The sequence below is a fragment of the Pseudomonas sp. RW3S2 genome (genome assembly GCF_014268955.1).
Classification (GTDB): domain Bacteria; phylum Pseudomonadota; class Gammaproteobacteria; order Pseudomonadales; family Pseudomonadaceae; genus Aquipseudomonas; species Aquipseudomonas wayambapalatensis.
Map to the genome: position 1 here is coordinate 1 of NZ_JABWRM010000024.1, position 53,264 is coordinate 53,264.

Annotated in this window: 66 protein-coding genes and 3 tRNA genes; 35 read left to right on the forward strand and 34 right to left on the reverse strand. The window is 60.7% G+C overall.

All coding sequences use genetic code 11. The annotated features are described in order from the left end of the window. Window positions 1–73: transfer RNA gene (locus tag HU748_RS23960), tRNA-Val, on the reverse strand. A 204-nt stretch (window positions 74–277) separates the two neighbouring features. On the opposite strand from HU748_RS23960, the gene HU748_RS23965 reads away from it, so the two are divergent. Further along, on the forward strand, window positions 278–1,561 hold the full coding sequence (locus HU748_RS23965; RefSeq protein WP_186669067.1) for an FAD-binding oxidoreductase: 1,284 nt from the start codon (window positions 278–280) through the stop codon (window positions 1,559–1,561). A gap of 99 nt (window positions 1,562–1,660) precedes the next feature. On the opposite strand, the gene HU748_RS23970 is transcribed toward HU748_RS23965, so the two are convergent. After that, on the reverse strand, window positions 1,661–2,398 hold the full coding sequence (locus HU748_RS23970) for a peptidase C39 family protein (protein ID WP_186722223.1): 738 nt from the start codon (window positions 2,396–2,398) through the stop codon (window positions 1,661–1,663). Between the two features lie 159 nt (window positions 2,399–2,557). On the opposite strand from HU748_RS23970, the gene HU748_RS23975 reads away from it, so the two are divergent. Continuing rightward, window positions 2,558–2,737, forward strand: coding sequence for a hypothetical protein (locus tag HU748_RS23975; RefSeq protein ID WP_186669065.1), 180 nt, complete (start codon window positions 2,558–2,560; stop codon window positions 2,735–2,737). A 62-nt stretch (window positions 2,738–2,799) separates the two neighbouring features. Here HU748_RS23975 and HU748_RS23980 read toward each other — a convergent pair whose 3' ends face one another. Continuing rightward, on the reverse strand, window positions 2,800–3,552 hold the full coding sequence (locus HU748_RS23980; RefSeq protein WP_186669064.1) for a TerC family protein: 753 nt from the start codon (window positions 3,550–3,552) through the stop codon (window positions 2,800–2,802). 15 nt (window positions 3,553–3,567) lie between these two features. Then, complete coding sequence (locus HU748_RS23985; RefSeq protein WP_186669063.1) at window positions 3,568–3,807, reverse strand: hypothetical protein; 240 nt, start codon at window positions 3,805–3,807, stop codon at window positions 3,568–3,570. A gap of 137 nt (window positions 3,808–3,944) precedes the next feature. Between HU748_RS23985 and nhaR the strand changes: the two genes are divergently transcribed. The 3 genes from nhaR to HU748_RS24000 all read left to right on the forward strand — a co-directional run bounded on the left by nhaR (window position 3,945) and on the right by HU748_RS24000 (window position 6,898). Then, on the forward strand, window positions 3,945–4,838 hold the full coding sequence (nhaR, locus tag HU748_RS23990) for a transcriptional activator NhaR (RefSeq protein WP_186722224.1): 894 nt from the start codon (window positions 3,945–3,947) through the stop codon (window positions 4,836–4,838). Between the two features lie 133 nt (window positions 4,839–4,971). Continuing rightward, window positions 4,972–6,183, forward strand: a complete 1,212-nt coding sequence (gene sstT / locus HU748_RS23995) for a serine/threonine transporter SstT (protein ID WP_186722226.1) — start codon at window positions 4,972–4,974, stop codon at window positions 6,181–6,183. A gap of 67 nt (window positions 6,184–6,250) precedes the next feature. Then, a complete protein-coding gene (locus HU748_RS24000) occupies window positions 6,251–6,898 on the forward strand; it encodes a DUF480 domain-containing protein (RefSeq protein WP_186722228.1) in 648 nt (215 codons plus the stop codon). A 1-nt stretch (window position 6,899) separates the two neighbouring features. On the opposite strand, the gene HU748_RS24005 is transcribed toward HU748_RS24000, so the two are convergent. The 12 genes from HU748_RS24005 to HU748_RS24060 all read right to left on the reverse strand — a co-directional run bounded on the left by HU748_RS24005 (window position 6,900) and on the right by HU748_RS24060 (window position 19,556). Next, window positions 6,900–7,091, reverse strand: a complete 192-nt coding sequence (locus HU748_RS24005) for a hypothetical protein (protein ID WP_186669057.1) — start codon at window positions 7,089–7,091, stop codon at window positions 6,900–6,902. Between the two features lie 181 nt (window positions 7,092–7,272). Continuing rightward, a complete protein-coding gene (ahpF, locus tag HU748_RS24010; RefSeq protein WP_186722230.1) occupies window positions 7,273–8,835 on the reverse strand; it encodes an alkyl hydroperoxide reductase subunit F in 1,563 nt (520 codons plus the stop codon). 125 nt (window positions 8,836–8,960) lie between these two features. Continuing rightward, entirely contained in the window at window positions 8,961–9,524 is a 564-nt protein-coding gene (ahpC, locus tag HU748_RS24015; RefSeq protein WP_004375926.1) for an alkyl hydroperoxide reductase subunit C, read from the reverse strand. 152 nt (window positions 9,525–9,676) lie between these two features. Then, window positions 9,677–12,136 carry a fimbria/pilus outer membrane usher protein gene (locus tag HU748_RS24020; RefSeq protein WP_186722232.1) on the reverse strand — a complete coding sequence of 820 codons (2,460 nt, stop codon included), beginning with the start codon at window positions 12,134–12,136 and terminating at the stop codon, window positions 9,677–9,679. Further along, on the reverse strand, window positions 12,133–12,885 hold the full coding sequence (locus HU748_RS24025) for a molecular chaperone (RefSeq protein WP_186722234.1): 753 nt from the start codon (window positions 12,883–12,885) through the stop codon (window positions 12,133–12,135). The genes HU748_RS24020 and HU748_RS24025 overlap by 4 nt, the downstream gene beginning before the upstream one ends. A 58-nt stretch (window positions 12,886–12,943) precedes the next feature. Next, the gene (locus HU748_RS24030) at window positions 12,944–13,468 is read right to left on the reverse strand and encodes a fimbrial protein (protein WP_186669050.1); all 525 of its coding nucleotides are present in this window, start codon (window positions 13,466–13,468) and stop codon (window positions 12,944–12,946) included. A 222-nt stretch (window positions 13,469–13,690) separates the two neighbouring features. Beyond that, complete coding sequence (gene gorA / locus HU748_RS24035) at window positions 13,691–15,046, reverse strand: glutathione-disulfide reductase (RefSeq protein WP_186711777.1); 1,356 nt, start codon at window positions 15,044–15,046, stop codon at window positions 13,691–13,693. Between the two features lie 101 nt (window positions 15,047–15,147). Beyond that, window positions 15,148–15,987 carry a UTP--glucose-1-phosphate uridylyltransferase GalU gene (gene galU, locus HU748_RS24040; protein WP_013973181.1) on the reverse strand — a complete coding sequence of 280 codons (840 nt, stop codon included), beginning with the start codon at window positions 15,985–15,987 and terminating at the stop codon, window positions 15,148–15,150. Between the two features lie 48 nt (window positions 15,988–16,035). After that, a complete protein-coding gene (locus HU748_RS24045) occupies window positions 16,036–17,397 on the reverse strand; it encodes a UDP-glucose/GDP-mannose dehydrogenase family protein (protein ID WP_186722236.1) in 1,362 nt (453 codons plus the stop codon). A 95-nt stretch (window positions 17,398–17,492) separates the two neighbouring features. After that, window positions 17,493–18,404 carry a c-type cytochrome gene (locus HU748_RS24050; protein WP_186722238.1) on the reverse strand — a complete coding sequence of 304 codons (912 nt, stop codon included), beginning with the start codon at window positions 18,402–18,404 and terminating at the stop codon, window positions 17,493–17,495. Next, window positions 18,401–19,051 carry a c-type cytochrome gene (locus HU748_RS24055; protein WP_186722239.1) on the reverse strand — a complete coding sequence of 217 codons (651 nt, stop codon included), beginning with the start codon at window positions 19,049–19,051 and terminating at the stop codon, window positions 18,401–18,403. The genes HU748_RS24050 and HU748_RS24055 overlap by 4 nt, the downstream gene beginning before the upstream one ends. Window positions 19,052–19,196: 145 nt before the next feature. After that, window positions 19,197–19,556, reverse strand: a complete 360-nt coding sequence (locus tag HU748_RS24060; RefSeq protein WP_186722240.1) for a hypothetical protein — start codon at window positions 19,554–19,556, stop codon at window positions 19,197–19,199. A 164-nt stretch (window positions 19,557–19,720) separates the two neighbouring features. On the opposite strand from HU748_RS24060, the gene HU748_RS24065 reads away from it, so the two are divergent. The 7 genes from HU748_RS24065 to csrA all read left to right on the forward strand — a co-directional run bounded on the left by HU748_RS24065 (window position 19,721) and on the right by csrA (window position 24,433). Further along, the gene (locus HU748_RS24065; protein ID WP_186669038.1) at window positions 19,721–20,023 is read left to right on the forward strand and encodes a DUF1883 domain-containing protein; all 303 of its coding nucleotides are present in this window, start codon (window positions 19,721–19,723) and stop codon (window positions 20,021–20,023) included. A gap of 8 nt (window positions 20,024–20,031) precedes the next feature. Next, complete coding sequence (locus HU748_RS24070; RefSeq protein ID WP_172964765.1) at window positions 20,032–20,202, forward strand: hypothetical protein; 171 nt, start codon at window positions 20,032–20,034, stop codon at window positions 20,200–20,202. A gap of 167 nt (window positions 20,203–20,369) precedes the next feature. Beyond that, the gene (modA, locus tag HU748_RS24075) at window positions 20,370–21,128 is read left to right on the forward strand and encodes a molybdate ABC transporter substrate-binding protein (RefSeq protein WP_186669036.1); all 759 of its coding nucleotides are present in this window, start codon (window positions 20,370–20,372) and stop codon (window positions 21,126–21,128) included. After that, the gene (gene modB / locus HU748_RS24080) at window positions 21,128–21,808 is read left to right on the forward strand and encodes a molybdate ABC transporter permease subunit (protein WP_063545336.1); all 681 of its coding nucleotides are present in this window, start codon (window positions 21,128–21,130) and stop codon (window positions 21,806–21,808) included. The genes modA and modB overlap by 1 nt, the downstream gene beginning before the upstream one ends. Before the next feature lies 1 nt (window position 21,809). Next, complete coding sequence (gene modC / locus HU748_RS24085; RefSeq protein WP_186669034.1) at window positions 21,810–22,901, forward strand: molybdenum ABC transporter ATP-binding protein; 1,092 nt, start codon at window positions 21,810–21,812, stop codon at window positions 22,899–22,901. Between the two features lie 56 nt (window positions 22,902–22,957). Next, window positions 22,958–23,971 (forward strand): DNA topoisomerase IB, encoded by a 1,014-nt coding sequence (locus HU748_RS24090; RefSeq protein WP_186711583.1) that lies wholly within the window; start codon window positions 22,958–22,960, stop codon window positions 23,969–23,971. Window positions 23,972–24,235: 264 nt separating this feature from the next. Then, complete coding sequence (gene csrA / locus HU748_RS24095) at window positions 24,236–24,433, forward strand: carbon storage regulator CsrA (RefSeq protein WP_186669031.1); 198 nt, start codon at window positions 24,236–24,238, stop codon at window positions 24,431–24,433. A gap of 70 nt (window positions 24,434–24,503) precedes the next feature. Here csrA and HU748_RS24100 read toward each other — a convergent pair whose 3' ends face one another. The 3 genes from HU748_RS24100 to HU748_RS24110 are packed head-to-tail and all read right to left on the reverse strand — an operon-like array spanning window position 24,504 to window position 27,492. Continuing rightward, on the reverse strand, window positions 24,504–24,863 hold the full coding sequence (locus HU748_RS24100; protein WP_186669030.1) for a response regulator: 360 nt from the start codon (window positions 24,861–24,863) through the stop codon (window positions 24,504–24,506). Between the two features lie 12 nt (window positions 24,864–24,875). Continuing rightward, entirely contained in the window at window positions 24,876–26,321 is a 1,446-nt protein-coding gene (locus HU748_RS24105; RefSeq protein ID WP_186669029.1) for an ATPase domain-containing protein, read from the reverse strand. A gap of 22 nt (window positions 26,322–26,343) precedes the next feature. Next, window positions 26,344–27,492: a PAS domain-containing sensor histidine kinase gene (locus tag HU748_RS24110; protein ID WP_186722241.1), complete on the reverse strand. Its 1,149-nt coding sequence runs from the start codon at window positions 27,490–27,492 to the stop codon at window positions 26,344–26,346. A 136-nt stretch (window positions 27,493–27,628) separates the two neighbouring features. Between HU748_RS24110 and HU748_RS24115 the strand changes: the two genes are divergently transcribed. From HU748_RS24115 to HU748_RS24125, 3 genes are all read left to right on the forward strand, one after another. After that, on the forward strand, window positions 27,629–27,841 hold the full coding sequence (locus HU748_RS24115; protein ID WP_186722242.1) for a hypothetical protein: 213 nt from the start codon (window positions 27,629–27,631) through the stop codon (window positions 27,839–27,841). Between the two features lie 106 nt (window positions 27,842–27,947). Next, window positions 27,948–28,032: transfer RNA gene (locus tag HU748_RS24120), tRNA-Leu, on the forward strand. 104 nt (window positions 28,033–28,136) lie between these two features. Then, on the forward strand, window positions 28,137–28,550 hold the full coding sequence (locus HU748_RS24125) for a DoxX family protein (protein WP_186711585.1): 414 nt from the start codon (window positions 28,137–28,139) through the stop codon (window positions 28,548–28,550). 1 nt (window position 28,551) lies between these two features. Here the strand turns inward: HU748_RS24125 and HU748_RS24130 are convergent, their stop codons facing one another. Both HU748_RS24130 and HU748_RS24135 read right to left on the reverse strand, forming a co-directional pair. Beyond that, the gene (locus tag HU748_RS24130) at window positions 28,552–28,746 is read right to left on the reverse strand and encodes a hypothetical protein (RefSeq protein WP_054892098.1); all 195 of its coding nucleotides are present in this window, start codon (window positions 28,744–28,746) and stop codon (window positions 28,552–28,554) included. A 76-nt stretch (window positions 28,747–28,822) separates the two neighbouring features. Then, entirely contained in the window at window positions 28,823–28,996 is a 174-nt protein-coding gene (locus HU748_RS24135; RefSeq protein WP_186722243.1) for a hypothetical protein, read from the reverse strand. Between HU748_RS24135 and HU748_RS24140 the strand changes: the two genes are divergently transcribed. Then, entirely contained in the window at window positions 28,983–29,657 is a 675-nt protein-coding gene (locus HU748_RS24140; RefSeq protein ID WP_186722244.1) for a polysaccharide lyase family 7 protein, read from the forward strand. The genes HU748_RS24135 and HU748_RS24140 overlap by 14 nt on opposite strands. 237 nt (window positions 29,658–29,894) lie before the next feature. Further along, window positions 29,895–30,221 (forward strand): DUF2388 domain-containing protein, encoded by a 327-nt coding sequence (locus tag HU748_RS24145; RefSeq protein ID WP_186669020.1) that lies wholly within the window; start codon window positions 29,895–29,897, stop codon window positions 30,219–30,221. Window positions 30,222–30,228: 7 nt separating this feature from the next. On the opposite strand, the gene HU748_RS24150 is transcribed toward HU748_RS24145, so the two are convergent. Continuing rightward, the gene (locus tag HU748_RS24150; protein ID WP_186711588.1) at window positions 30,229–31,098 is read right to left on the reverse strand and encodes an AraC family transcriptional regulator; all 870 of its coding nucleotides are present in this window, start codon (window positions 31,096–31,098) and stop codon (window positions 30,229–30,231) included. 231 nt (window positions 31,099–31,329) lie between these two features. Then, on the reverse strand, window positions 31,330–31,623 hold the full coding sequence (locus HU748_RS24155) for a hypothetical protein (RefSeq protein WP_054892102.1): 294 nt from the start codon (window positions 31,621–31,623) through the stop codon (window positions 31,330–31,332). 347 nt (window positions 31,624–31,970) lie between these two features. Here HU748_RS24155 and HU748_RS24160 point away from each other — a divergent pair, with 347 nt between their 5' ends. Beyond that, entirely contained in the window at window positions 31,971–32,753 is a 783-nt protein-coding gene (locus tag HU748_RS24160) for an EAL domain-containing protein (RefSeq protein ID WP_186722246.1), read from the forward strand. A 1,142-nt stretch (window positions 32,754–33,895) separates the two neighbouring features. Here HU748_RS24160 and HU748_RS24165 read toward each other — a convergent pair. After that, the gene (locus HU748_RS24165; protein WP_186722248.1) at window positions 33,896–34,519 is read right to left on the reverse strand and encodes a hypothetical protein; all 624 of its coding nucleotides are present in this window, start codon (window positions 34,517–34,519) and stop codon (window positions 33,896–33,898) included. A 217-nt stretch (window positions 34,520–34,736) separates the two neighbouring features. Beyond that, window positions 34,737–35,150, reverse strand: coding sequence for a phage tail terminator-like protein (locus HU748_RS24170; protein ID WP_186722250.1), 414 nt, complete (start codon window positions 35,148–35,150; stop codon window positions 34,737–34,739). A gap of 73 nt (window positions 35,151–35,223) precedes the next feature. On the opposite strand from HU748_RS24170, the gene HU748_RS24175 reads away from it, so the two are divergent. Genes HU748_RS24175 through HU748_RS24185 form a run of 3 tightly spaced genes read left to right on the forward strand, consistent with a single transcriptional unit; the run spans window position 35,224 to window position 36,469 of the window. Further along, entirely contained in the window at window positions 35,224–35,715 is a 492-nt protein-coding gene (locus HU748_RS24175; protein WP_186722252.1) for a single-stranded DNA-binding protein, read from the forward strand. Window positions 35,716–35,717: 2 nt separating this feature from the next. Next, window positions 35,718–35,912 carry a hypothetical protein gene (locus HU748_RS24180; RefSeq protein WP_186720886.1) on the forward strand — a complete coding sequence of 65 codons (195 nt, stop codon included), beginning with the start codon at window positions 35,718–35,720 and terminating at the stop codon, window positions 35,910–35,912. 41 nt (window positions 35,913–35,953) lie between these two features. Then, window positions 35,954–36,469 carry a hypothetical protein gene (locus HU748_RS24185; protein ID WP_186722254.1) on the forward strand — a complete coding sequence of 172 codons (516 nt, stop codon included), beginning with the start codon at window positions 35,954–35,956 and terminating at the stop codon, window positions 36,467–36,469. Here the strand turns inward: HU748_RS24185 and HU748_RS24190 are convergent. The 3 genes from HU748_RS24190 to HU748_RS24200 all read right to left on the reverse strand — a co-directional run bounded on the left by HU748_RS24190 (window position 36,466) and on the right by HU748_RS24200 (window position 38,523). Next, window positions 36,466–36,723: a hypothetical protein gene (locus HU748_RS24190; protein WP_186722256.1), complete on the reverse strand. Its 258-nt coding sequence runs from the start codon at window positions 36,721–36,723 to the stop codon at window positions 36,466–36,468. The two genes, HU748_RS24185 and HU748_RS24190, sit on opposite strands and share 4 nt — an antisense overlap. Before the next feature lie 112 nt (window positions 36,724–36,835). Further along, window positions 36,836–37,672: a hypothetical protein gene (locus tag HU748_RS24195; RefSeq protein WP_186722258.1), complete on the reverse strand. Its 837-nt coding sequence runs from the start codon at window positions 37,670–37,672 to the stop codon at window positions 36,836–36,838. A 242-nt stretch (window positions 37,673–37,914) separates the two neighbouring features. After that, window positions 37,915–38,523, reverse strand: a complete 609-nt coding sequence (locus tag HU748_RS24200) for a hypothetical protein (protein WP_186722260.1) — start codon at window positions 38,521–38,523, stop codon at window positions 37,915–37,917. 167 nt (window positions 38,524–38,690) lie between these two features. Between HU748_RS24200 and HU748_RS24205 the strand changes: the two genes are divergently transcribed. Then, window positions 38,691–39,572, forward strand: coding sequence for a hypothetical protein (locus HU748_RS24205; RefSeq protein WP_238343450.1), 882 nt, complete (start codon window positions 38,691–38,693; stop codon window positions 39,570–39,572). Here the strand turns inward: HU748_RS24205 and HU748_RS24210 are convergent, their stop codons facing one another. Together HU748_RS24210 and HU748_RS24215 are read right to left on the reverse strand one after the other, a co-directional pair. Beyond that, window positions 39,573–40,493: a hypothetical protein gene (locus HU748_RS24210; RefSeq protein WP_186722262.1), complete on the reverse strand. Its 921-nt coding sequence runs from the start codon at window positions 40,491–40,493 to the stop codon at window positions 39,573–39,575. An 80-nt stretch (window positions 40,494–40,573) separates the two neighbouring features. After that, window positions 40,574–40,816 (reverse strand): hypothetical protein, encoded by a 243-nt coding sequence (locus HU748_RS24215; RefSeq protein ID WP_186722264.1) that lies wholly within the window; start codon window positions 40,814–40,816, stop codon window positions 40,574–40,576. Window positions 40,817–40,916: 100 nt separating this feature from the next. Here HU748_RS24215 and HU748_RS26760 point away from each other — a divergent pair, with 100 nt between their 5' ends. The 8 genes from HU748_RS26760 to HU748_RS24255 all read left to right on the forward strand — a co-directional run bounded on the left by HU748_RS26760 (window position 40,917) and on the right by HU748_RS24255 (window position 44,988). Next, the gene (locus HU748_RS26760; RefSeq protein ID WP_346655485.1) at window positions 40,917–41,660 is read left to right on the forward strand and encodes a hypothetical protein; all 744 of its coding nucleotides are present in this window, start codon (window positions 40,917–40,919) and stop codon (window positions 41,658–41,660) included. Then, window positions 41,657–41,989 (forward strand): hypothetical protein, encoded by a 333-nt coding sequence (locus tag HU748_RS24225; RefSeq protein ID WP_186722266.1) that lies wholly within the window; start codon window positions 41,657–41,659, stop codon window positions 41,987–41,989. Before HU748_RS26760 ends, HU748_RS24225 begins: the two co-directional genes overlap by 4 nt. After that, entirely contained in the window at window positions 41,986–42,303 is a 318-nt protein-coding gene (locus tag HU748_RS24230) for a DUF551 domain-containing protein (protein WP_186722268.1), read from the forward strand. The genes HU748_RS24225 and HU748_RS24230 overlap by 4 nt, the downstream gene beginning before the upstream one ends. Beyond that, window positions 42,300–42,662, forward strand: a complete 363-nt coding sequence (locus HU748_RS24235) for a phage protein NinX family protein (RefSeq protein ID WP_186722271.1) — start codon at window positions 42,300–42,302, stop codon at window positions 42,660–42,662. Before HU748_RS24230 ends, HU748_RS24235 begins: the two co-directional genes overlap by 4 nt. Next, entirely contained in the window at window positions 42,659–42,913 is a 255-nt protein-coding gene (locus tag HU748_RS24240; RefSeq protein ID WP_186722273.1) for a hypothetical protein, read from the forward strand. The genes HU748_RS24235 and HU748_RS24240 overlap by 4 nt, the downstream gene beginning before the upstream one ends. Before the next feature lie 416 nt (window positions 42,914–43,329). Beyond that, window positions 43,330–43,644 (forward strand): hypothetical protein, encoded by a 315-nt coding sequence (locus HU748_RS24245; RefSeq protein WP_186722275.1) that lies wholly within the window; start codon window positions 43,330–43,332, stop codon window positions 43,642–43,644. 39 nt (window positions 43,645–43,683) lie between these two features. Further along, window positions 43,684–43,920 (forward strand): DUF4224 domain-containing protein, encoded by a 237-nt coding sequence (locus HU748_RS24250; protein ID WP_065863443.1) that lies wholly within the window; start codon window positions 43,684–43,686, stop codon window positions 43,918–43,920. Between the two features lie 3 nt (window positions 43,921–43,923). Further along, on the forward strand, window positions 43,924–44,988 hold the full coding sequence (locus HU748_RS24255) for an integrase (protein ID WP_186722277.1): 1,065 nt from the start codon (window positions 43,924–43,926) through the stop codon (window positions 44,986–44,988). A gap of 102 nt (window positions 44,989–45,090) precedes the next feature. On the opposite strand, the gene HU748_RS24260 is transcribed toward HU748_RS24255, so the two are convergent. Both HU748_RS24260 and sohB read right to left on the reverse strand, forming a co-directional pair. Then, a tRNA-Cys gene (locus HU748_RS24260) sits at window positions 45,091–45,164 on the reverse strand. 145 nt (window positions 45,165–45,309) lie between these two features. Beyond that, entirely contained in the window at window positions 45,310–46,335 is a 1,026-nt protein-coding gene (gene sohB, locus HU748_RS24265) for a protease SohB (protein ID WP_186668894.1), read from the reverse strand. 199 nt (window positions 46,336–46,534) lie between these two features. On the opposite strand from sohB, the gene HU748_RS24270 reads away from it, so the two are divergent. From HU748_RS24270 to HU748_RS24285, 4 genes are all read left to right on the forward strand, one after another. Continuing rightward, entirely contained in the window at window positions 46,535–47,248 is a 714-nt protein-coding gene (locus tag HU748_RS24270; RefSeq protein WP_186722279.1) for a histidine phosphatase family protein, read from the forward strand. A gap of 53 nt (window positions 47,249–47,301) precedes the next feature. Further along, window positions 47,302–47,619: an SCP2 sterol-binding domain-containing protein gene (locus HU748_RS24275; RefSeq protein WP_027920549.1), complete on the forward strand. Its 318-nt coding sequence runs from the start codon at window positions 47,302–47,304 to the stop codon at window positions 47,617–47,619. Between the two features lie 201 nt (window positions 47,620–47,820). Further along, window positions 47,821–48,888, forward strand: coding sequence for a phosphotransferase family protein (locus HU748_RS24280; protein ID WP_186722281.1), 1,068 nt, complete (start codon window positions 47,821–47,823; stop codon window positions 48,886–48,888). 24 nt (window positions 48,889–48,912) lie between these two features. Further along, entirely contained in the window at window positions 48,913–49,680 is a 768-nt protein-coding gene (locus HU748_RS24285) for an SDR family oxidoreductase (RefSeq protein WP_186668889.1), read from the forward strand. Here HU748_RS24285 and HU748_RS24290 read toward each other — a convergent pair whose 3' ends face one another. Then, on the reverse strand, window positions 49,681–50,502 hold the full coding sequence (locus HU748_RS24290; RefSeq protein ID WP_186722283.1) for a class I SAM-dependent methyltransferase: 822 nt from the start codon (window positions 50,500–50,502) through the stop codon (window positions 49,681–49,683). 84 nt (window positions 50,503–50,586) lie between these two features. On the opposite strand from HU748_RS24290, the gene HU748_RS24295 reads away from it, so the two are divergent. Then, window positions 50,587–50,958, forward strand: a complete 372-nt coding sequence (locus tag HU748_RS24295) for a GFA family protein (protein WP_186668887.1) — start codon at window positions 50,587–50,589, stop codon at window positions 50,956–50,958. Between the two features lie 31 nt (window positions 50,959–50,989). Here the strand turns inward: HU748_RS24295 and HU748_RS24300 are convergent, their stop codons facing one another. Further along, window positions 50,990–53,083: a TonB-dependent receptor gene (locus HU748_RS24300; RefSeq protein ID WP_186668886.1), complete on the reverse strand. Its 2,094-nt coding sequence runs from the start codon at window positions 53,081–53,083 to the stop codon at window positions 50,990–50,992. Window positions 53,084–53,264 lie beyond the last annotated feature (181 nt).

Below are 53,264 nucleotides of genomic sequence, written 5' to 3' on the forward strand. Positions count from 1 at the left end.
AGGCACAATTGGACTCGAACCAACGACCCCCACCATGTCAAGGTGGTGCTCTAACCAACTGAGCTATGTGCCTGTCGATGAGGGCGCATTCTACGCGCTAGAAAATCCCTGTCAACAGTTTTTTTCGAGCTAACCTACTGATTCTAAAAATATTTGCGCCCATGACTAGCAGACAACACCCCTGTAAAGGATTTTCACCATACGACTAGCGGGTGTTTATTATTATTGATAGCATCGGTACATTCGTTAAAAATATAAAACACGAGGTTTTCCGAGCATGGCTAACACCCCCTACCCCCAGTCCTACTACGCCGCCTCGGCCAACCCGGTGCCGCCACGTCCGGCGCTGCAGGGTGAGGTGGAGACCGATGTATGCATCATCGGTGCCGGCTACACCGGCCTTTCCAGCGCACTGTTCCTGCTGGAGAACGGCTTCAAGGTAACCGTCGTCGAAGCCGCCAAGGTCGGCTTCGGCGCATCGGGCCGCAATGGTGGGCAGATCGTCAACAGCTACAGCCGCGACATTGACGTCATCGAACGCACCGTCGGCCCCAAGCAGGCACAACTGCTGGGCGAGATGGCTTTCGAAGGCGGCCGTATCATCCGTGAGCGCGTGGCCAAGTACAACATCCAGTGCGACCTGAAGGACGGCGGCGTATTCGCGGCCCTGACCAGCAAGCAGATGGGCCACCTGGAGTCGCAGAAGCGCCTGTGGGAGCGCTTCGGCCACACCCAGCTGGAACTCATGGACCAGAAGCGCATCCGTGAAGTGGTCGCCTGCGACAGCTATATCGGCGGCATGCTCGACATGAGCGGCGGCCACATCCACCCGCTGAACCTTGCCCTGGGCGAGGCCGCTGCGGTCGAGTCGCTGGGCGGCGTCATCTATGAGCAGACCCCTGCCGTGCGCATCGAGCGTGGCGCCAACCCTGTGGTGCATACCCCACAGGGCAAAGTGCGCGCCAAGTTCATCATCGTCGCGGGCAACGCCTACCTGGGCAACCTGGTGCCGGAACTGGCCGCCAAGTCCATGCCTTGCGGCACCCAGGTGATCACCACCGAGCCACTGGGCGAGGAACTGGCCCGCACCCTGCTGCCGCAGGACTACTGCGTCGAGGACTGCAATTACCTGCTCGACTACTACCGCCTGACCAGCGACAAGCGCCTGATCTTCGGCGGCGGCGTGGTCTACGGCGCACGTGACCCGGCGAACATCGAGGCGATCATTCGTCCGAAGATGCTCAAGGCCTTCCCACAGCTCAAGGACGTGAAGATCGACTACGCCTGGACCGGCAACTTCCTGCTGACCCTATCGCGTCTGCCGCAGGTCGGTCGTATCGGCGACAACATCTACTACTCCCAGGGTTGCTCGGGTCATGGCGTGACCTACACCCACCTGGCGGGCAAGGTTCTGGCCGAAGCACTGCGTGGCCAGGCCGAGCGTTTCGACGCCTTCGCCGGCCTGCCGCACTATCCGTTCCCGGGTGGTCAGTTGCTGCGTGTGCCGTTCAGCGCCATTGGTGCGTGGTACTACAGCCTGCGGGATCGCCTGGGGTTCTGATGTAGCACCGGATTGTTCATTTCGCGGGCAAGCCCGCTTCCACAAGCGTGCATCTGTGGGAGCGGGTTAACCCGCGAAATGTAATCAGTACCGCCGCAGCTACTGCCCGAGGCTACGCAGCGCCTGCTTAGCGGCAATCTCCTGGCCATCGCGCGCCAGCTCGTCGGCAGCCTTCATCCAGCGCTGGCGGTCGACCTGGGCCGGCAGGCGCTGCGGCGGTTGCACCAGCACCGCCCAACTCCCCTCCTTGGCCCAGGCGCTCTCGAAGGTATCGAAATCCAGCAGATGCCGCCGCGCCATCCCTGAACGCAGCAATACACGCTGCTTGTAACGGTCGTAGCCGATCAGCACCGCATAGCGTGGCTCGCCCCACAGCGCCGAACCATCGTGATAGCGCAACAACACCGGATGACCGGCCGCCACTTGGGTGAGCAAGGCATCCAGGCGCTTGTCCAGCGGATAGACCACCATGCCGTACTCGCGGGCCACCCGGGGAATGCCGGTTTCCAGCGACGCCGCGCCCTGCGGCAGATTCAGCGATTTGTCCAGCAGGCCAGGCGTGATCGGCGCGCCCTGCTGCGAAAGCACGGCCGCCAGAGCCATCGAACCACTCAGATTGGCATTACCGCGATAGAACGGCACGCTGCTGATCTCGACCCGCTGCGGCAGTTTGTCGAGCGCCGCCGGTGGAGAACCGGCGCAACCGGCAAGGCTGGCGACCACCAGGCAGGCCGCCAGCAGGCGGCGCGGGCTCAGGGAGGTGAAGAAATGCTGCGACATGGACACTCGCTTGTTTCGACGCCCGGCAGACAGCGCCCGGCACTGGGCTCCGATCATAGGCGCCTGCGCGGCCCAGGTATAGCCCGCTTCGGGCTTGGAACGAAATGGCCCAAGCAATAGACCTTCGGTCAATGGAACGTCACACGCGTGCGGCTAGACTAAGAAAGTGTCTGGAGGGAACAGCCCACAGTTGTCCCGAGAGAAGGAGGCACGCACATGAGCCTGACAATGGCAATCTTCATGCTGGTCGCGATGTGGTTGAGCGTCGCCGCCGCCATGCTCTGGGGGGTACTGCGCATCGCTCGACGCCATGCCCGACCGCATCACACCCAAGCCGCCACCGCGCCCAAGCCTCAGCCGCTGCATCGCACCCGCCGGCACGCCGGGGCACATTGACCTGATCCGCGAAAGAACAAGGGGCTGCCTGGCAGCCCCTTCTCTTATGCGTCAGCCCGGTGTCAGCCTTCAGCCGCCTCGCGCTTCAGGCGTGCCCGGCGAACCATGATGTTGAGGATCTCGATCACCGTGGAGAAGGCCATCGCTGCGTACACGTAGCCTTTCGGTACATGGGCGCCGAAACCTTCGGCGATCAGCGTCATGCCGATCATGATCAGGAAGCCCAGCGCCAGCATCACCACGGTAGGGTTGTCGTTGATGAACTTGGCCAGCGGGTCGGCGGCCACCAACATCACGATCACTGCACTGATCACAGCGATGATCATGATCGGCAGGTGCTCGGTCATGCCCACGGCGGTGATGATGCTGTCTACCGAGAAGACGATGTCGAGCAACAGGATCTGGCCGATCGCCGCAGCAAAGCCGAGGGTCACGGTGGTGCCGGCCTTGGATTCTTCCTTCGCACCATGCGGATCGACGCTTTCGTGAATCTCCTTGGTTGCCTTCCACAACAGGAACAGGCCACCGGCGATCAGGATCATGTCCTTCCAGGAGAAGGCGTGGCCGAATACCTCGATCACCGGCTCCGTCAACTGGACGATCCAGGCCACCGTCGAGAGCAGTGCCAGGCGCATGATCAACGCCATGCTGATACCGATCCGTCGAGCCTTGGAGCGGTAGGCCTCAGGCAGCTTGTTGGTGAGAATCGAGATGAAGATCAGGTTGTCGATACCCAACACGATTTCCATTGCCACCAGTGTGGCCAGGGCGACCCAGGCGGTGGGGCTCGCAGCAAGTTCCAGCAAGTATTCCATTTAGTGTTCCTTCGCTCAGATGTCCTGGGTGTCGTTCTTGTCTTGCTTGCTCTCGGTTTTTGGCTCGCTGCCACCGAGGGTTTCGTTCAAGGCTTGCTGGGCGGCTTCGTTGGTCTTGTCGATCGCCTGCTTGGCCGACTCGGCGGCCTGGTTCAGCACCTGCTGGGCCGACTTCTCGGCCTGGTCGCAACCCGCCGTGGCCAAGAGCGCCAGCACCAGTACCAACGGGGTGCCGATGGATTTCAGTTGTAGCATAAGGTCCTCGCTTATCGATATTCGGCTGGCGCACGCAGCGCGCCTGATGGAGTCGAATTCTAGAGAGACCGATAGTTCAGGAAAATTCGTATTTTCAGCGGTTATACTTCGGTTTTTACGAATCGAGTCATCTCTCCATGCTCAACTACCGTCAGCTTCACTATTTCTGGGTAGTGGCCCGCACTGGCAGCATCACCCGCGCCAGCGAGCAATTGAACCTCACGCCTCAGACCATCAGCGGGCAGATCAGCCTGCTGGAACAGACCTACAACCTGGAGCTGTTCCAACGCGTCGGTCGACAGTTGGAACTGACCGAAACCGGCCGCCAGACCCTCGCCTATGCCGAGCAGATGTTCCAGATCGGCAGCGAACTCGAGACCCTGTTGCGGGCCGGCCCCCAGGAACAGATCCTGTTCCGCGTAGGGGTCGCGGACGTGGTGCCCAAGTCCATCGTCTATCGTTTGCTGGCACCGACCATGGAGCTTGATGAAGTACTGCGCATCAACTGCCGTGAAGACAAGCTGGAGCGCCTGCTCGCGGACCTGGCGATCCAGCGCCTTGACCTGGTGATCTCCGACAGCCCCATGCCCAGCCATCTGGACATCAAGGGGTACAGCCAGAAACTGGGTGAGTGCGGCCTGAGCTTTTTCGCCACCGCAGCCCTTGCCACTCGGCTGAAGCAGCCCTTCCCCGGCTGCCTCGACGACGCACCGCTACTGATCCCCGGACAGGAAACGGTAGTGCGCAGCCGCCTGTTGCGCTGGCTGGCCGAGCAGCAGGTGCAACCGCGCATCGTCGGTGAATTCGACGACAGCGCCTTGATGCAGGCATTCGGACAATCGGGGAGCGGCATCTTCGTGGCGCCCAGCGTGATCGCCGATGAGGTGTGTCGGCAGTACGGCGTGGAACTGATCGGACAGACCGAGGCGGTGCATGAGTCGTTCTATGCGATCTCTGTGGAGCGCAAGGTGAAGCATCCGGGGATCGTGGCGATTACCGAAGGCGCGCGCAGGGAGCTGTTCAACTGGTGAGTCCATACTGGCCCTTATCGGGCCAATAGCACTGCCATCCCTAGCGTAAATGCGGGAAACAATACCGTCAGCCATGTATTACAGCTCCTGTGCTACAGTCCGCGGTTCGTTCAAACCCGAGACCCCGCTGCACATGACCCCTGTTTTTCGCCTTCTCAGCCGCACCAGCCTGGTGACCCAGATCATCATTGGCCTGGCTGCCGGTATCGCCCTGGCGCTGGTCGCCCCGAGCCTGGCCCTGGATCTTGCATTCCTCGGCAAGGTGTTCGTCTCGGCCCTCAAGGCCGTGGCACCGATCCTGGTGTTCGTGTTGGTGATTGCCTCCATCGCCAACCATCAACAAGGTCAGCAGATCCATATCCGCCCTATCCTCTGGCTCTACCTGCTGAGCACTTTCGGTGCCGCCGTGGTCGCCGTGGTAGCGAGCATGGCCTTCCCTTCGACTCTGATACTGAACCCACACGAAGCAACGCTGAGCGCCCCCGGCGGCATCACCGAAGTGCTGCAGGGCCTGCTCCTGAGCGCGGTGGACAATCCAGTGAGTGCCCTGGTCAATGCCAACTTCATCGGCATCCTGACCTGGGCCATCGGCCTGGGCATAGTGCTGCGCAAGGCCGGCAAGGCAACCCGCGGAGTGATCGACGACCTGTCCAAAGGCATCACGCAGCTGGTTCGCGTGGTGATTCGCTTCGCTCCACTGGGGATCTTCGGCCTGGTCAGCTCGACCCTGGCCGAGGCGGGCCTGGATGCCCTGCTCGGCTACCTGCATCTGCTGGGGGTGCTGATCGGTTGCATGCTGTTCGTAGCATTGGTGATGAACCCGTTGATCGTGTTCTGGAAGATTCGCCGCAACCCTTACCCCCTGACCCTCCTGTGCCTGCGTGAAAGCGGTATCACCGCATTCTTCACCCGCAGCTCGGCAGCGAACATTCCGGTAAACCTGGCATTGTCGGAGCGACTGGGCCTGCATGAAGACACCTACTCAGTGTCGATCCCGCTGGGTGCGACCATCAACATGGCCGGGGCCGCGATCACCATTACCGTGCTGACCCTGGCGGCGGTGCATACCCTGGGGATCGCCATCGACCTGCCGACCGCAGTGCTGCTCAGCGTGGTGGCTGCGGTCTGTGCCTGCGGCGCCTCGGGCGTGGCCGGCGGGTCGCTACTGTTGATTCCTCTGGCTTGCAGCCTGTTCGGCATTCCTAGCGAGATTGCCATGCAGGTGGTTGCCGTCGGCTTCATCATCGGTGTGTTGCAGGACTCGGCGGAAACCGCGCTCAATTCATCGACCGACGTACTGTTCACTGCGGCTGCGTGCGAGGCCATGGAGCGGCGTACTGCCTGAGCCGCAATTGCTTAAGCCAGACGCAAGGCCTAGGCTAATGGCCTTTTCCTAGTAACGAGACAGGGCCATGTCAGAACACGAAACCGCAGGCGAAGGCCGCTTCAACAGTATCGAGGTCCGTATCCTCGGCGCGCTGATCGAAAAGCAGGCCACCAGCCCGGAAAGCTACCCACTGACACTCAATGCGCTGGTCCTGGCCTGCAACCAGAAGACCAGCCGGGAGCCGGTGATGAACCTCTCCCCCGGTCAGGTCGGCCAGGCCCTGCGTGCGCTCGAAGGCCAGGACATGGCCCGCCTGCAGATGGGTAGCCGCGCCGACCGCTGGGAACATCGGGTAGACAAGGCGCTGGAACTGGTACCGGCGCAGTTGGTACTGATGGGGCTGATGTTCCTGCGGGGCCCACAGACCCTCAACGAACTGCTGACACGCAGCAACCGTCTGCACGAATTCGAAGACGTCGATCAGGTCCAGCATCAGCTGGAGCGCCTGGTTTCGCGCGGGCTGGCCTTGCATCTACCGCGTCAGGCAGGCCAGCGCGAGGACCGCTACACCCATGCCTTGGGCGATCCGGCCGAGATCGAAGCGATTCTTGCCGCGCGTCAGCAGGACAGCGGGCCACGCAGTGGTGCAGGCAGCGTTTCGGAGGATCGAATCGAAGCGCTGGAAGCGCGGATCTCGGCACTGGAGGCGCGGCTGGCTCAGCTCGAGGGCTGAGTCAGGTCTGGTCGGGCTCGGGGAAGTTACGGCAGCTCTTGCGCTCGGCCAGTTCCTGGTCGCTGGGGCGCTGGTCGACGAACACGGTACGACCGTCGGGGTAGATTTCCAGGTAGCCCCAGTGCAGATCCTGCTCCTGTTGGCCAGGCTTGGGTGGCACCAACCACCAGGGTTCTCGACTGATCGGGGTCATGGCGCGATTCCTGAGAGCGTCTTCTTCAAGCATAGACACCCTCAGAGAATGCTTTGTTTCTGCGGGCCTCATCGCGGGACAAGCCCGCTCCCTCCGGTAACAGCTTCAAGAGCTGTGCGCTACACCGGTGGGAGCGGCGGTTCGGCGCCCCGACTTGTCCCGCGATGAGGCCCGCGCTGACTTACGCCGGCGCCGAAGTCCGGATCAGGTGATCAAAGGCCGCCAGCGAAGCTTTGGCGCCCTCGCCCACGGCGATGACGATCTGCTTGTATGGCACCGTGGTCACGTCACCGGCCGCGAACACACCAGCGATGCTGGTCTGGCCCTTGGCGTCGACGATGATCTCGCCACGCGGCGACAGCTCGACCGTGCCCTTGAGCCAATCAGTGTTCGGCAGCAGGCCGATCTGCACGAAGATACCTTCGAGCGCCAGCTCATGGATCTCGTTGCTGGTCCGGTCCTCGTAGCGCAGACCGGTAACCTTCTCGCCATTACCCAGCACTTCCTTGGTCAGGGCGCTGGTGATCACCTTGACGTTCGGCAGGCTGTGCAGCTTGCGCTGCAGCACCGCATCGGCACGCAACTGGCTGTCGAACTCGATCAGCGTCACCTGAGCGACGATACCGGCCAGGTCGATGGCCGCTTCCACGCCAGAGTTGCCACCACCGATCACCGCCACGCGCTTGCCCTTGAACAGTGGGCCATCACAGTGCGGGCAGTAGGCCACACCACGGGCGCGGTATTCCTGCTCACCGGGGACATTCATCTCGCGCCAGCGGGCACCGGTGGCGAGGATCACGGTCTTGGCCTTGAGCGATGCACCGCTGGCCAGGCGTACTTCATGCAAGCCGCCCTCGGTGGCCGGGACCAACGCTTCACCGCGCTGCAGATTCATGATGTCGACGTCGTACTGCTTGACGTGCTCTTCAAGCGCACTGGCCAGCTTCGGCCCTTCGGTCTCCTGCACGGAGATGAAGTTCTCGATCGCCAGGGTATCAAGCACCTGGCCGCCAAAACGCTCAGCGGCAACACCGGTACGAATGCCTTTGCGCGCAGCGTAGATGGCCGCCGCAGCGCCAGCAGGACCACCGCCGACCACCAGCACGTCGAAAGCGTCCTTGGCATTGATCTTTTCCGCCTGGCGGCTGCCGGCACTGGTGTCGATCTTGCCGAGAATCTCCTCCAGGCCCATGCGGCCCTGGCCGAACACTTCACCGTTCAGGTAGATGCTCGGTACCGCCATGATCTTGCGCGATTCGACTTCATCCTGGAACAGCGCACCATCGATGGCGACGTGACGAATATTGGGGTTGAGCACCGCCATCAGGTTCAGGGCCTGGACCACGTCGGGACAGTTCTGGCAAGACAGCGAGAAGTAAGTCTCGAAGCTGAACTCGCCTTCCAGGGCCTGGATCTGCTCGATCACTTCGGCGCTGGCCTTGGAGGGGTGGCCACCGACCTGCAGCAACGCCAGTACCAGGGAGGTAAATTCATGGCCCATGGGGATGCCGGCGAAACGCAGGCTGATATCGCCCCCGGGACGGTTGAGCGAGAACGAGGGGCGACGGGCATCGCTGCCGTCCTCGCGCAGGGTAATGAGGCTCGACAGGGCGGCGATTTCAACCAGCAGGTCGTGCATTTCACGGGACTTCGCGCCGTCGTCGAGAGAAGCAACGATCTCGATCGGCTGGGTGACCCGCTCCAGGTAGGTTTTCAGTTGCGATTTAAGCGTGGCGTCCAACATACGGGGCGATTCCTTTTTTAAAACTCGGATACAAAAACGCCCAGGCGAGGTCGCCCGGGCGTTTGACGGGGCAGTGAGTACTTCAGCTTTGGCGGCTGCTCACCGCCCGCGATTGATGCATGCCCTTAGATCTTGCCGACCAGGTCCAGCGATGGCGCCAGAGTGGCCTCGCCTTCTTTCCACTTGGCCGGGCAAACTTCGCCTGGGTGAGCGGCAACGTACTGGGCAGCCTTGACCTTGCGCAGCAGCTCGGCGGCATCGCGGCCTACGCCACCGTCGTTCAGTTCGACGATCTTGATCTGACCTTCCGGGTTGATCACGAAGGTGCCGCGATCAGCCAGACCGGCTTCCTCGATCAGCACGTCGAAGTTGCGCGAGATGACGTGGGTCGGGTCACCGATCAGCGGGTATTGGATCTTGCCGATGGTGTCCGAAGTGTCGTGCCAGGCTTTGTGGGTGAAGTGGGTGTCGGTGGACACGCCGTAGATTTCGACGCCCAGCTTCTGGAACTCGGCGTAGTTGTCAGCGAGGTCACCCAGTTCGGTCGGGCAGACGAAAGTGAAGTCGGCCGGGTAGAAGAACACGACGGACCATTTGCCTTTCAGGTCGGCTTCGCTTACCTGAACGAACTCGCCTTTGTGGTAGGCAGTGGCGTTGAACGGTTTGACCTGGCTGTTGATGATTGGCATCAGAAACGCTCCTTCGAGGGTTAGTTAACTTGGGGTGGGTAACTTTCGATGGAGTAATCCTATCCAATGACCTCGACAATGGCTCATTGGTAAACCTCATGTTGGTGATTGGTTTTGGCTATAAGCTGCGCAGCCGATAGATTTTTTCATTCCTATGCTTCTTCGTCCTGCGAGGCGACACAAGCTGATGCGGCTCCATCTGCATAATCCAGCCAGCACGATGTATCGGCACGCGTGCCCCAGGAGACCTTCACCCGCCCCTGGCCAGCGGCTGAGCGAAGATGCAGGCGGCTGCCCTGCCCGACCATGCCCACTTCCTCTCCCTGAACATCGAATATCTGGGCACCGAAGGGCAGCGTCTGCCCTTGACCGCCTCGAGCCTCGATTAACAGCAGCTTTCCGCTGCGCGTCGGATAATGCAACAGCGTCGCCGCACCGGCCCGGGGCACCACCGACTGACCGCTGATCTGCAGCTCCACATCCTGCGACATGCCCTTGGGGTCGATGTCGACGGTATTCACGCTGTAGGGGCTCAACGAGGGGACGACCGCAAAGCCCTGGGCATTCAACCGTACACTCGGGTGCTGCTGAATACGCGCCGCTTCGGCGAAGGGGGCATGAACGATGGCGAAACTCTCGCCCAACGGTTGCGCCAACAGCACGCCCCCCGGATGACCGACCACCGAGCCGCGCGCGCCGATTGCAAGCTGACGGGACTCCTGGCGTTGGGCCACAGCCCCGCTCAGCTCCCCACTCGAGCTGCGATGCACCAGGTTCGCGTCAAACCCTGCGCCACCTTGCACTCCCTCCTGGTACACACTGGACAGGCCATAACCCCACTGCCCATCCTCGCCGGCCGTTGCGCTCCAGCGCACATTCGTCGTTGCCCTGCCTTCGGAGTCGCGGTTCATGCTGGTGCTCAGCGAACCGCGACGCTGTACCCCCAACGGCAGGCTGGCCGTCAGTGTCAAAGTGCTCACTGCCTGTCCGTTGCCACGATACTCGCGCCCAAGTGTTACGCCGTAGGAAAGCGAGCGCAGATTGTTGTAGTACCCCACGTTGTACTCACGGTTGCCCACCGCAGATCCCCACTGCTCGCCAGCGCTGGCCCTAAGGCTAAGACGACCGGTCCCGGGCAGCCGCTGCTGAAGTGCCATCGCCGCCCGCCAGCGCTGAGGCGAACGCGGATTGATGCGCTGAGTTTGCTGACTGATGCGGGCGAACTCGTCAAAGCTGTAGTAGTCAGCGTCGTTACGATGGGTAAGGCTGGCACTCAGGTCGGTGCCCGTCGTTTCCACCCGCTGGCGCCAACTGAAGCGCAGCGCCTGCCCCTGCGCGGAGCGGCCCTGGCCAAGCGATGCCTGGGCATGATATCCGGTCACTCCAAAGGCGCCGAAGCGGCTGTTGATCGCGCCACCCATGGCGCTGGCCAGATAGTCCTCTGCCAGCCAGACGCCTCCATGCACGCTGAAGGTGTTGTCCAACCCTTGTTGCCAGCTGCCTTGCACATGGCCTGGGCCAGGACGACCAAGGTCGTCGCGCCACACCCCTGCACTGAGGTCAAAGCGACTCGCCCCTTCTCGTAAGGCCAGTGGTGCGGCTTGATAGGGCAAGGTAAAGCGACGCACGCTGCCGTCGGCCTCCTCCAGGGTGACCTCCAGATCGTCATTGAGCCCGCTGGCATACAGGTCGTCGATCTCGAACGGCCCCGGCGGCACCGTCGACTCATGCAGCAGCGCCCCTCGCTGGCGAATGCTCAACAACGCAGTGCTGTTGGCGACACCTCTGACCACCGGTGCGAAACCGCGCTGGGACCTGGGCAACATGCGCTCATCGGTGGACAGCTGTACCCCGCGAAAAGCGCTGCTGTCGAAGACATCGCCAGTTGCATGCCCATCACCCAGGGTAAGCTGGGCCGCCCATGAAGGCAGGTCCCGCCGCACCGACGTCGCGCCGGCCTGATAGCGAACCGCCCGCTCATCACTTATCTGCGCGCTGCCTTCGTGGCGCCAATACCATTGCCCGGTGTTCAAACCGGCGCGCACGCCCAGAAACCCTTGCCGACGCTGGCCGCCTCGCCGGAGGTCTTGGTATTCATAGGCATTCAGTCGGTAATCGACAAAACCCGCGGTGACACCCGAATCCCAGGTTTGCGGCGGCAAATGATCCTGAGGCTGGCGACGCAAGGCAGACTGGGCAATCTCCAGGTGCAGTTGCAAAGCGCCGAAATCCAGGTTTTCGCTGGCAGTCATCTGCAACTGCGCCAAGCTCAGGCAACTGCCGGGCTCGGCCAGTCGCTCACGCACGTCCTTCGCCAGCCCCTCCATGTTCAACCCCAACCCTTCGAGTAACGACGAGTCGTAACAGGGTACAGCCTGGCCGGACGTGCCAAAGGTGCGCAAGGAAACCGCACGGCGTCCTACCCATTGCTGGTTGAGAACGACGTCCAGGGTATAGTTGCCTTCAGGGACAGCGTCGATGACTTGATAACGCCCCAGATCGACCGTGCTTCCTTGACGCAGCAACCCTGGGTCGAACTCCACGGCACTGACGAGTTCGGCGTGTGCACCGGCCATCCCCAATGCAACCCACCACCATCGAACAGCGATCATGGGACTAACGGACCATTGAAGGGTTGCACGACGGAAGTGGCCTTCTGCAAGGCGCCATAGTCGTCCAGATATTGATAGCGCACTTCGGAAACCGGCCCCAACCCCGATGGTGCCACTTGCAAAGCGAAACGCGCGCTATCACGAGGTGGAATGTGCCCAACCTCCGCCGCCAAGGTCGAGTCCGGGCGGGCAACTTCGAGCACGGCCAGGTTGACGTGGTACTGGGTAGGATTGTCAGCCTGCAAAGCCCAGCCTTGCGCGTCCTTGACCAGTCGCCAGGTCACCTGTGCATGGGCTTGTTCAGCCTTGCCTGCCAACCCTTGTGGCCGATAGAACAGTTTGATTCGGGTGCGCAGGGAGATCTGCAGGCTGTTACCGCCACCACCCTTTGGGGGAACGTCCAGCACATTCAACCAGTAGAGGCTCTCCCGATCCTCAGGCATGCGGCGTCCGTCGTGGAACAACCTCAGGCTCTGACGCTTGCCCGGATCGAGTCGAAACAGTGGTGGTGTCAGGCTGAACGGCCCTTGCAGCTCGCCCTCTGGGTCCTCTGGGCCTCCCTCGTCGACCCAGACCTGTACCAACGACGGATGACGCCCCTCGTTGCTCAACCTGACAGTGACTTCGGGACTCTCGGCGGGATAGATAACTCGCGTGGTGGCAATCACCACGCTGGCACTTGCCGGCGCGCACACGAAACACGCAGCCAGCAGCGCTGCGCACCCCAAGGTGCTCAGTGAAAGCTTCATGACGATTTACTCGAAAGGAAAAGGAACCGCCCCGTACAGGGCGGCTTTTCATAACGGCTTAGAGGTAGTCCAGCGAGTAGCGGACTTTGGAGCTGACGAGGCCTGGGGTGGTGTTCCCAGTCGAGTAGTACTGAGCGTAGTAGCGCAGCGTGGCGTTACCGTCGACGATGGTTACGGTCTGGGAGTTCTGGGAACCCTTGGCTGCCGCCAGGTTGATGGGCCTCTTGGCACTGTTGAGCAGTTCCAGCTCGACATTGCGGCTGCCACCCTCATCGACGATCAGGCGCCCGGCATCACCGATGCTTGGACCTGGCTCGAAGAAGGTCGAAACGCTGCCTACATGGGTGCAGTTGCTCAGGTGCAGCTGGAACGGAGTTTCACCCGCTACGTCACCAGGGCGAACCAATCTCGAAGCATTGACATCCGGCAGAGTGACGGGCAGATTGCCATCACCACCATTGACGACGCAGGTCGGCGCCAGTACACGTCCCTGGAACGTGATTTCACCGTGGTCGGCGTGGGCGACACCCGCCATCAGCAACGAGCCACAGAGCCCGAACACAACCTTAGAAGTTTTGCTCATATTCTTCTTCCTTCAAACCAGCGGTCAGGCACATGCCTGACCGGTGCCGTAGAACGGCACGGCCACAGTATTGTCACGGGGGGGTACTGCGACACTGTCGGAAATAAAGGATCAAATACCGGATTCAGGTATCACAAGCGTAGGATTTGATTCCTAAGTTTGAATGAAACATCGCTGGGCTAGGCAATGCCAAACCCAGCAGATGCCGGTGCTGCCTGAGTGTCAGCGCGTTGCGGTGCGCATCGTGACGAACTCTTCGGCCGCTGTGGGGTGTACACCAATGGTTTCGTCGAATTGCTGCTTGGTGGCGCCAGCCTTGAGCGCAATGCCCAGCCCCTGGATGATCTCGCCCGCGTCCGGCCCGACCATATGGCAACCCAGGACCTTGTCGGTCTCGGCGTCGACCACCAGCTTCATCAGGGTCTTTTCCTGCAGGTCGGTCAGCGTCAGCTTCATGGCGCGGAAGCGGCTCTCGAAAACCTGCACCTTGTGCCCGGCTGCCAGCGCTTGCTCCTCGGTCAGGCCCACGGTCCCGATCGGTGGCTGGCTGAACACCGCCGTTGGAATGTTCTGGTAGTCCACCGCACGATACTGGTCAGGCTTGAACAGATGACGGGCCACCGCCATGCCTTCGGCAAGGGCGACCGGAGTAAGCTGCACCCGACCGATCACATCCCCCAGGGCGAACACCGAAGGTTCGGTGGTACGGTACAGGTCGTCGACCCGGATATAACCGCGCTCATCAAGCTCCACAGCGGTATTTTCCAGCCCCAGATTGTCGAGCATCGGACGGCGACCGGTGGCGTAGAACACACAGTCGGCCACAAGCTCCCGACCATCCTTAAGGGTAGCCTTCAGACTGCCATCGGCCTGTTGGTCGATGCGCTGGATATCAGCATTGAACTGCAGGTCCAGGCCGCGTTTTTCCAGCTCTTCCTTCAGGTGCTTGCGCACTGACCCATCGAAGCCGCGCAGAAACAGGTCACCGCGGTAAAGCAAGGTGGTGTCGGCGCCCAGGCCCTGGAAGATGCCGGCGAACTCGACGGCGATGTAGCCTCCACCCACCACCAGCACCCGACGTGGCAGCTGCTTGAGGTAGAACGCCTCGTTCGAGGTGATCGCCAATTCCTTGCCCGGGATGTCAGGCACCTGTGGCCAGCCGCCTGTGGCGATGAGGATGTTCGCCGCGCTGTAGCGCTGACCTTCGACCTCCACCTCATGGGCACCGGTCATGCGTGCATGGCCTTGCAGCAAGGTAACGCCGCTGTTGACCAGCAGGTTGCGGTAGATGCCGTTGAGGCGCTCGATCTCACGGTTCTTGTTGGCGATCAGGGTGCCCCAGTCGAAATGACCTTCTTCGAGAGTCCAGCCGTAACCGGCCGCCTGCTCCAGCTCATCGCTGACATGTGCACCGTACACCAGCAACTTCTTCGGCACACAGCCGACGTTGACACAGGTGCCCCCCAGGTAGCGACTCTCGGCTACCGCCACCTTCGCGCCGAAACCCGCTGCGAAGCGCGCCGCACGCACACCGCCGGAACCGGCACCAATCACGAACAGATCAAAATCGTAGGCCACTTTCCAGACTCCACAAAAAAAGCCACCCGAGGGTGGCTCTTTTCGTGACGCGCTGCAAGCGCCAGACAACAAGAAAATGGCGCTGCAGCGCAGGCTCGGACTCAGTAGGCCTTGCCAGTCTTGTAGTAGTTCTCGAAGCAGAAGTTGGTGGCGTCGATATAGCCTTCGGCGCCGCCGCAGTCGAAACGCTTGCCCTTGAACTTGTACGCGATGACACAGCCGTTCTGTGCCTGCTGCATCAGCGCGTCGGTGATCTGGATCTCCCCACCCTTGCCCGGCTCGGTGTTGGCGATGATATCGAAGATATCCGGGGTCAGGATGTAGCGGCCAATGATCGCCAGGTTCGATGGCGCATCTTCAGGCTTGGGCTTCTCGACCATGTTGGTCACGCGGAAGATGTCGTCGCGGATCATGTCGCCAGCAATCACGCCGTACTTGTTGGTTTCCTGCGGATCGACTTCCTGGATGGCGACGATCGAGCAGCGGAACTGGTTGTACAGCTTGACCATCTGCGTCAGTACACCGTCACCTTCAGGGTTGACGCACAGGTCGTCCGCCAGGACCACGGCGAACGGCTCATCGCCGATCAGAGGACGACCGGTGAGGATGGCGTGGCCCAGGCCCTTCATTTCGGTCTGGCGGGTGTAGGAGAACGAGCACTCGTCGAGCAGACGACGGATACCGACCAGGTATTTTTCCTTGTCGGTGCCCTTGATCTGATTTTCCAGCTCATAGCTGATGTCGAAATGGTCTTCCAGCGCGCGCTTGCCGCGCCCGGTGACGATGGAGATCTCGTTCAGACCGGCGTCCAAGGCCTCTTCAACGCCATACTGGATCAGTGGCTTGTTCACCACCGGCAGCATTTCCTTGGGCATGGCTTTGGTAGCGGGCAGGAAGCGGGTGCCGTAACCGGCTGCCGGGAACAAGCATTTTTTGATCATATACATCCTTAAACAAGGGCTGGGCCTGTGGTATTCGGCGCAGTCTAATCAGGCGGCAGTCACCTTACAATGCCCCACCTGCGGCCGACCGATGCCATGATAGAGATAACCCAGTGTAGATAGTTCCGACGGATCGTAAATATTACGCCCGTCGAACAGTACCGGCATACGCATCAGGCCCCTGATCCGACGAAAATCTGGCTGGCGGAACTGCTTCCATTCGGTCACCAGAACCAGTGCATCCGCGCCCTCCACGCAAGCATAGGGATCATCGCCCAACTGCAATTGACCACTGGCCAGCGCCTGCGGATAAGCCGCCGCCGCCCCTGCCAGCGCGGCCGGGTCACAGGCCCGGACCCGTGCCCCGGCTGCCAGCAGGGCGTCGAGCAGCACCAGGCTGGGTGCTTCGCGCAGGTCATCGGTGCCAGGCTTGAACGCCAAGCCCCACAACGCCACACTGCGCCCGCGCAAGCTGCTGCCGAAGTACTGCTGCAGCGCCTGGAACAACAAGGTCTTCTGCTGCGCGTTGCGCGCCTGGACCGCACGCAGGATCGCCGGCTGGTAGCCGTGCTGCTCGGCCGTATGGATCAGCGCACGCACATCCTTTGGAAAGCATGAACCGCCATAGCCGCAGCCCGCGTAGATGAAATCGCTGCCGATGCGCCGGTCGCTGCCGATCCCGCGACGTACCTGCTCGATATCCACGTCCAGCTCGGCACACAGGCCCGCCAGTTCGTTGACGAAGGAAATCTTGGTGGCCAGGAAGGCGTTGGCAGCATACTTGCTGAATTCGGCGGCACGCGGGCTCATGACCAGCACGCGCTCCCGATTACGCACAAAGGGCGCGTACAGGCGCTGCAAGCATTGAGTGGCGGCATCACTGTCGGTGCCGATGATGATGCGCTGGGGACGCATGAAGTCCTCGACGGCGCTGCCCTCCTTGAGAAACTCCGGATTGCTCGCCACCGACACCGTGAAACTGGCCCCTCGCTCGCGCAGGCCACTGTTGACCTGGCGCGCGACCCGCTCGGCCGTTCCCACCGGCACGGTCGACTTGTTCACCACCAGGCATGGGCGCATCATGTGCCGCCCAAGGCTGTCGGCCACCGCCAGCACGTGCTGCAGGTCCGCCGAGCCGTCTTCATGGCTGGGCGTGCCCACGGCGATGAACACCACATCGACCCGCGCCACCGCATGATCCCAGTGCTCGGTGAAACTCAACAGGCCACTGTGCAGGCCCTCCTGCACGAGCGTAGCAAGCCCGGGCTCGTAGATCGGGCACTGCCCCTGACGCAACTGGGCCAGGCGCGCGCGATCATGCTCCAGACAGACCACGCGATTGCCCATTTGCGCAAAACAGGCCGCCGTGACCAGCCCCACATACCCCGCCCCGATCACACAGAGTTCCATGGCCGCACTCCTTCAGGAAGATGCGACATTGCAACCTGCAGGCGATTGCAGGGCAGTGACAGCGGCACGGCGGGAATATGACAGGTGCGCGGTGTTCAGCCGCCCGTGCCCTGCCCGATCAATACACCCTCGACCTTTTGCCCATAGAGGTTGACGCCGTCGTTGGCATGAAACTTCACCCGGGTCTTCTCGATGGAGCCCTCCACCAGACGCGGATCCTGCGGGCGCTCATGGCGATTGATCCATGCCGCGACGTCCCACGCCTGCTGGTCACTCAGGCTGCCCGGCTTGCCCAGCGGCATGTTGTGCTTGATGAAGGACGCGGCGGTGTTGATCCGGTGCATCCCGGCCCCCCAGTTGTAGGCATCACGTCCCCACAACGGCGGCATGACGTATTCACCCGCGACCTTCTGCCCCTCGCCCTTGCCACCGTGGCAGATCGCACATTGCTCGCTGTACACCTGTTCGCCGCGCTTGAAGTCATAGCCGTCCTTGGGTTGCGGCACCTCCGGATAACCACGACCGGGCGTCTCCACACCGGTGCGGGTGCCGGTCGCCAGCCAGTAGCTATAGACGCTGAGCGCGGTCATCTGCGGGCTGTCGGCGGCCGGCGGCTTGCCGTTCATGCTGAACTGAAAACAGCCCTGGATACGTTCGGCGTAAGTGTTGACCTTGTCGTTTTTCTTGCGATAGGCGGGATACATCGGATAAGCGCCCCACAGCGGCGCGGAGTGAGCCATGCGACCCTGGTCGAGGTGGCAGTTGCTGCAGTTCATGCCATTGCCGACAGCCTCAGGCATCAAGCGGCGGGTATCGACGAACAACGCATGCCCCTGGCGGACCATCTGGCCGAACGCGTTGTCCGGCAACTCGCTTTCTGCGGGCGGCACGAATACCGGCGTGGCCTGGCTGTCGGGCACCTTGAGCTGCGACTGGTCTGGCATGGCGATCTCCGCCGCCTGGACGACGCCTGCGCTGAGCCACAATGCTGCGATCAGGGCTTTCATGGCGCGACCTCCTGGTGGGCGGCGTGGGCGAAGTAGTCGGCGATTGCCGTCACCTCGGCATCGGCCATGGCCTTGGCCACACCGACCATCAGTTGGTTGGGGTCATTGCGCCTGCTGCCGTCGCGCCAGGCATTGAGCTGTGCAACCAGATAAGCCGCCGGCTGTCCGGCCAGCGGTGGAAAGTGCTCGCCAACTCCCGCACCACCTGGGCCATGGCACTGCACACAACCAGGAATCTCCCGATTCCAGTCGCCATACAAGGCCAGGCGCTCGGTTGGATTGCTGGCTATTTGCTGACGGCGCACCCCCGTAACCGGGTCGGAAGGCTGAGTGGACAGCCAAGCGCTGACCGCACGAATTTCCTCGTCGCTCAGCGCCTTGGCCAGCGGCTCCATGACCGGCTGCTTGCGGCTGCCCGAACGAAAGTCATCGAGTTGCTTGCTCAGGTACCCGGCAGACAAGCCGGACAGGCGGGGAAAACCGGCGGCGGCGATACCCTTGCCGTCCGGGCCGTGGCAACCAAGGCAGGCCATTGCGGCAGGATTCTGCCCGCCCTGGGTGAAGATTTTCTGGCCATCGACGGCATGCGCCGCGGGCCAGGCCAGGATCAGCAGGCTGCCGATCATGACGCGACTCATCGGGTTCATCAGGGACACTCCATTTCCTTGTTATAAGCTTAGTCTTAAAAGACATAAGGAAATGGATACTAGTCCGGATAGGTAAACCGGAACAATGTCCCTACAAGTCACAAGGCCTTGATTGCCCGCCTAACGAGGTATTGCTTGCGCTGGATCAAGAACCGGAGATGCACTGGGTGGCTGCGCTGCGCACATCACCCAGGCGCAGAGGGAAGTTGTTCAACCGTTCATGCAGCTTGATGGCGCTACCGCTGCCACGCTTGTCGATATCGACGAGGGCTGCCGGGCCGACACCGGCACTGAGCTTCTGCGGCACGATCAGACGCAGACCTTCACCACGTGACTCTTCCACCAGCGGATCACGGCTGTCGCCCAGCTTCTGCTTGACGCAATCGGCATACTCACGCGGCGTCTTGCCGGAGATCACGTCCAGCGTCTCTCGCGACTGCTCCAGCTCCGAGACGCTGACGCAACCACCCAGTACCAGCGTCACCGCCGCCATCACCCACTTCATTCGTTGCACCTCTGCCAATCAAAGAAATCGTTCGACAACGTCCGGGCGGTTTTGCTCCCTGCTTTGGCAGATTTCTCCCTGGCCCGGCCGTCCAGCCCGCCAGTGTACCCTGACATCGTGGTATCTTGGGCGTTTGCAGAAATCCCAACCTCGCGGAGCCCCACATGAAATTCGTCCACCAGCGCGAGCACCTCAACGAGGACGACATCGTCGTTATCGAGTGCTCTCAGCGCTGCAACATCCGCCTGATGAACGACGCCAACTTCCGCAGTTTCAAGAACGGCGGCCGCCACACCTACCACGGCGGTCTGTTCGAGCGCTTCCCGGCGAAAATCACCGTCCCCAGCACCGGCTTCTGGAACATCACGCTCGATACCGTGACCACGCGCCCGATCTCGGTGACGCGCAAGCCAAGCTTCACCCACAAGATCAAGATCATCCGTCGCTCGTCGTCGAAACTCGGATAAGCCCTGCCATGACCCAGAACCTCAAATACGTGATCAAGTACAAGCTCGATGGCCAACGCCGCTGGGACTTTGCCGTGATGCCCGATGCCTCTCAGGAGCAAGCCCTGGAGGCGTTGCGCAAGATCCATGGCGAAGACGCCGAGAAAATCAGCGACATTCAGGTCAGCAAGGCGCTGTAACCCAACGGCTACACCGCTCAGGGCGCGCTCGCCGCCCTGTACGCCTGCACCGTTGAAACAGGCTTGGCGCGTCGATAGCACCCTGCCATGATTTCACCTCTTCCCGGCGAACGACTTATCGCTATATATTTCGCAATATAACGATAAGCCTCCGAGGAGTCGTCTTCATGCGTATTCGCCTGTCCCACCTGGCCGCCACCGCCCTGGCCAGCCTGATTTCACTCAATAGCGCCTGGGCCGATGAAGTTCAGGTCGCCGTGGCGGCCAACTTTACCGCGCCGATCCAGGCGATCGCCAAGGACTTCGAGAAAGACACCGGGCACAAGTTGGTTGCAGCCTTTGGCGCCACTGGACAGTTCTACGCACAGATCAAGAACGGCGCGCCGTTCGAAGTGTTCCTCGCCGCCGACGACAGCACGCCTGCCAAGCTTGAGCAGGAAAAGGAAATCGTCGAAGGCTCGCGCTTCACCTACGCCATCGGTACCCTCGCCCTGTGGTCCGCCAAGCCCGGTTATGTCGACGACAAGGGTGAAGTACTGAAGAAGAACGACTTCAAGCACCTGTCCATCGCCAACCCCAAGGCCGCCCCCTATGGCCTGGCCGCCACCCAGGTGCTGGACAAGCTCAAGCTGACTGACGCCACCAAGGGCAAGATCGTCGAAGGCCAGAACATCACCCAGGCCTTCCAGTTCGTCTCCACCGGCAACGCCGAGCTTGGTTTCGTCGCCCTGTCGCAGATCTACAAGGATGGCAAGGTCGAGAACGGTTCGGCGTGGATCGTCCCGTCCAGCCTGCACGAGCCGATCCGCCAGGACGCCGTCATTCTCAACAAGGGCAAGGACAATCCGGCGGCCAAGGCCTTGGTCGAGTACCTCAAGGGCCCGAAAGCCGCTGCGGTGATCAAGTCGTACGGCTATGAAATCTGATGCCACTCGACGCCAGTGACCTGGGGGCAATATGGCTGACCGTCAAACTGGCCAGCCTGACCACACTGATCCTGCTGGTGGTGGGCACGCCCATTGCCTGGTGGCTGGCCCGCACCCGCTCATGGCTGCGCGGGCCCGTCGGGGCAGTCGTGGCGCTGCCCCTGGTGCTGCCACCGACAGTGATCGGTTTCTACTTGCTGATCGCGCTCGGCCCCCACGGCTGGCTTGGTCAGGCCACGCAGGCGCTGGGGCTGGGCACCGTGGTGTTCAGCTTTACCGGGCTGGTGATCGGCTCGGTGGTGTACTCGATGCCCTTCGTGGTCCAGCCACTGCAGAACGCCTTCAGCGCCATCGGCCAGCGCCCGCTGGAAGTGGCCGCAACGCTGCGGGCCAGCCCTTGGGATACCTTCATCCACGTGGTGCTGCCACTGGCCCGGCCCGGCTTCATCACTGCCAGCATCCTCGGCTTCGCCCACACCGTCGGCGAGTTCGGTGTAGTGCTGATGATCGGTGGCAACATTCCCGACAAGACCCGCGTGGTTTCGGTACAGATCTTCGATCACGTCGAAGCCATGGCCTATTCGCAAGCGCACTGGCTGGCCGGTGCGATGCTGGTGTTCTCCTTCCTGGTGCTGCTGATGCTCTATGCTGGCCGCCGTGGCAAGGCTGGCTGGAGCTGAGATGAGTTCACGCATGCACGCGCGCCTGAAACTGGCACGCGACGACTTCACCCTGGACGTCGACCTCGACCTGCCGGGCCGCGGGATCAGCGCACTGTTCGGCCATTCGGGCTCAGGCAAGACCTCCTGCCTGCGCTGCCTGGCCGGCCTGGAACGCGCCAGCGAGGCCTACATCGAGATCAACGGCGAGGTGTGGGAAGACAGTCTTAATGGCACCTTCCTCGCCCCGCATCGACGCCCGGTAGGCTATGTGTTCCAGGAGTCCAGCCTGTTTGCGCACCTCTCGGTGCGCGGTAACCTGGAATTCGGCTGGCGACGGGTCTCGGCCAGCGAACGCAAGGTCGGACTGGACCAGGCCTGCCAGTTGCTGGGGATCGGGCACCTGCTCGAACGCAAGCCCATCACTCTCTCCGGCGGCGAAGCGCAGCGTGTCGGCATCGCCCGCGCCCTGCTCAGCAGCCCCCGACTGCTGCTGATGGACGAGCCCCTGGCCGCCCTCGACGGCCCGCGCAAGCGCGAGATTCTGCCCTACCTCGAACGCCTGCACGACGAACTCGACATCCCCGTGGTGTACGTCAGCCACTCCCAGGACGAGGTCGCACGCCTGGCCGATCACCTGGTGCTGCTGGAGCAGGGCAAGGTCATGGCCAGCGGTCCGATCGGCCAGACGCTTGCGCGCCTCGACCTCTCGCTGGCGCAGAGCGAGGAAGCGGGCGTGGTGCTCGAAGGTGTGGTGATCGGCCACCAGCCCGACTACGAACTGTTCGACCTGCGCCTGCCGGGCAGCGACGGTGCGCTGCTGCGCATCGCCCATCCCGCCCTGCATGTCGGCAGCACCCTGCGCCTCAAGGTCCAGGCCCGCGACGTCAGCCTCACCCTCACCCACGACGGCACCTCGAGCATCCTCAACCGCTTGCCGGTGACCGTGCGCGAATGCCGCCCGGCCGACAACCCGGCGCACGTGCTGGTCAGCCTCGACGCTGCCGGCAGCGCCTTGCTCGCGCGCATCACCCGGTACTCGGCAGACCAGCTCGGACTGCAGCCGGGCCAGGCGTTATGGGCGCAGATCAAATCGGTGGCACTGTTGGCCTGAGCAACTCAGGCGCTGCCGTTGTCCACCGATAAGACAACTGGTCGATGGACTGCGCCATGCCCGAGATCACCCTGCCCCGCACCCTGCACTATGTCGACGACACCCAACCTGGCCTGAGCCGACGCCTTTGGCGCGGACGCTTCATCTACCTGACCCCTGATGGCACGCGGGTGCGCGACGCGAATACGCTGGAACGCATTGCCGCACTGGTCATCCCGCCCGCCTACACCGATGTGTGGATCTGCCTCGACCCGCAGGGCCACCTGCAAGCCACCGGTCGCGACGCCCGTGGGCGCAAGCAGTACCGCTACCACGCCGAGTGGCGCACACTACGCGACGAGCACAAGTACGGGCGCATGCTGGCCTTCGCGCAGGCGTTGCCAAGGCTGCGCCAACACCTGGACCAGCACCTGGCACGCCCCGGGATGGACCGGGAAAAGGTCATGGCACTGGTGGTCAGCCTGCTCGACAACACCCTGATCCGCATCGGCAACCGTCAATACCTGCGCGACAACCAGTCCTACGGACTGACCACCCTGCACAACCGGCATGTCGAGGTCAGGGGCAGCACCATTCGCTTCCAGTTTCGCGGCAAACGCGGCGTCGAGCACAGCATCACCGTGCGCGACCGGCGCCTGGCGCAACTGCTCAAGCGCTGCATGGAGTTGCCTGGCCAGGAACTCTTCCAATACCTGGATGAGGACGGCCAGCGCCATCGCATCGGCTCCAGTGACATCAACCTGTTCCTCCAGCAACTGACAGGTGCCGACTTCACCGCCAAGGACTACCGTACCTGGGGCGGCAGCGCCTTGGCCCTGAGCCTGCTGCGCCCGCTGGCCTGGGAGCCGGAGGCCGAGGCCAGGCGCCAGGTCGCGGCCATCGTCCGCGAGGTGGCCACGCGTCTTGGCAATACGCCGGCGGTGTGCCGACGCTGCTACATCCATCCAGCGCTGCTCGAGCACTTCCACCTGGGCCGTCTCGCCGAACTTCCGCGAGCCCGGGCACGCAAGGGCCTGGAACAGGAAGAGGTGGCCTTGCTACGTTTTCTGCAGGCACTGGAAGCGCTCTGAAGTTTCATTGACCAGGGCTATTTACAACATAAAGCAGAGAAATTTCCCATATTCGCTCCAGCCCCCTATCCTTGCCACCGAGCACCTTCGCCGATTGACCTGACCCGGTTGATTTCGGCACCTGCAACTGAAGACCGCCAACAGATTTTGTCCGCTCAGGAATTAATATCTTCCGAAAGCGTCTTTAATTAGAAGGAAGAGGGACAGGCTCCCACCGCTGCGGCACATGGCCCAACGGATTTCTACATCACCAAGGAGAACTAAATGCTGATACTCACCCGCAAGGTTGGCGAAAGCATCGTCATCAACGATGACATCAAAGTCACCATTCTGGGCGTCAAGGGGATGCAAGTGAGGATCGGCATCGATGCGCCAAAGGATGTCCAGGTCCATCGTGAAGAGATTTTCAAGCGCATTCAGGCCGGCAACCCCGCCCCGGAGAAAGCCGACGACCAACACTGACCACCCTCGCCTCAAGCCGCACGGACGCGCTTGATAATCCGGCACGTCCCAGCGGGATACCGCCTGCATTTCAGGTATGGAGCAGCTCGCGTACCTTGGCGATCATTCTGTCCATGTCGAACGGCTTGTCGAACACCGCCTCGAACAACCCCGGGCTGTCGCGCCCTTGGCTGGCCTGCGCGCCACTCATGAGAATGACCGGCAGGTCGACCAGCTCCAGTTCGTCGCGGATCGCCCGCGCCAACTCCTCGCCATTGAGCACCGGCATCATGTAGTCGGTGATCACCAGGTCCACCCGCTTGTCCCTCAGGGCCTCGAGCGCCTTGCGCCCGTTGCTGGCCTTTTCTACCAGAAACCCCTCATCCTCCAGGGCGAATCCGAGGATGTCGGCGATCAGGTATTCGTCATCGACGATCAGGATGGTATTCATTGCACGGTACCGTCAGCGGTCCCCCTGGGGTACGGCCGTTCCCGACAGCACACCGCTGGCCCCCGCGAATGCGTTGCGCAGGGTAATGCCATCGGCGCCAATAGCCAGCTCGTGGAGTGCCGGATCATAGTGGCTGTCACGTACCTTGAGAATCGACAACACGCGCCGCAACTGCGAGTCCAGCTCGACAAAACGCATGAGGAACAGGTTGTCGACGATGCTCGAGAGGTCCGGCGCCGGCGAAGTGATTTCCGAGCCGAAAAGGTCGCGCATCTCCCAGGTCAGCATCACGCTGACACCCCGCGCCCGCAGCTCGCCGGTCAGAGCCCGAAAGAAGCCATTGAGCCGCGCCTGATCGAAAGCGAGTCGCCCGAAGGCGCCCAGACTGTCAATCACTACACGCCGCGCCCCCAAGGCTTGCACCTGCGCCAGCAAGCGTGCCCCAACCTGATCGAGAAGGCCCTCGGTGGTCGGCTGCCAACTGAGTCGCAAGGCACCCTGGCGTTCCATTTCGGCAAAATCGTAGCCCAGCGAAGCCGCCTTCAACCTCAGGCGCGCCGGCGGCTCATAGAAACCAAAATGCAGCGCTGGCGCCTCAGGCGTGGCCGCCGCAAGAAAGCCGAGCCCAAGGGATGACTTGCCCGCTCCCGATGGCCCCATGAGCAGGCTCACCGACCCTTCGGCCAGGCCGCCATCAAGCATCTCGTCCAACGCTTTCACACCCGTAGTGATACGCACCAGGGTGTCAGAACCCAGGTTGCTCGGGTGGCTGTACAACGCCTCCAGGCGCGGATAGACCTGCAGCCCCGCTTCGTTGATCAGGCATTCATGAACGCCAGACAACGCGCCGCTGCCTCGGGTCTTGCGCAACTGTATGTGACGCACGGCGCGGCTGCCCTCGAGCTGTTCGCCCAACTCGATGACGCCATCGACCATGGTGTGCTCTGGGCTGCCCTCATCGAGGCGGGCGCTGGTCAGCAGCAGCACCGTGCAGCCGGCAAAGGCCGCGTGCCCTTGCAGTTCGGCGACGAATTTCTTGGTATCGAGACTGGTTTCGGCCCGTGCCCGAGCATTGAGCAGGCCATCGACGATCAACAGGCTGGCCTGCTGCCTGGCGATCTCCTGGCGCAACAGACGCACCACCGCCTCCAGCCCTTCGTCCTGCAGCGTATCGAAGGCACTGACGAACTGGATCTGGTCACCCACCAGCGCCGGGTCGAAGAACTCCAGGGTCGAGAGGTACTTGAACAGACGCTCATGCGATTCGCTGAGCAGCGTCGCCACCAGCACCCGCCCACCGTCACGCACATGACCGCAGGCCAACTGGTTGGCGAGGATGGTCTTGCCCGCCCCGGGCGGCCCCTGGACGATGTAGGAAGCCCCTGCCACCAGGCCGCCCTTGAGCAGCGCGTCCAGACCTTCGATACCGGTCGCCAGTCGCTTGAGTGTTTCTACCATGACGTACTGTGCACCTCGTGTCTCAGGGTTCAGGCACATTCGATGAAATCGGCAGGTAAAGGCTCATGCACGTGCCCTCACCGACCGAACTTGCAACGCAGATCGCGCCATTGCTCTGCTTGGCAAAACCATAGACCTGACTCAGCCCCAGTCCGGTTCCCTTACCAAAGGCCTTGGTGGTGAAAAAAGGCTCGAATATCCGCGGCAGCACCTGCGCATCGATCCCATGCCCGCTGTCCTGCACATCGAAACGCAGGAAACGCCCGTGCAACGCTTCCACCTCACCCGCCAGTTCGACGACTGCCACGTCCAGGCCGATTGCCCCGTTGCCGCTGATGGCATCACGGGCATTGAACAGCAAGTTGAGCAGGACCATCTGCAACTGTCCGGCATCCACTTCGATTTCCGGCAACTCCGGCGCCACGCGCACGTTCAGCTCGATGCCGTCAGGCAGGGCGTGCTCCGCCAGGCTACGGGTGGACGCAACCAACTCCTCAGGGGAGATTGTGCTGATGTCCAGTTGCCGATGGCGAGCGAAGCTGAGCAACTGGCTTGTCAATTGCGCGCCACGTTCCCCGGCATCGAGGATATGCTCGAGCAGGCGCTCTATCCGCTGCGGATCGCCACTGGCACGCGCCAGGCGCGCCGAACTGAGGATGATGGTCAGCAGGTTGTTGAAGTCATGGGCCAGACCACCGGTCAGTTGCCCCAGTGCTTCGAGCTTCTGCGCCTGGAACAGCTGTACCCGCATCGAGTCGAGCTGCAACGCCGAATCCCGTCGATCCGTGATATCGCGCGTCACCTTGGCCAGACCAATGATTTCGCCATGCTCATCGCGCACCACGTCCAGCGCCGCCAGAGCCCAGAATTGCGTACCGTCCTTGCGCACCCGCCAGCCTTCGTCCTGTGCCACGCCCTGTTCCAGCGCCTGGCGCAACAGGCGTGCCGGGCGGCCGTCGGCGCAATCCTGTGGCGTGAAGAACAACGAGAAATGCCGACCGATCACCTCGTCGGCACAATAGCCCTTGATCCGCTCGGCCCCTGGGTTCCAGGACACGACGTGGCCGGTCGGATCGAGCATGTAGATGGCGTAATCCACCACCGCCTGCACCAGCTGTTCGTAGCGATTGGCGGTCATGAGCGGCGGGGCAGGACGATCGGTCGAAACCATGCGGGCTCCACGAGCACGACAAGAGGAACTGTAGAGGAGCTTAGTGCACGGCATCACTGTCGGATACATGGCGCAATGACAGCAAGCCGGGGATTACCCTATAGTACCCCAGCCCCCCACTTGTCATGGAACCTATATGGCCATCAATTTCCGTCTGCTGGGCCTGCGGGACGACCTACGCCACACCGCCCGGCAGATCGACCACCTGTGCCAGGCACTCGATGGCCATACCCGTTTTCTGCGCCACTCGGTGCATCAGGACGATGCCGCCGCCATGGGCGAACAGGTGCAGGAGCTTCGCAACAGCGCCGACGACATGCGCGAAATCGCCCAGTTGATTCGCCCCTGAACCGGCAGCGCGGTTGACTCACCTATAACGATGGGTTATAAAGCGCGCTTGATTGTGTTGCCCTTCAGCATTGAAGCGTGCCGGTCCCGGTGACCCGATCAAGTGTGCGAGTGTGGTGGAATTGGTATACACAGCAGACTTAAAATCTGTCGGCGCAAGCCTTGTGGGTTCGAGTCCCACCACTCGCACCATATTCCTCGTCCAAGGCGCCTGAACAGGCGCCTTTTTCGTTCGTGCAGCAAAGGCTTGCGCAGCTGCTAGAGTGGATGCTGACACTGTCCACCGGAGCACTGACATGCGCTACACCCTCTTCGACGGTCAACGCGATGCCATCATCTTTCTGGCGCGCATCCTCCTGATGATCCTCTTCGTCCTCTCTGGCTGGAGCAAACTGACCGGCTTCGAAGGCACCGTGGGCTATCTCGCCTCCCTGGGCGCCCCTGCCCCCACGGTCGCGGCGGCGGTCGCAGTGATCATAGAGTTCTTCGTCGCCATCCTCCTGATACTCGGTTTCTACACCCGGCCGCTGGCGTTGCTGTTCGCCCTGTTCGTGCTTGGCACGGCGCTGATCGGCCACCCGTTCTGGAACATGGTCGAGCCTGCGCGCGCAGCCAACATGACCCAGTTCTTCAAGAACATGAGCATCATCGGCGGGCTGCTGCTATTGGCTGTGACAGGCGCCGGACGCTTCTCGCTGGACCGGCGCTGACTCAGTCGTCAGGGTGGTCATGCCAGGCAGGATGGTCTTGCTCGTCATCGTCGAGATCATCCTGTAGCGCCTCGTCTTCCTCGATCTCATCCTCGGCGCCCTGGGCATCGGCCTCAGGGTCGAAGTCCTCGTAGAGAAATTCGTGATCGAGCAAGTGATCGTGCTCAGGTTCGGGGAGATCGTCTTCTTCGTGCATCGCGCAGCTCCGTGTTGGGGGGCCTGTATAGGCTTATCGGAAGTCGCGGTCAATCATTGAACCGGTTAACGCTCGCTTAACTGCGCAGGCCGTAATCTTGCGCTGCTCCCTTCAGAACGTCTTGCCCGCCGCCATGGCGGGCGTTTTTTTGCCGCTCATGGATCAGCTGAAACTTGCGCCGCTCCTCCAGGTTCGCACTAGGTGTAGGACCTGTCTTTTTTGCAAGGAGAACAGCAATGGCCGTGAACATGGAAAACCTCATCATCACCACGCCCGTGCCCAAGTCACCCAGCAATCCGGTGGCGCTGGAACTGACCGGGGCCCAGGCCCTGGCCACCCTCACCCAGGTAATCGCCCGCCTCAGCGACGGCTCGATCCGCATGAGCGCTCCGACCCGCGGCGCGTCGAGCAAGAGCACCCACCGCACCCGCTGCGAGTGGAAGGAAGCGCGCTATTGGTCCCTGACCAGCGCCACCCGCCACAGCAATCATCAGCGCATGACCCTGGAAAAGGTCAATTCGGCGCAAAAAGTGGTGATTTCGCAGATGCACGTCAAGGACGACGACAGCCCTGTGATCAAGGTGTTCTGGAACAGGGGCAAGATCACCCTGGGGTTTCGCCAGGACTTCAACCAGCTCACGCCGCTGAGTAGCAACGTACTGGCCGACGTGCCGCTGAACACCCCATTCGAGATCAGCATCGAAGTCACCAGCGCCGGTGCGGCAACGCTCAGCGCCACCTGCAACGGGCGCACGTGCAGCACCGGCGTCCTGCAGATGACCCAGAGCTGGAACGTCCGCGCCTTCAATTTCCATGGCGGCGTGTATAACCAGGTGGACTACAGCGACTCCACCGCCGCCGAAGACGGCTCGGTGTGCGTGATCAGCCGACTGGAACTCAGCCACATCTAGAAACAGTCTGTCGACATGCCTTTCACGAAATGCTGACATTCACAGGGGCATAGTGACCTGGCTTCGATACGTTCTTGAACCCGCCCAAATGGCGGGTTTTTCTTTTTCTGCGCCACGCCGCTAACTGCTTCAGGCTAAACCTTCCCCGACGAAAAGCGCATGGCAGGCTGTGCCCTAATGGGTTCGCCCAGCGTCCCCAAGCGCGTACTTGCACAAGAACGGAAGCGACAGACAAACATGCACGCACGGACAGTCATCGGCATCGCCCTCCTGACCACCGTCAGCCATATGGCCAATGCCAACGAAAACGCCAATCCTTTCGAAGTGGCGCTGATGCTTACAACCCTGGCACCGACCATTGTTTTCGCCGGCACCAGTGCACTCACCTCCGATGGCGCCGACGCCATGAAATCGTCCAAGGACGACGCACTCGCCTTCATCGGCTCCGACGGCGCCATTCGCGGAGCTCGCTTCGAACAGGCACGCCGTGAATACCGCGCCAGCGCCACACCCCCCTTCATGAGCGACCGACAACTGGCGCTGGCGATCACCGCCACCTATTGATCAGCTCTCAACGCAGGGGGATGTAGATATCCGTCTGCCATTGCTCGAGCGGCGTCTGCGGATACACGCTCAAGTACTCGAAGTACAGCGGATGGTCGCGCAGTTCCTCACCACTGCCCGGCAACCAGTCGCGATAGACCGGATAGATAGTCTCGCCAATGGCATGCGGCGAGCCGACATGACGCACCACCGCACAACGCCCGGCAGGGATGATGAGCTCTCGCACCGCTTCGTCACCAGGCACCAGCGGCTGATTGATCTCGCCACAGATGGCAAAGCGAAAATCCTGCGCTGGTGTGGTGTCGGGGTTGCCGTATGGGATGCCGAATGTGCGACTGCTCTCCACCGGCGACTGGCCCGTGCGCTTGCGCCAATCGATGAAGCGCCCGACCGTCTGGTCCAGCAATGCCGGTGCACCATGGTGCTCCAGCGCTACCACCTTGACCTCGACAAAGTCCACGATCCGAACTTGCATGACGATACTCCTGGAAAAATGAGGAATGGCAAATACCGCATTCCACAGCTGCCAGCTCGGCGCCTGGCGAAAGGTGCTCGGCGACATGCCAAAGGCCCGGCGAAACGCACGGCTGAACGCCTCGGGGCTTTCGAAGCCGGCGTCCAACGCAGCGTCCAGCACCGAATGGCTGTCATCCCCCGCCAGTCGTTGCCCAGCCCGACGCAGTCGCATCAGCTGCACGTATCGCGCGACGGGCACGCCGACGTACGCAGTGAACTGCCGATGGAAGTGAAAGGTCGAGAAGTTCGCGATCTCGCTCAGGGTATTCACCGACAGGTCACCTTCAAGATTGGCCTGGATATGAGTGAGCACCGCTTCGAAGCGCTTGGCGTAGATCGCGTTGGGAGGTATGCAGGACATTGGTGGCAAGGCCCAGTGGTTACGGTGAGGCAAGGATCGTCGATGCTCGGAAAGCGTACCTAGCCGGGTTTGCTCAATGCATCCGGCGATGAGTATCCAACCACGCCGGGCATGGCTAGCAATGCGAGCAGTATTTCATGTATCCCCCTTTGAGAGAGCACTGTGGGGGCGTAGTGTCGCCAGATGCAAAAAGCCCAGCGCGGAGCTGGGCTTCGTGGTTGACCTCAAGGGTCATGCCCTGGCTGCAATCTTCCTGGGCGCACCCTCCATCGCAATCCTCCTGGCGCGTCCCACACCCCATGCAAGAGCGCGGGTCATCGACTCTCCAGGACGTTCATCGTAGGCCTCTTCAAGAAGCCTGGCGCCTGAAGACGAGTAAACGCCGATGAAAAGCTGCGTGCCCCCTATTCGAGACAGCCTCGCCTGAACATCGATCACGGTTCCGTCATCCAGCGCCTCTACGTGATCGCGGTGATGCAGGGTCGGGTCGGCCCAGCCCCAAAACACCTCTCCTCTGATAATCATGTCGGCCTCCTTCGACATACGCGTTTATGTAGGTGACGTACCCACATTAGCGCTGCCTCCGGCGACATCCATAAAATAGGCGTCAAAATCCGTCGCAGTCTGACAGGCGGCCCTGAATCTTGTACGCCAGCGACGACCATGTATAAGAAACAGGTTTCTAGCCCACAAATAAACTCCCGAAGGTCCGATGCCGTTAGAACACAGTTCGCCCTAACGCCAGGTGGACGCGTCTACAGACTGAGCCTCACGGCAGACTGCCCCTGAGCCAGGGCGAGTGGGTACAAATTGGAACTTGCTGTGGATTCAAGCGCTCTCAACATCGTACTCACGCACCTCGGCGATAACCCATGAGCAAGCCCGTTTTCTCCCAGCCCTTTCTAGCGATTGGCTGCTCCCAATGTCGCGACCTTGCGAGCCTGGGTTTCGACATTACGATGGCCTTCCAGCCAATCATTCACGTTCCTTCAGGTAGGCCGTTTGCCTATGAGGCATTGGTTCGCAGTCCAAGCGGTGAAAGCGCTGCGCAAATCCTGGCCAAGGTGTCGCCCGATAATCTGTACCGTTTCGATCAGGCCTGTCGAGTGAAGGCCATCGAGCAAGCGGCAGCACTAGGACTGGGACGGCATGCGGACTGTAAATTGAGCATCAACTTTCTGCCCAACGCCGTCTACCGTGCCAGTACCTGTATCCGAGCTACCCTGGAAGCCACCCGGACATTCGACTTCCCTGCCAATCAGCTCATGTTCGAAGTGACCGAAGGTGAGCGGATCGACGATACCGAGCACTTGAAAGCAATCTTCAAGGAATACGGCCGACAGGGCTTCACCACTGCGATAGATGACTTCGGCTCGGGTTACTCAGGCTTGAATCTCCTCGCAGAATTTCAGCCAGACGTACTGAAGCTGGATATGGCACTCACGCGGAGAATCAGCCAGGATCCGGTTCGGCAAGCCATCGTCGCAGGTATCGTTCTGGTAGCCGAACGGCTGGGCATCACGCTGATCGCCGAGGGGATCGAGACAGATGCAGAGTGCCAAGCATTGGCAGCATTGGGGATTGATTTGATGCAAGGATTTCTTTTCGCTCGACCACAGGTAAATGCACTGCCATTGGTCGAACGACTTTCTTAGTTTGACCTGCTTGTAGCAGAAGGCATTCAGCGCAGCCCAACCCCGAGCCTTCGAGGCTCGAGGGTTGGTAATGCCATCTAGCGGACCTGATAGAGCTGGATGCGACAGCAAACGGCTTTCACCTGAATGCGGTTCGGCCCAAAGCAGCGGCCTGAAAGCTGTGCACGTCAATCATGCTCAGCCGTTCTGACTCTGCACGTACTGTTCGACCATTACCTTTCCTTCGATAACTGCTTCAAACGGGGAGGAGAATGGGCGATTCACACGCATGGTGCGCGCCGTAGTGCCTGGTCTCCCTACTTCAACCAGCATCCCAGTGGGAAAATCAAGGCTAGCCTCCCACAGCACGTAGATAGATGCCTGGTACCCAAGGTAGGTGTGCTCGTACAGGTTATGGCTTATGGACTGAAGGCTCATCATTTTCTCCAATTGTGCGCCTCAAATGCGCCTCCGATGGAGATACGACCGATGGCTTTTCAAGAGCGTTCCGTTTTCCAGCATCCTTATCTGGAAGTACGTGAAGGCCTGCGTCCAGAGGGTTTAACTTCAAGGCCGGTAGGCGCAGGCGAAAAGCTCTCGGTGATCCAGTCCCGGGCGCGCTGCCGCCCCCACGCCATGGCAGCAGTCATGGTCTGACGCAATCTCCCTCTCTCACAAACTTTTTCAACTGCCGCGATATGGCCTTCTGTTGCGGGTCCGCTGTAGCGCATGCCCCATGCCTTTTGTTTCGGAACTCTTGGCTTTTTGGGCCCATAAAGAAAAACCCCGCAGACGTTAATCTGCGGGGCTTTCGAATGGTGGAGGCCGAGGTCGGAATCGAACCGGCGTAGACGGATTTGCAATCCGCCCTGCATTTCCTTGAATTTCAGTAGCTTACCAGCCTTTCAGTTCCGCATAGAAGCTTTTTTAACAACGTTGCAGCCCTTTAAAATCAAGGGGCATACCAGGAGTTGCGGAATTGATTTTCGAGCCTGATCAGCGCTTTTCAAGACCGCAGCGTAAAACCAGAACCCATGTCGCTTGTGTGGCTGAAGCGTGCGGCCATGGTGTTTTCCTCTTGGGTAGAAACGAAAAAGCCCGCACGCGGCGGGCTTGATGGATAAATAGGGTCTTGCAGTGGTATCACCCCGGAAGGCATTGGGCTACTGGATGTTGCACAATCCTTTTTGCAGGACGTCCTCAGCGTTTACATTAGGCCAGCCTGGGAATGTCATTGTTTGTGAGCGATTGGAAATGACCGCATTCGCCAAGAACGGGTGCGCTTTCTTAACAACCGCAATCGCGTTTGAGTAATCATCTTTTCCGTAGAGACACATAAATAGCGAGTTAGCGTGAAAACTGCCAATATATGCTACCTCACCAGGCTTTACGGTGAACTCAAGTTTCTTGTTTTGCTTCACACTCAGACCGTCATAATAGGTGTAGTACCAGTGCGTCAACTCATATGTGCCTGCAGGCACTTCGTATACAAAGCTATTTCCCAGCACATTACTCTTTAGTATGTCGTCGCCAGTGACTTCATTTTTCCGCCCTAGCGTATCAAGAGATATACGGGTATCCACCGCATCTTTATTGGGGTCTTGATATTTCAGCATAACTTTAAGCCCATGGGGCTGCGTGAGGAAAGCTTCGGAAACAAAGCCGACAATTACAGCCTTATTAGGATCGAGAGGCTTAGTTTCGTCCGCACGCTGAATTAAATTTAAATTGCTCGCGCAAGCACCAAGCACCATAAAACTCAAGAGCAAAAACATCCTTACCAACATCTAAAGGTCCTTATTCGCTTAACTGGTCCGACCCAGTGTATTTAGTTTTAAAGAGACGGCCTTATGGTACGGTGCCGAGCTCAGCGGCATGTTGCCTTAGATACCAGAAATAGAAAACACTTAACGTGCTACTAAGGCGCGCCTTTGCAGGCGAGCTTGAGACCCAAAATCCCGGAAATCGCTTGGCTCCTTGCTACTCCCTTGCGCGGGAGAGAACTTATGAGTCAGCTACGCCGCGGTAGGTGAAGCTGGCCGGGACCGTGTAGGTCGCCGACTCGGTGATGGCTGGGCCCTGTCCAACCGGTTCGGTGACCAGGCCCTCGAAGCCGTTGCGGCTGAGTTCCGAGTCCACGCGGAAGAGGCTCGAAAGCTCATCGACCAGGCTCTCGGCGGTAGCCAGTGGCTGGCCAGCCGGGCAGACGATGCTCACTTGGTAAACGCCAGAGTACTCGTAGGCATCGCCGCCCAAGTAGCGGCACGTGGTTCCCGCCGGCAATTGGAACGCCTGCAGATACGTTTCGTCAGCCCCGGCCTCGAATCCTTGCTCGAAGTTCGCGACCCGGATCGGGCGCGCCGTGGCCCAGGCCATCAGCTTGATCTCGATGACCTGTCGGGCGAGTGCCTGGCTCATACCTGGTTGTTCCTGATGGCTTGATCGACGATCGCTTGGAATTTGGCCAGGGTCACCCGGACCATGCCATTCGGTGCCTGAGTTGAGTGGCCATATCGGCCGCATTGGCCGCGACGCAGAACTGCGCTACACCCCGAACGGCGACCCCGTGTGCAACTTGGCAATCGCCTGCGACTACGGCCGCAAGGGGCAGGATGGCAAGCGCCCCACGCAGTGGGTGGATGCCACGCTCTGGGGCAAGCAGGCCGAGTCCATGGCCCAGTACCTGGTCAAAGGCCAACAGGTTCACTTCACCATCGACGACGCACACGTCGAGGTTTTCACCAAGTCCGATCAGACGCAGGGGGTGAAGCTCACTGGCCGGGTGATCATCATCAAGTTCGCCGGCAGCCCGCCGCAGCAATCGCAGAGCAGCCAGCAGGCACAGCAGCCACGCCAGCAACAGCGCGCTCAGCAGCGGCCGCCCGCCCAGCAGCAGAACCAACAGGGCGGCAATGGCCCGGACTACGAAAGCTTCGACGACGATATCCCGTTCGCCCCACTCCACCACCTGCTAGGTGCATAGCCATGAGCGATTGCGGCGAGCATCCCAGCGTCTACTACCTTGGCCGGGAATGTCGCCGCAACGGAGGCGGCAAACTGGCCAACCCATTCGCCTCTCACACGTTCCACGGCTCATGGTTCCTTGCCGGTTGGAACGACATGGACATGGAAATTGAGCAGAAAAATCCGAAGCGCGCTGCAAAGAACAAGGCGGCGTGAGCAGTTCAACCTACCGCCCAGCGGATTGAAGGAGGTGCCGTATGGCGATGTCTCAGAAGGACCGCGACGAGAAGCGCCGCGCCAAGGCCGAGCGCCTGCAGGAAGAAGACCTGCGCTTGAAGGTTCGACCAGGGACTAAGCAGGCCCTGCTGGAGCTGATGGAGTGGGCCGGGATCGAGGAACAGGGCGAGGCGATGATGCTGATGATTCATCACGTCGAGGCGCTCGGGCATCACGCGCTGTTCAGGATTGCGCGCCACGAAATCGAAGGTCACCGAGTTGTGGCGCGGACTGAGTCGCTGCGGCTGTCAGCCAGGAAGCGAACCGGGCAGCACCTGCGAGCGATATGCGGGTGGGCTGACGCCACCTACAGCCAGATGATCGAGGCACTGATCCACGGCATTCACGCCCTAGGCCGACTGCACGCGGCGAAGTTTCTCACCCCGCCGCGTCATGAAATCAGCATATCGCCGCGCTTGGCCCTGGCCTTCGATATGAAGAGCATGCTTATGATTCAGCAGGATCCGGGCGACGAGGTCATCAGTCCAGCCTTTTAACCGTTGCCGCGTTCATACCAATCCGCTGCGCTCTCAACGGCCATGCTCTCTGCCTGTTCCAGGCTATCGAAGGGTCCCTTGATATCGTCAATCCATTTTTCGCCCGAATCCGTATTGACGAAGACTTTCATGGCAACCGGGATTGGATCTTTCGGCTCTCCCCACACAGGATGAGCAAGCACTTGCTTTCCGTCACCCTTCCCACCTTTGATAGTGATGAACTTCGCACGAGGACGATCGATTCCAAGCTGCATACACGCTCCTTGACCCGGTCCCATGCCGGTCACCCGTAATACCCCATCCCAAACCAAATTGCCACCATGCCGCAGACAGCGACCGCGCGCAGCGCGTGCATGGAGGTATCAATCAGGAAGGCTCTAGATCCTCCCTGGCCTCCAGTCCTGCGAGACGGCCCCGAGCGGTGACCTTGGTTTGGACGACCTTCGCTAGGTCAAGAAAGTACCGGCCTTTACTAAAGTCTTCCAACGTCAGCACGGTACTTGCCCCCATGAGCGTATGCGCGGTTATCAAGTTTTTCCCGATATGTCGCCCAAGAAGAAGGGTGAAGCGAATACCCAGCAAATTGAATATATGCGCCCTTCCGCCTTGTACTTTCTTAGATACAGGCAGGCTGAACATGCCACCCAGATCGCCTGAGTCCACCTCGATAAAAAAGAAAGCACCCAACGGCCGATCGCCTCCGAGTAGATAACTACGGATCTTTTCCGAGTATTCAGCGCCAAGCGCTTTACGATAAGGATCACCTCCCCTAGCCCATCTCCACACATGTGCCCTCCAGAAGATGCTGAAAGCCGTGAACTCGAGAGCAAACAGGTCAGAGGGTGCGAGCGAGCCGGGACTGAAAATGGATATACGCTCGTCACTGGCAACCGGTTGAGTTGCCAAGAGCTGATCACGAAGTGGAAATACGCCGTGCTTGTTCCAGAGGCGGGAGACAGGGGTTTCTCCTAGTCTGCTTAGCCTTTGTTCGCACGCTAGACATAGCAGATGGATCCTGATCTGCGTATCACCGAAGTTTGCGGAGCCAGCTCCGACGTCAATTTTCACGGGTGAGCGCCCATATTGTGGGTCCTGAGACGCCGCATATTTATATGCCGATTTGGGCAGCAAATGGCTATCCTGCAACTCGCCATGTTCAAGGCATAACTCGCAAACCCCATTTCTATCGATCTTGCTGACCATCTCCAAATGCTCCTCCTAAACCTTCGGCGGCACCGTCACCGCCTCTTGACCTACGCCTAATTTACCGCCTACCCGGCGAGGGCGGCGCCTGCCCTGGAGAGAACGTTGAAGACTTTCGGTAACATCACCGCGAACGAAGGTCTACTATATCCCGCCGTGGTGCCAGAAGATCGGCTCTGGATAGACCAGAACGGGCACACCGAGTCGACTTCGGCACGTTAATCCGGATCCAATGATCCTTCCTAAGTAATTTCACCAACATCTTTTTTAATCTCACACCAAGTGTCATGAAGCTTGATTCTGAGCAAATCTTTAAAATTATTGATACTTTTAATTGCCGGCTGCGCGTCATCACCAGAATTCATAGCCAAAATTATTTTTGAAGTCTCATTTTCCGTATTTCTTAAAATTTTGGAATCCTCTTCCTCACCCGTTAACAGCAAATCGAACTTCGCCCCCAAAGCCATTAGCTTTAGATACCCTTCATAGTGCGCTTTCGAGGTGCGAAAATTCGGATCCTTTTGCGTCTTTACAGCCATATCAAGCATTACTATTAAGTATTCAGACGCACACACCCTCAAATCAGTCATCCACTGACTTCGAAAGTTACTCAAATTTGCTTTAATTTGAGTCTTCTGAACCCTCATAGTTAACCATGCAGCAATAAGTGCAACAACCACACCAGCAATTGATGGTGAAAGACCAGCCCAATCAGTATCGGAATCCGTATGAATATACAAAGGCTCCGCCTTTGAACCGACACTAGCCTGATATTTATTGTCGTTACTTAGGCGGTTCCCGTCATAACTAATCCCTTGCGTGCTCAACTCGAATTTTTCAAACAATTCCATAGCGCCCCCTTTTTTTGCGTAGGATGATACAGCAAATAGCCATCATTTATTGACCAGCTGCAGCAGCCTCGAAGCTGACAGTCGCCTGAACCCGCTGGGCTGCCCCCCCCCGATACCCAAATCCCACTTCAACGAAACACGCCACCCCGGCGAGAGCGGCGTCTGCAATGGAGATTGCCATGAACCCCTATCAGATCACTGGGCCCGCGCAGATCGGTGTCAGTGGTGGCCGCACTAGCGGACACATGCTCTGGAAAATTCTGGAGGCCCACGGCGGCAAGCTACCGGCAGATGTGCACGCGTTCTTTAAAAACACCGGCAAGGAGCGCGAGGAGACGCTGGTCTTCATCGACGCCATGGCCAAGCACTGGGGCGTCAACATCGTCTGGATGGAGTGGTGCCGGGTGTACGGCCAGCCGGACGACGCACCCTGGTACAAGATCGTCGACTTCGAGACGGCCAGCCGCAACGGCGAACCGTTCACGATGATGCTCGAGTATTGCCAGGCCTACCGAAAGGTAGAAAAGAACTTGCCGGCCGTGCTGCCGAACTTCAGCAACAACATGTGCACCGCATACCTGAAGGTGAAGATCGGCGAGAAGCACATGCGGGCCTTGGGCTATGACGAGTGGGATTGCATCGTCGGCATCCGCTACGACGAGCCCCGCCGCTACAGCCGGATGATGACAGCCAATGAGCGAGGCAATGCACGCTGGGACAACGTGTGCCCATCCTACGTCGCCGGTATCATCAAGGATGACGTAGCAGCTTTCTGGGCCGACCAGCCTTTCGACCTGGGCATGGATTCGGACTACGGCAATTGCGACCTGTGCTGGAAGAAGAACGAGGCGAAGCTGATCAGGACCATCCAAGAAGACCCATCCAGGGTGATCTGGTGGTCTGGCACCGAAGAACGTTTTGGCCAGGTGTTCCGACAAGATCGCCCCAACTACCGAGCATTGGCCTGGTCAGCAGATCAGCGCGCAAGACAAACCGACTTCGACTTCGATTACCAGGCCGAAGACATCGACTGCTTCTGCGGCGATTAATCAGAGCGCGTCCTCTGAAATACGTATTAGCTCAGACTCTAAATGCTCCTCATGAAGCACACGACAATAAGAGCAGACGTACTCTTCGATTTCCTTAAAGCCTCCACTCATAGGCGGAAGCTCAAGTAGACTTGGTCCGAAATTATTAAAATATGGATAAATCCCATGAATATAAATACGATCAGGCATCGCTGACCGGAAGTCCTTCCAGTAGTACCTTCTGTAAATTTCAGCGTCATCGAATGCAATCGGCTCAAGTGGGGGTTTATTCGTTTCGTACACTTGCGACCTCATTTGCCCTGGAGTAACGTCCGGTGACTTGACCCCCTGCGGAACCGGCAGACGAGATCTTATTAGTCCGACAAGATCGCGCTTGGCCCGTAGCACACGGACAACATCAGGTTCGGAGTGCCCACCTGATTTCATCCATTCAGGTATCTTCGATGCTACATGGGCCCCGAAGCCGACGGCATCCTTGAGATAACTGAGGTCTTTAGCTAACTGGGGAGTTAGCTCGGCAACGGGTATTTGTGACAGCTGGTCAATCAAGGCCTGCCAATCACGGTTACGATGAAAAGTTTCGTACCGCATCATTTCTCGTCTTTCGCGTACAGGGCAATAAAATGCTCCGCTCAACAAATGAAGCGATTCAACTGCATCATCAGATAAAACTCGAAGTATCTCTGCAAGCGATTTCTGCCTGCTTTCTAGCGCTTTCTTAGAATGCAGGATAGGGAAATATGCGGCAACGATGATTGCTAAAATAGAGCCGAATGCTTGCACCCAACTGGCTATCTCAGAGCTATTTAGTCCATAAGTTCTTATTGCTAATCCTGTGACGAATAGGAAAGCCAGAAATAGCACCACGTTTTGCACGGAACACCAGGGCTTGAATAGACTTTTCCCGTAGTCGTTTAACATTTTCGTCCCTTCCTTTAACTGGTCGCATCATACGCGACGAGGTATCCCATGCCCACAGAAAACCGATCCAGCAACACCGATCACCCCGGAACGTAGGGCATGAAGTCACCGAGCAGCTCGCGAGCGGCAGGCACGGCGTACTCGAGCAGCTCCAAAGGGACATCACGTTCGAATAGCGTCACTTCAAACTTGAGCGTCTCATCGTTTCGGAAAATCTCGAAGATGATTTGGTCGCCGCGCGAGCACTCAAGGCCCAAACCATCGTGCCCTTCGGTGACGCTTGAGGCTCGGCAAAAAGCGTACTCAATTCCATGAACTATCACCGGGTGTCCTCCTGAAAAGGCTGAACGTACCCGGAAACACTCCAGCTGTAACCCCTCTCCCCTCTATTCACTGCCGCGATATGGCGGCCAAGGAATCGTCATGCCTGAAGAAATCAAGCTGATCCAACGTGTGGCCGTCGAGCGCGATCAAGACGGCTGGTGGAGTCACCCCGACGAGCCTGACTTTGACGAAGACTATGCCGCCTTCAACGCCTGGCTCGTGCAGCAGGGCTTGGAACTGAAGCAGTGGCACATGGACTCGGATATCAGCGATCACCACCCCTATGACGACGGCGAGTGCCACTGCCTAGGCTGGGAGCCTGAATGCCCCGGGCCTGAATGGTTCCTGCTCGGGATCTTCGATACAGAGGATGGCCCTTGCGTCAGCTGGGCGAGGCGGAAGGCCGAGGAAGCCTGGTCAGTGAATGGCGATGACGGATCGTGGGACTACCCGAACCTTACCGCTCTAATCCGCGACAACTTCGGCAGCGAGGCGGATGGCACAAGCTTCGGCCCAGGCCGGGGTAACGGCCTCAAAGTGGGTGACACCGTACACACTGGCACCGTCTGCAAGGCCGACCCTGCCGGGTTCCTCCCCGATGCTGATGACCTGCTCAACCACATGTTCGAGGCGGCCGCCGGAAGCGACGCGGGGGAATGGGTCGACAACTATCCTGACCTCGACGACGAGGCGACAGCAGCTCTCGGGCAGGCGCTGGAGCCGCTGCAGACTTGGGCCCGAAAGTTCTGCCAGCCCAACTTCTTCACTATCGAGAAGATGGCCACCCACACCATCACGAAAGAAGACGTGCTCATCGCCGCCATCGCTGGGGCCAAGCCATGACCCGCCTCGCCATCTGCCTCCTGCTGCTGGCTACCCTGGGCGGCTGCATCGAGCAACCAGGCCACCTGGAAGTAAAGGAAGACAAGACGCGCGCCGTCACCTGCTGGCAGTCCGACAGCGGCATGGCCTGCCTGCCCAACTGGATGCTGGCTCCGCCTGAACCGGAGAAGTGCCTGATCAACGATCTCGGCAAGTCCGAGGCCTGCCGCAAGCTGTTCCGCGAGAACGCCGGCAACCAGCGCCAGCTCTCCCCGCACGAGCAAGAAGACAACGGACCTACACCCGCACGCGCCCAGGGGCGCTGGATTGATGAGAGGTATCAGCTGTGAGCGAATGGATCAAGTGCAGCGACAGGCTGCCCGCGACGGACGCAGACACCGACACGACCTTCATTGTCGCGGTCAAGCGAGCGCACAACGGCAAGACCTACGTCTTCGCTGCCGAGTGGCTGAACGAAAAGCTGCTCCACAGGGAAGACCCCGAACCGGACGATCCCGAGGACGGCACGCCATTTAGTGGCTGGCATTCGCTCGAAACCCACGCCGACTTCGAGCAGTACTGGGAGCCTCTTGTTTCGCCAGGCTCCGGTGATGAGGTCACCCATTGGCAGCCCCTGCCTGAGGCTCCTGGAGTTGAGCAATGACCGACCTGATCGAAGTGAGGGTATCCAGCCTGGCCGGGGCGGCGCTCGACTGGGCTGTGGCAAAGGCTGAATCGGTGCCGGTCTTCATCGATCACCAAGGATGGGTGCGAAAGTTGCCAGATGACACCAGCGCCTGGAGGCCAAGCTGGAACTGGAGCCAGGGAGGCCCGCTGCTGGACAAGTATCGTGGCGGCGCCCAGCACAATCCAGCGCTTACCGTTGACGTCTCCTACAGCGGTGGTCCGGCTTGTGCCGGGATCTGGTGCTACGGCCCCACCGCCCTGGTCGCGTTCTGCCGAGGATTCGTGCGCCACAAGCTGGGCGAGTTCGTCCAGGTGCCGACGGAGCTGATGCCATGAGCGAACACCTGCCAAACCTGAAAACCCTGGCCGAGGCGTGCATTGCAGCCGGCGAGTACATTCCCTGCCAAGCGTGGACCGAAGACCGAAGCTACAGCCCTGCAGAAGTGGCCTGGCTGGAGTTCGCCACTCAGGCGACACCGGCGGCGGTGCTGGCTCTCATCGCTGAAACTGCAGCGCTGCGCAAGGAGCTCAATCGTCTGCGAGAGGACCGCGACAGCCTGCTCGAAGCCGGAGGACACCTTCTATGATCGACCTCGCCTACATGGCCTGCCTGATCTATCGGGGGCCGCGATGAGAAAGCTAACCCGCACTGTCGATGACCCCGCTGCCAAGTGGGGATTCCGCGTAGTTCCGTCCACCTACGAGGAGGCCGAAAAGATCACCGGGTTCCGCCTGGATCGTCGCTACAACTACTCCATCAGCAGAGAAGGCGAAGTCGAGGTGATTGGGGTTTTCTCGATGGAGTGCTCAGGCTGCAGCTGCGACTGCTCAAGCTGCAGCTATGGCTACAACGCCCATCAGTCGGCCGGCTGCCGAGAATGCGGATACACCGGCCGCGTCCGGAGGCATTTCGGCTATCCACCGACCCCTCCCAAGCGCAAGCAGGCAGCCTAACCCCTCCCCCAACTACTCAAGCCCGCCGACTGCGGGCATGGAGAGACTCATGTTCAATTTCTTGGCCCGCCTGTTAAAGCGCAAGAAGAAGCCAGCGCAACGCGCCGCGCTCGCCCCGACCGGGTATGCCCGCGGCCACAGCCCCGCATCTGGCCGGCAAGATCCGATGCTCGACCCGCTCAACCCCATGAGCCCAGTCAGCCCTATGCATCCCATACATCTGGCGGACAGCTACGAACCGGCTCGCTCGAGCAGTTCGTGTACCAGCCGGGACTACAGCAGCTACGACAGCGGCAGCAGCTTTTCGTCGAGCGACAGCAGCAGTTCCAGCGACAGCGGATCCAGCTCCAGCAGCTGCGACTGACCACAAACCTGCCGCCACCGGCGGCGTGGAGACCATCCCATGGAACATGCAAGCGAGTTTCTCGACGAGGAAGAGGTGATCCGCATCACCGGCTACCAGATCCCGAGCAAACAAATCGCCTGGCTGGCCAACAACGGCTGGCAGTACACGCTCACCCGAGCCAGGCGGCCCATTGTCGGACGGGTATACGCCAGGCTCAAGATGGCCGGTGTGAAGCCAAACGCGACGAATGCAACAACTGAAACCTGGACATTGGACTTATCGCGCGTGGGGTAAAGGATGCGCAACAGGAAGGCATCGAACAAGGACCTGCCGCCCAGAATGCTGCGGCGGGTCCGCAAGCTGAAAAGCGGCAAGCTGTGGGTTGGCTACTACTACGACGGGAGGGATGCTGAAGGGAAGCGGCAGGAAGTACCGCTGGGGACTGACCTAGCTGAGGCCAAGTTGGAATGGGCCCGCCTGGAGCATAGGGCGAAGCCGAAAGTGATGGCGACGATGGGCGAGCTGTTTGACCGTTACGAGCGGGACATCATCCCGGGCAAGTCCCCACGCACGCAAAAGGACAACAAGTACGAGCTGGAGCGCCTGCGCAAGGCGTTCACTGACGCCCCCATTGAGGCGATCAGCCCGCCTGTCATCGCCCAGTACCGGGACGCCCGCAGCGCGAAGACCCGGGCAAACCGGGAGATCGCCCTTCTATCCCATGTCTTCACCATGGCTATGGAATGGGGATTTGCAGAGCGCAACCCATGCCTGGCAGTTCGCCGCAACAAGGAGAAGGTGCGCGACTTCTACGCGGCCGACGAAATCTGGGATGCGGTGTATGCCGAAGGCGACCAGGGCCTCAAAGATGCCATGGACCTGGCCTACCTGGCAGGGCAGCGCCCAGCAGACACCCTGAAGTTCAGCACCGTCGACTTGGACGAGGACTACCTGTGGGTCGATCAGAACAAGACCGACAAGAAGCTGCGCATCCGGCGGCACGTCAACGGTGAGCTCACCGGCCTTGGCCTGTTCATCGAGGCGCTTCTGGAGCGGCGAAAGCTGCAGGGTGTGCGCAACTCACGCCTCATCACCAACGACTCAGGCCTGCGCATGAGCTGGGAAATGCTGAGGAACCGCTTCAGCGAAGCGCGGGACAGGGCTGCGCGCAAGCTGATTGCCGATGGAAATACAGACCTGGCCATCAAAGTTCGGCAGTTCCAGTTCCGCGATATCCGACCGAAGGCGGCGTCGGAGATTGAGGACATCAGCCACGCCAGTCGGCTGCTTGGGCACTCCAAGGAGGAAATCACCAAGCGCGTTTATCGCCGCGTCGGCGAGGTGGTCAGCCCGACCAAGTAGAGGGGTGATGCGGAAACGACGCCTAAATATGCGGAAACGATCCGGATTTTCTGCGCCCAAAGAAAAACCCCGCAGACGTTAATCTGCGGGGCTTTCGAATGGTGGAGGCCGAGGTCGGAATCGAACCGGCGTAGACGGATTTGCAATCCGGAGCATAACCACTTTGCTACTCGGCCTCAAAGTTCGGAGTCAGCTTTCGCTATCTCCTTGAAACCGCTCGACTTTTTCAAGTGAGCTGCGTTTCGATGGACGCCATTATGTCGGCATTCCCCTCACCTTGCAACCCCCTTGAAGAAAAAAATCTTCAAGGGGTTCAAGGTGTTAGCGCAAGCGGCCAAGCTTGCTCCAGAGCCCTACCAAAGTGTTCTCCACGGCACCGCTGGCGGCCACGCCGATGCGCTCCTGCAGGGATTTACGCTCGGCATAGCGGACGTGGAACAGATTGGCGTCATTGGCGCGATCACTCAGGTACTCGTCACTGGTGCGCAGCTCGTCCACCAGCTTGCGGTTGAGTGCGGCAATGCCCAGCCACACTTCACCGGTGGCGACTTCGTCGATATGCAGTTGCGGACGGTAGCGGGCGACGAAGTCCTTGAACAGCTGGTGGGTGATATCCAGGTCTTCCTGAAACTTCTCCCGGCCTTTCTCGGTGTTCTCGCCAAATACGGTCACGGTGCGCTTGTATTCGCCGGCCGTGAAGACTTCGAAGTCAACGTCGTGCTTTTTCAGCAGGCGGTTGACGTTGGGCAACTGCGCGACCACGCCGATCGAGCCAAGCACAGCGAACGGCGCACTGACGATCTTCTCGCCGATACAGGCCATCATGTAGCCGCCGCTGGCCGCGACCTTGTCGATGCACACGGTCAGCGGAATGCCGGCCTGGCGGATACGCGCCAACTGCGAGGCGGCCAGGCCGTAGCTGTGCACCAGCCCGCCACCGCTCTCGAGGCGCAGCACCACTTCGTCACGTGGGGTGGCGAGGGTGAGCAGCGCGGTGATTTCGTTACGCAGGCTCTCGGTGGCGGAGGCCTTGATGTCGCCGTCGAAGTCCAGCACGAAGACCCGACCCTTTTCCTCGGGCTTGGCCTTGCCTTTCTTCTTCTGTTTTTCCATCTTGGCCTGCTGCTTGCGCAGGGCCTTGAGCTCGGCCTTGTCGAGCAGACCGGCTTCCAGGCGCTCGCGCAGCTCCTTGTAGAAGGTATTCAGCCGGGTAACCTGCAATTGCCCGCCGGGTTTGCGTCGACCCTTGCCACGCAGGTTGGCGATACCGGAAAGGATGACCAGGATGGCGATCACCACAGTGGCGGTTTTGGCGAGAAAGCTTGCGTATTCGGCAAGAAACTCCACATTGACTCCTTAATAGACCTGCGCCTGCACGACGCGTAACTGATGCAAGCATACCGGTGCGCCTGGGCTGCCGCCAGCATGGGAAAATGCTGGCAACACAGTTCAAACAACCTTTTCAAACGCTTGTATGTTTTTTCATTGACAGCCTCTCTGGCGCATCCTAACCTCGCAGCAACCTCCATCCCGGCCGGACATTCCAGTGGGCAATATCTACCTGATCCGACATGGCCAAGCCTCCTTCGGCGCCGACGACTACGATGTCCTGTCGCCGCTGGGTGTGCGCCAGAGTCAGGCATTGGGGGAGCACCTGGCCCAACTGGACATGCGCCTGGACCGCTGCCTGGCCGGCGACCTGCGGCGCCAGCAGGACACCGCACGACTGACACTCGACGCAATGGCCGCTGCTGGCTACGCGATCCCGGCCATAGAGACCGACGCAGCCTTCAACGAGTTCGATGCCGACGGTGTGATCCGCGCCCTGCTTCCTGCCCTGCTGCCGCACGAGCCCGAAGCGCTGCACGTGCTGCGCAATGCTGCGCAGAATCGCAGCGAGTTCCAGCGCCTGTTCGCGCTGATGGTGCAGCGCTGGCATGACGGCGAGCACGAGGCTCACGATGGCCTGGAGACCTGGGCCGCGTTCACCGCGCGCGTTGATGCCGGCCTGCAACGCGTGCTGGCGCAAGCGTCAAGCCGCGACAACATTGCCATCTTCACCTCCGGCGGCAGCATCGCCGCCCTGCTCCACCAGGTCACCGGAATCACCCCAGCCCAGGCGTTCGCGCTGAACTGGCAGATCATCAACACGTCGCTCAGCCAACTGAAGTTCCGTGGCCGCGACGTGGCATTGACCTCCTTCAACAGCCAGGCCCACGTGCAGCTGTTGCGGATGCCGGAGCTTCTCACCTATCGATGAGCACGGCCTGTTGTGCCCCGTGCACGCGACTTTCACCCAACAAGGAATACACCATGAGCGACGTAGCTAAAGCAGTCGAAGCGATGAAAGCCAAGTTCAACCCTGCCGCCGCCGCCGGCCTGGACCTGGTGTTCGGCTTCAACATCACCGACGAAGACAAGCACTACGCCCTGCTCGTCAAGGACGGCACCTGCGAGATCCAGGAAGGCGAGAACCCTGACGCCAACTGCACCCTGGTTCTGGACAGCGAAACCCTCAAAGGCATCGTCAGTGGCGAGACCGATGGCATGCAGGCCTTCATGGGCGGCAAGCTGCGCGTCGAAGGCGACATGATGCTGTCGATGAAGCTGAGCGAGCTGTTCCCGTCCTGAGTGATGCGAACACGCGCATGAAGAAAACCGAGGCCTGACCGGCTTCGGTTTTTTTTTGCCCGCAGCCTGCATCCGCCATTCATCAGGGGCAGTGATCGACCGGCAACACCCGCGTCGATATGACGTCTGGCACGCTTGTCCCAACCCAGGTTGGCCATTAGATTAGCCAATGATCCTTGCGACCGAGAATAAGGAAAACGCATGACGCTCACCGACCAGTCCACCCAGGTCCGCCCCGGCGAAGAACTCGATGCAGCCATCATCGACCCTTACCTCAAGGCGCATATCCCGGGCCTCGCAGGCACTCCGAGCATCAGCCAGTTCCCCGGCGGCGCCTCCAACCTCACGTACCTGGTCGCCTATCCCGAACGCGAGTTCGTGCTGCGTCGCCCGCCCTTCGGGCACAAGGCCAAGTCGGCCCATGACATGGGCCGCGAGTTCCGCATCCTCAACCAGCTCAACGACGGTTTCCCGTTCTGCCCCAAGGCCTATGTGCACTGCACCGACGAATCGCTGATCGGCGGTGAGTTCTACGTGATGGAGCGGGTCGAGGGCATCATCCTGCGCTCGGACCTGCCGCCCGAACTGAACCTCGACGCCGGCCGCACCGAGGCGCTGTGCAAGAGCTTCATCGACCGCCTGGTGGAACTGCACCAGGTCGACTACAACGCCTGCGGCCTGGCTGACCTGGGCAAGCCCGAAGGCTATGTGCAGCGCCAGATCGAAGGTTGGTCGAGCCGCTACGAAAAAGCCCTGACCCCGGATGCGCCGCGCTGGGAACAGGTGATCGCCTGGCTGCGCAAGAAGATGCCCGCCGACCACCCGCGCCCGGGCATCGTGCACAACGACTACCGCTTCGACAACGTCATCCTCGATGCCAGCAACCCCATGCGCATCATCGGCGTACTGGACTGGGAGATGGCGACCATCGGTGACCCGCTGATGGACCTGGGCAACAGCCTGGCCTACTGGATCGAGGCCGACGACCCGGCACCGGTGCAACTGATGCGCCGCCAGCCGAGCAACGCCCCGGGCATGCTGACTCGCCGCCAGTTCGTCGACTACTACGCCGAGCGAGCCGGCATTCGCATCGACAACTTCGACTTCTACTACTGCTACGGCCTGTTCCGCCTGGCCGGGATCGTGCAGCAGATCTACTACCGCTTCTTCCACGGCCAGACGCAGGACAAGCGCTTCGCCCAGTTCATCCACATGAACCGGCTGCTGGAGCAGATGAGCCTGCAACTGATCGGCAAATCCACCCTGTAACCGGCGACAACAAGGAAATCCAGCATGTCCAAGACCCAACTGTTCGACCTTGACGGCAAGATCGCCTTCGTTTCCGGCGCCAGCCGCGGCATCGGCGAAGCCATCGCCCACCTGCTGGCCCAGCAAGGGGCCCATGTGATCGTCTCCAGCCGCAAGCTCGACGGCTGCCAGCAGGTCGCCGACGCCATCATCGCAGCCGGCGGCAAGGCTACGCCGGTGGCCTGCCATATCGGTGAGCTGGAGCAGATCCAGCAGGTGTTCGCCGGCATCCGCGAGCAGTTCGGACGCCTGGATATCCTGGTCAACAATGCCGCCACCAACCCGCAGTTCTGCAACGTGCTGGACACCGACGTCAGTGCCTTCCAGAAGACTGTCGACGTGAACATCCGCGGCTACTTCTTCATGTCGGTCGAAGCCGGCAAGCTGATGCGCGAGCACGGCGGTGGCAGCATCATCAACGTGGCGTCGATCAATGGCGTGACACCAGGCTTGTTCCAGGGCATCTACTCGGTGACCAAGGCTGCGGTGATCAACATGACCAAGGTCTTCGCCAAGGAGTGCGCGCAATTCGGCATCCGCTGCAATGCCCTGCTGCCGGGCCTGACCGACACCAAGTTCGCCTCGGCGCTGGTGAAGAACGACGCCATCCTCAACGCCGCCCTGCAGCAAATCCCGCTCAAGCGCGTGGCCGACCCGAGCGAGATGGCCGGCGCGGTGCTGTACCTGGCCAGCGACGCGTCGAGCTATACCACCGGCACGGCGCTCAATGTCGACGGCGGCTTCCTTTCCTGATCAGCCCTTGCGCGCCTGCAGCGTGTAGCTCAACGGCAGGCGCTCGGGCCGCTCGGCCAGGCGCCACTCGCCGTCTTCGCCCTTGAGCATCTGCCCAGGCAACGCCTCCCACGGGATGCTCCGGTGCTCGACCAGGGCGGTCAGTTGCATGCCCTGCTCAAGCAGCGCCGTGATGATTTCACCGAGGCCGCGGTTCCAGGAATGGGTCTCGGTCTGCGCCAGGCGATGCTCGCTTTCGACGTAGGTCTGGTCGCTGTGGAAGATGACCGGCGCCTCGTGCTCGAAGTACGGAAAGTCGACCTGCAGGCGATCGGCGTGGGTTTCGTCGAGCGTCCACAGCATCGGATGGCCCTCACGCAGGAACAGCCGCCCTCCCGGCTTGAGCAACGCCGCGACGTTCTGCGCCCAGCGCTGGATGTCCGGCAGCCAGCACAGGGCGCCGATCCCGGTGTAGATCAAGTCATAGCTCGCCTTGGGCAGCACCTCGCTGGCGCGGTAGACGTCCGCCTCGACATAGTCGATCTCCACGCCACAGCGCTCGGCCAGCAACCGCGCCTGCGCCAGCGATGCCAGCGAAAAATCCAGCCCGCTGACCTGCGCGCCCAGGCGCGCGAGCGACAAGGTGTCGGTGCCGATATGGCATTGCAGGTGCAAGGTCTTGAGGCCTTGGATATTGCCCAGGCGCGGCAGGTCGAAGCGCACGACTTCCGAAAGATGCGTGGCAGACTGCACGAAGCATTCGACTTCATAGCCCGGCGAGGCGGCGTGCAACGGCGCCCGCTCGTCCCAATTGGCGCGGTTGAGTTCCAGTGACGGATTCATGGACACTTCCCTGTGCGGAAAACCGCCACGTTAACCGGCCAGGGTGCAGGCCGACAACCTGTCATTCAAGGAGAGAGCGTCAGCATGAAGACCTACAAGGGCGGCTGCCTGTGCGGCGCGATCCGCTTCGAGGCCGAGGGGCCAGCGGGCAATCCCCACCACTGCTCGTGCCGCTGGTGTCAGCAGCATACCGGGGCACTGGTGGCGAGCTGGGTGGAATTCGATCGTGCGCGGGTGCGCTGGGTGGGTGCTGGCGGAGCACCCGACACCTGGCGCTCTTCGGATTATTCCAGTCGAGCGTTCTGCCGGTGCTGCGGCAGTTCGATCGGGGCAATTGACGATGCGCCAACGGTGGCGTTGCTGCTGGGGTGTTTCGATGAGATCGAGGACGAGCAGCTGGTGCCGACCGGGCATTCGTTCGAGGACCGCTGCCCGGAGTGGATGCGTCAAGGTTGATGAGGTTGGGACCGCTGTGCGGTCCCTCAGGTCACAGCGACAAACTCATGCTCACACTCAGGTTGCGCGGCTCGCCCGGCATGTTCCACGCCGCGTTGTAGCCGCGTTCGTAGTACTTGCGGTCGAAGACGTTGTTCAGGTTCACCCCGAAACTCAACTGCTCGCTGGCCTTGTAGTGCGCCAGCAAGTCCAGCGTGCTGTACGCCGGCAAGCGCAGGTCGCCACCCGCCTGCCCGGAACGCTCGCCCACGTAGTTGGCCGAGGCGCCGACATCCGAGCCCCGCAGCCAGCCATTCTGGAACTCGTGCACCACCATCAGGCTGCCGCTGTGCCGTGGAATGCCCAACAGGTCGCTGCCCTTGGGCAGTGCTGCATCGCCCTTGGTGACCTCGGCATCGATGTAGGCATAGGCACCGATCACCCGCACGGCCTCGGTGAGCTGCCCGCTGAACTGCACGTCCAGCCCCTGGCTGCGCGCCTTGCCAGCAGCGATGCTTTCACCGAAGGCATCGGTGGTGACGACGTTTTCCTTGTCGATGCTGAACAACGCGACAGTCGCACCCAGCCGACTGTCGAACAGGTCGAGCTTCAGCCCTGTCTCATACCCCAGCCCTTTCTCAGGCTTGTACACCTGGCCCTGGGTGCCGATGGCGTTGGGTTTGAACGAGGTGGAGGCATTGGCGAACACCCCAACTTCGGGCGTCCATTGATACAACAGCCCCACACGCGGTGTTGCGACTTCCTTGACCTGGCTGTTGCTTACCCCGGTGGCGCGGTTCAGCGCGGTCTGCTCGACCCGCTCCAGGCGCACACCGAGCAGGCCACGCCAACGCTCGTCGAAGATGATCTGATCTTGCAGGTTGAGGGCCTGGCTTTCGGTGCGTTCGAAGAAGTCGTTGGGGTTGATCAGCGGCGGCTTGGGCTGCCCGTAGACCGGCTGGTAGATGTCCAGCCCGTAGCCGAGCGACGTGGCGCTCTGTGGGTATTTCTGGCTGTTGCGGTAGTTCTCGTACTCCAGGCCGATCAGGCTCTGGTGCTGCCAGCCGAGAAAATCGAACTGCCCGTGCAGTTCGGCCTGGGTGATGTTGTCGTTCCACTCGAAATTGCGTTCGCGGTAGAAACGGCTGATCGTCTGGCCGACTACCCGCGACGGCTCCGAACTGTTGCCGCGCAGATGGCCCTGGGTGTAGTGGTTGGCCAGGCGCAGTTTCCAGTTGTCGTTCAGGTGACGTTCCAGGGCCAGATCAAGGGTCTGGTTGTCGTTGCGAATGTGGCCGTCGTTGGGCTCGCCGAGAAAGGTCGAGCGCTTCACTGAACCCAACTGATTGTTGACCGCAGGAATGCCCCGGTCGAACACCGATTCGGTGCGCGAGAACTCGGCATCCAGCAACAGGCGCGTGTCAGGGTCGAGTTGCCAGATAAGCGAGGGGCTGACGATCTGTCGGCGGCTGTCGACGTGATCACGGAAGCTGCCGTTGTCCTCCACTGCCAGGTTGATGCGCGACAGCAGGCGCCCCTCCTCGTCCAGCGGCGTGTTGACGTCCAGGCTGCCGCGGTAGCGATCCCAGGTCCCGGCGCTGGCCTTCAGGCGCGTGAACGCCTCTTCCTGCGGACGCTTGCTGACGATATTGACCAGGCCGCCCGGATCACCGCGCCCGTAGAGGCTGGCGGCCGGGCCCTTGAGCACTTCGATGCGCTCGATGGTCGAGGTGTCCGGTGCACTGTAGCTGCCGCGGTTGATGGCAAAGCCGTTCTTGTACAACTCACCGGTGGTGAAACCGCGCACGCTGTAGTTGAGGAAGGTCAAGCCACCGAAGTTGTTCTGCCGGGTGACGCCACCGGCAAAGTCCAGGGCACGGTCGATGCGCGTGCTGTTGAGGTCTTCAAGCACCTGGCTGGGCACCACGGCGATGCTCTGCGGCGTGTCGCGCACATCGGTATCGGTGCGCGTCGCGGTGCTCGAGCGGGTGGCGCGGTAGCCCTGCACCGGGCCGTCCGCGCGCTCCTGCAGATGACTGTCGCTGACGGTCAGGGCCTCGAGTATTACAGGTTCGGCAGCACTGCCGGGCAGGCCGAACACAGACAGGGAAAAACCCAGGCAGAGCCGGGCGGGGGAAAGCTTCATCAACGACGCTCCTAAATTTCATGTAATAACATATCAATTTATGAAAGATGCGAGGAGTACCCGGATGAGAAAAAACCGCATTTGCCCGTCAACCTGTAGTTTACGGCTCGGGTATACTCGCGCTTCCGGCCCGCTTCCAGGAACCGCCCCATGGTTGAAAACAGCTTTGCCTTCCGCTTCC

Excerpts from the sequence above, each read along its gene's own strand:
- HU748_RS23965 (WP_186669067.1), top strand. The coding sequence starts at position 278 with ATGGCTAACACCCCCTACCCCCAGTCCTACTACGCCGCCTCGGCCAAC.
- HU748_RS23970 (WP_186722223.1), bottom strand. The coding sequence starts at position 2,398 with ATGATCGGAGCCCAGTGCCGGGCGCTGTCTGCCGGGCGTCGAAACAAG.
- HU748_RS23975 (WP_186669065.1), top strand. The coding sequence starts at position 2,558 with ATGAGCCTGACAATGGCAATCTTCATGCTGGTCGCGATGTGGTTGAGC.
- HU748_RS23980 (WP_186669064.1), bottom strand. The coding sequence starts at position 3,552 with ATGGAATACTTGCTGGAACTTGCTGCGAGCCCCACCGCCTGGGTCGCC.
- HU748_RS23985 (WP_186669063.1), bottom strand. The coding sequence starts at position 3,807 with ATGCTACAACTGAAATCCATCGGCACCCCGTTGGTACTGGTGCTGGCG.
- nhaR (WP_186722224.1), top strand. The coding sequence starts at position 3,945 with ATGCTCAACTACCGTCAGCTTCACTATTTCTGGGTAGTGGCCCGCACT.
- sstT (WP_186722226.1), top strand. The coding sequence starts at position 4,972 with ATGACCCCTGTTTTTCGCCTTCTCAGCCGCACCAGCCTGGTGACCCAG.
- HU748_RS24000 (WP_186722228.1), top strand. The coding sequence starts at position 6,251 with ATGTCAGAACACGAAACCGCAGGCGAAGGCCGCTTCAACAGTATCGAG.
- HU748_RS24005 (WP_186669057.1), bottom strand. The coding sequence starts at position 7,091 with ATGACCCCGATCAGTCGAGAACCCTGGTGGTTGGTGCCACCCAAGCCT.
- ahpF (WP_186722230.1), bottom strand. The coding sequence starts at position 8,835 with ATGTTGGACGCCACGCTTAAATCGCAACTGAAAACCTACCTGGAGCGG.
- ahpC (WP_004375926.1), bottom strand. The coding sequence starts at position 9,524 with ATGCCAATCATCAACAGCCAGGTCAAACCGTTCAACGCCACTGCCTAC.
- HU748_RS24020 (WP_186722232.1), bottom strand. The coding sequence starts at position 12,136 with ATGATCGCTGTTCGATGGTGGTGGGTTGCATTGGGGATGGCCGGTGCA.
- HU748_RS24025 (WP_186722234.1), bottom strand. The coding sequence starts at position 12,885 with ATGAAGCTTTCACTGAGCACCTTGGGGTGCGCAGCGCTGCTGGCTGCG.
- HU748_RS24030 (WP_186669050.1), bottom strand. The coding sequence starts at position 13,468 with ATGAGCAAAACTTCTAAGGTTGTGTTCGGGCTCTGTGGCTCGTTGCTG.
- galU (WP_013973181.1), bottom strand. The coding sequence starts at position 15,987 with ATGATCAAAAAATGCTTGTTCCCGGCAGCCGGTTACGGCACCCGCTTC.
- HU748_RS24045 (WP_186722236.1), bottom strand. The coding sequence starts at position 17,397 with ATGGAACTCTGTGTGATCGGGGCGGGGTATGTGGGGCTGGTCACGGCG.
- HU748_RS24050 (WP_186722238.1), bottom strand. The coding sequence starts at position 18,404 with ATGAAAGCCCTGATCGCAGCATTGTGGCTCAGCGCAGGCGTCGTCCAG.
- HU748_RS24055 (WP_186722239.1), bottom strand. The coding sequence starts at position 19,051 with ATGAACCCGATGAGTCGCGTCATGATCGGCAGCCTGCTGATCCTGGCC.
- HU748_RS24060 (WP_186722240.1), bottom strand. The coding sequence starts at position 19,556 with ATGAAGTGGGTGATGGCGGCGGTGACGCTGGTACTGGGTGGTTGCGTC.
- HU748_RS24065 (WP_186669038.1), top strand. The coding sequence starts at position 19,721 with ATGAAATTCGTCCACCAGCGCGAGCACCTCAACGAGGACGACATCGTC.
- HU748_RS24070 (WP_172964765.1), top strand. The coding sequence starts at position 20,032 with ATGACCCAGAACCTCAAATACGTGATCAAGTACAAGCTCGATGGCCAA.
- modA (WP_186669036.1), top strand. The coding sequence starts at position 20,370 with ATGCGTATTCGCCTGTCCCACCTGGCCGCCACCGCCCTGGCCAGCCTG.
- modB (WP_063545336.1), top strand. The coding sequence starts at position 21,128 with ATGCCACTCGACGCCAGTGACCTGGGGGCAATATGGCTGACCGTCAAA.
- modC (WP_186669034.1), top strand. The coding sequence starts at position 21,810 with ATGAGTTCACGCATGCACGCGCGCCTGAAACTGGCACGCGACGACTTC.
- HU748_RS24090 (WP_186711583.1), top strand. The coding sequence starts at position 22,958 with ATGCCCGAGATCACCCTGCCCCGCACCCTGCACTATGTCGACGACACC.
- csrA (WP_186669031.1), top strand. The coding sequence starts at position 24,236 with ATGCTGATACTCACCCGCAAGGTTGGCGAAAGCATCGTCATCAACGAT.
- HU748_RS24100 (WP_186669030.1), bottom strand. The coding sequence starts at position 24,863 with ATGAATACCATCCTGATCGTCGATGACGAATACCTGATCGCCGACATC.
- HU748_RS24105 (WP_186669029.1), bottom strand. The coding sequence starts at position 26,321 with ATGGTAGAAACACTCAAGCGACTGGCGACCGGTATCGAAGGTCTGGAC.
- HU748_RS24110 (WP_186722241.1), bottom strand. The coding sequence starts at position 27,492 with ATGGTTTCGACCGATCGTCCTGCCCCGCCGCTCATGACCGCCAATCGC.
- HU748_RS24115 (WP_186722242.1), top strand. The coding sequence starts at position 27,629 with ATGGCCATCAATTTCCGTCTGCTGGGCCTGCGGGACGACCTACGCCAC.
- HU748_RS24125 (WP_186711585.1), top strand. The coding sequence starts at position 28,137 with ATGCGCTACACCCTCTTCGACGGTCAACGCGATGCCATCATCTTTCTG.
- HU748_RS24130 (WP_054892098.1), bottom strand. The coding sequence starts at position 28,746 with ATGCACGAAGAAGACGATCTCCCCGAACCTGAGCACGATCACTTGCTC.
- HU748_RS24140 (WP_186722244.1), top strand. The coding sequence starts at position 28,983 with ATGGCCGTGAACATGGAAAACCTCATCATCACCACGCCCGTGCCCAAG.
- HU748_RS24135 (WP_186722243.1), bottom strand. The coding sequence starts at position 28,996 with ATGTTCACGGCCATTGCTGTTCTCCTTGCAAAAAAGACAGGTCCTACA.
- HU748_RS24145 (WP_186669020.1), top strand. The coding sequence starts at position 29,895 with ATGCACGCACGGACAGTCATCGGCATCGCCCTCCTGACCACCGTCAGC.
- HU748_RS24150 (WP_186711588.1), bottom strand. The coding sequence starts at position 31,098 with ATGTCCTGCATACCTCCCAACGCGATCTACGCCAAGCGCTTCGAAGCG.
- HU748_RS24155 (WP_054892102.1), bottom strand. The coding sequence starts at position 31,623 with ATGATTATCAGAGGAGAGGTGTTTTGGGGCTGGGCCGACCCGACCCTG.
- HU748_RS24160 (WP_186722246.1), top strand. The coding sequence starts at position 31,971 with ATGAGCAAGCCCGTTTTCTCCCAGCCCTTTCTAGCGATTGGCTGCTCC.
- HU748_RS24165 (WP_186722248.1), bottom strand. The coding sequence starts at position 34,519 with ATGTTGGTAAGGATGTTTTTGCTCTTGAGTTTTATGGTGCTTGGTGCT.
- HU748_RS24170 (WP_186722250.1), bottom strand. The coding sequence starts at position 35,150 with ATGAGCCAGGCACTCGCCCGACAGGTCATCGAGATCAAGCTGATGGCC.
- HU748_RS24180 (WP_186720886.1), top strand. The coding sequence starts at position 35,718 with ATGAGCGATTGCGGCGAGCATCCCAGCGTCTACTACCTTGGCCGGGAA.
- HU748_RS24185 (WP_186722254.1), top strand. The coding sequence starts at position 35,954 with ATGGCGATGTCTCAGAAGGACCGCGACGAGAAGCGCCGCGCCAAGGCC.
- HU748_RS24190 (WP_186722256.1), bottom strand. The coding sequence starts at position 36,723 with ATGCAGCTTGGAATCGATCGTCCTCGTGCGAAGTTCATCACTATCAAA.
- HU748_RS24195 (WP_186722258.1), bottom strand. The coding sequence starts at position 37,672 with ATGGTCAGCAAGATCGATAGAAATGGGGTTTGCGAGTTATGCCTTGAA.
- HU748_RS24200 (WP_186722260.1), bottom strand. The coding sequence starts at position 38,523 with ATGGAATTGTTTGAAAAATTCGAGTTGAGCACGCAAGGGATTAGTTAT.
- HU748_RS24205 (WP_238343450.1), top strand. The coding sequence starts at position 38,691 with ATGGAGATTGCCATGAACCCCTATCAGATCACTGGGCCCGCGCAGATC.
- HU748_RS24210 (WP_186722262.1), bottom strand. The coding sequence starts at position 40,493 with ATGTTAAACGACTACGGGAAAAGTCTATTCAAGCCCTGGTGTTCCGTG.
- HU748_RS26760 (WP_346655485.1), top strand. The coding sequence starts at position 40,917 with ATGCCTGAAGAAATCAAGCTGATCCAACGTGTGGCCGTCGAGCGCGAT.
- HU748_RS24225 (WP_186722266.1), top strand. The coding sequence starts at position 41,657 with ATGACCCGCCTCGCCATCTGCCTCCTGCTGCTGGCTACCCTGGGCGGC.
- HU748_RS24235 (WP_186722271.1), top strand. The coding sequence starts at position 42,300 with ATGACCGACCTGATCGAAGTGAGGGTATCCAGCCTGGCCGGGGCGGCG.
- HU748_RS24240 (WP_186722273.1), top strand. The coding sequence starts at position 42,659 with ATGAGCGAACACCTGCCAAACCTGAAAACCCTGGCCGAGGCGTGCATT.
- HU748_RS24245 (WP_186722275.1), top strand. The coding sequence starts at position 43,330 with ATGTTCAATTTCTTGGCCCGCCTGTTAAAGCGCAAGAAGAAGCCAGCG.
- HU748_RS24250 (WP_065863443.1), top strand. The coding sequence starts at position 43,684 with ATGGAACATGCAAGCGAGTTTCTCGACGAGGAAGAGGTGATCCGCATC.
- HU748_RS24255 (WP_186722277.1), top strand. The coding sequence starts at position 43,924 with ATGCGCAACAGGAAGGCATCGAACAAGGACCTGCCGCCCAGAATGCTG.
- HU748_RS24275 (WP_027920549.1), top strand. The coding sequence starts at position 47,302 with ATGAGCGACGTAGCTAAAGCAGTCGAAGCGATGAAAGCCAAGTTCAAC.
- HU748_RS24280 (WP_186722281.1), top strand. The coding sequence starts at position 47,821 with ATGACGCTCACCGACCAGTCCACCCAGGTCCGCCCCGGCGAAGAACTC.
- HU748_RS24285 (WP_186668889.1), top strand. The coding sequence starts at position 48,913 with ATGTCCAAGACCCAACTGTTCGACCTTGACGGCAAGATCGCCTTCGTT.
- HU748_RS24290 (WP_186722283.1), bottom strand. The coding sequence starts at position 50,502 with ATGAATCCGTCACTGGAACTCAACCGCGCCAATTGGGACGAGCGGGCG.
- HU748_RS24295 (WP_186668887.1), top strand. The coding sequence starts at position 50,587 with ATGAAGACCTACAAGGGCGGCTGCCTGTGCGGCGCGATCCGCTTCGAG.
- HU748_RS24300 (WP_186668886.1), bottom strand. The coding sequence starts at position 53,083 with ATGAAGCTTTCCCCCGCCCGGCTCTGCCTGGGTTTTTCCCTGTCTGTG.